The sequence below is a fragment of the Pseudomonas sp. 1928-m genome (genome assembly GCF_029269135.1).
Classification (GTDB): Bacteria; Pseudomonadota; Gammaproteobacteria; order Pseudomonadales; family Pseudomonadaceae; genus Aquipseudomonas.
The window spans coordinates 55299-111182 of the sequence record NZ_JARIXO010000003.1 but is presented as its reverse complement, the minus strand read 5'-3'; the positions used below and the strand labels follow the sequence as shown (position 1 = coordinate 111182).

Below are 55884 nucleotides of genomic sequence, written 5' to 3'. Positions count from 1 at the left end.
GCCGTCGCATACAAACCGTGCAGTTCGGCATCACCGATACCGCTAAGCCAATGCAGACCTGGCAACTGTCGGAGCGGCGCAGGTAAGTCATCCGCATGGCCAATCAGCACCAAATCCGGCACCTGATCCGACTGCTCGCGGGCCTGACGCCAACTCTCCACAAAGCGCGGCATGTTCTTACGCGGCTCACGGGTACCTACGGCAAGCCAGAAGCGTGACGGTAACGTATCTGGGCAGCGCGCCGGGTTACCCGCGAAAGCCTCAACCAGGTTGGGTAATACCCGCAACTTTTTGGCTGCAAACGGGAATAAGCGGGCAGCTTCTTTGGCGGAAAACTGCGATGGACACCAGACTTGATCAGCAATCCATACCGACCAGGCGATGGAAACCCCATCAATCAGCCGATACGCCAGAGCCTTGAGGCGCGAGCGGTGAAAATTGCGCTCCGTTAGCTGAAACAGATCATGCAGCAGCACAACATAACGCGCCCCAACTGGCTTACGGCCTATGGGCAAGCCCATATTGGCGGTGGCGATATACAAATCAATCCCCTGCTCACGCAGCGCCCTGGGCAGAAAGCGAGCCTCGAAACGCATGCGCACATGCGGGCGCTGCAGACCATCCAAGAGCCCGCCCCAAGGTGGACAGCAGGCAGTTTGCCGTTGTGCATGCTGCAATGGCGCTTCGGTAAACCGCACCAGCTCAGTCTGCTCACGCGACAACAATGCCTGCTCAAGCGCGCGCACCTGCCGGCCAATTCCGGACTGCGGTGCGACTGTAGCGGGACGGTAATCAAGACCTACACGCATGCGCTGGAATCCTTAACCGGCAACTGCTGATAAACATGCTCCAACTGTGCCGCTGCGATTTGCCAGTCGTGGTGATCCCGCACGTAGTCGCGCCCCTTAACGGCCAATTGCTGGGCATAGTGCGGATCTTCAAGTAGCTGCGCCAACGCCGCAGCCAACTCTTCTGGGGTTTCGCCTGCGCAGTACTCTTGCTGATCCACCAGTGGCAAACCGGACACACCTTGCGCAGTACTGACTAACGGCAGGCCCGCCGCCAGAGCCTCCAGCACCTTGAGTTTAGAGCCCCCACCATGGCGTAGCGGCGCGAAAAACAACGCACTACGCGCCTGTAATTCGGTCAATTGCGGAACAAAACCAACCCACTCAATACGCGAATCCGGCCAACGTTGCGGCCAATCTTGCGGCAAGGCATATCCGGCGACGGCAAAGCGGGCTTGAGGACAACGCTGCCAAAGCAGCGGCAGAATTTCATCCAGCGCCCACTGCACAGCATCCCTGTTGGGCGCGTATTCGTAGTTACCGACAAATAGAATGCGCTGGCTGGCAGCATCGCTCTGGACCGTCGCAAACTCGCGCGTATCTACGCCATTGACCACAACATCCACTGGCGTCTGGGTCAGCTGACGCATCGCCACTGCATCATCCTCGGTTACCGCGATTACGCGGCAGGCATGGTCAAATACCTGCTTCTCCCAACGCCGTGCGCGCCATTGATCAAAGCGCACAAACAACGTCAGCCAACCCGGAAAACGGTCGTATGTGGCCGCGCCCAAACTCGATTCCAAATTATGCTCGGTCAACACAAAGCTCTGCCCGCGCAACAATCGGTCAAACGGCTGAAAGCTGTAACTGTGCTCGATCTGGATCACATCCCAGGTTTCTTCCAGCAATTGGCTGAAACGCTCCTGCAGAGGCTCAGACAACCCATTCACAACCGTCAGCAAGGGCCACGGCCCAAACAGCGCGCTGAGTAGCGTGACGGGGTGTCTCAACGAGCGCCTCGGTAATACGATCAAACGCTCCAGAAACGGCTCAAGAGCAGTCTGGGTCGCGGTATCCAGAGAGCTTTTCGATTGCACCAACAACGTTATGCGATGGCCGCGTGCGGCCAGGCTACGCAGCAGGTGGTATTGCCGCGTTTTACCGCCACTTGTCGTGGGCCAGGGCAAATAAGGCAAAACCCAAAGAATACGCATGCCCATTACCAGACCAACATTTGCAGGTGTTTGGTTGTTTGGGGACGAATTCCGTCTGCATCTTTCAGCTCCTGGCGTATGCCACTAAGCGGATCATGCAGCTCGGCACCGGTCACTTGCGGCAAGTGCAGGGAGGTATCCTTGCTCGCCCAGAACAGCCAGATATTTTTGCCATCCACACGCTGCCAGGCAACGCCATAAAGCCCCTTGGGGATTTTGCTTAACTGGGGAGCATCAGCCGGTTTCAGGCGTGGCCCGGTAACCTGCAAGAAGCGCTGCAACGCTTGGTAAACCGGCTTTGGTTTGCCTTGCAGATCAAGCAAACCGTAATACTGATCACGAACGCCGGCGCGGCTATCCAGATCAGACAGGGCGAACAGGAATACCTTGTCAAAATCCAGCGCACTCATCAGTGCCAAGCGCCGCAATACATAATCGGCCTGCCCTTCATCACCGATTATGTCCTGGTGCTCTTTGGGCCCGGCATAACTTGACCAGCCCCATTCCGTTGCCCAAATACCTGGCAACCCAGCGCCACGCAGCATCTGATTGAGCTGCTGACTGCGCAAGATAAAATCGTTGTCACCGGGCTCGTCGCTTTCGGGTTGCTGCGAGTACGGGTGATACGCCGCAATGGCACCCAGTTTCTGCACACCGAACTGCCCCAGCTTTTCCAGCATCAGTCCGCCTTTGACCGGCATCTGGCTGTAATAGGCCATCCCAGCCATGACAACCGGTTTGCCCGGAACAGCTTTTTGCAAGGCCTTCACCGACGGGTACAGCAACCGAGCATAGCCTTCCGCATCCTCATGAGGACGCCAGAACGCAGGCAGATTGGGCTCATTCCAGATCTGCCAGGCATCCACACTGCGGTAGCGCTTGGCCAACATGACCATGCGATGAGCGAATACATTCGGATCACGTGGCGGATACTGATCGGGCACTGGTGAGCCCGATGGCGCCGTGGTGATATGGGGCGCCGAACCAACCAGATAAAGAACCGACTTGAGTTTCTGCTTACGCAGATCCTCGATCAGCGTATCCAATTCCCCCAGGCGATAGCGTTCCTCGGACGGCTCGTGGCGGTCCCAGTGCAAATCGACCCGCACCCATTGCAGGCCAAGCGCCTGCAGCCGGCTCATCTGCACCTTGTACTGCTCGGGGCTAAACCACAGGAAATGCGCGTTGACGCCAAGGAAGTCCTTCCACACCACCTCGCGTGGCGCCTTCAACAAGGCCGGATCAGCCTCCGCCGAGCAACCCACACTGAAAGCACCGAGAAACAGGCTTAGGCCCATCACAGGCAACGCACCAAGTGCTTTACGCAGCATACTCATATGCCTCCACACGCCGAGACAAAGAGCTGCTGAAAACGCTTAGCCGTAGCCGGCCAGCTCCGTGCCTGACCGATGGTGCTGGCTCGCGCCGCCCATTGCTCTGCCAATTGAGGATTGAGCGCCAGCTGCTCAATACACACGGACAACGCCGCTGGATCGCCCTGCTGATAAGTCGCACCATTGCCGCCCGCCACTTCTTCGGAGAATGCACGGGCATTGGACGTGATCGCACCACGACCGCAGGCGTTCGCCCAGGATAGAGCGCCACTGGTACCACGCATCTCGCCGAGCAGGCCCAGTTTCTTTGACTCACGGTAGGGCAGCACCATCACGTGGTGCGCCTGAATCGTATTGGCAATCTCACTTGCCGGTAGGTCCAACTGCCAATCGAGGCAGTCATCCAGATGCAGTTCACGCGCGCGGCGGCGCAATTCGTCGAGGTAATTACCGGCAGGCCCAAAAGCCATATCAGGCACGGTACCGCCCGCCAGCGTCAAACGTATCGCGCCGCGCAGCTGTGGCTGCCGCAGCAGGGTCTGTGCCAAGGCATCAAGCAAGTCTTCAATGCCCTTGCCGCGATAGATAAAGCCGAAATACAGCAACCTGATAGGCCGCAGAGGCGGGAGGGGCTTATGCGTAATACTCAGGTTGCCATGGGCAATCACTGCATGCTGCGCAACATCCAGCCCCATACGGCGCACCAAAGCACGACCACCGGATTCCGTGAGCGTCACCAGGCGCGTCATGCTTTGCGCCAAGCGACGCTCTTCACGCAGCGTTAGGGGATCAGCCAACAAAGCGGCAAGTTGGGGAAAAGGCCGCGGCAATTTTTCCAGCAGCGAAAGCGGCCAGGGTAATGCGCCGCGCCGCCAGACCAGCCGCTCCGGATCATGTACCGTAGCGCTCAACGGCAGGGTTGGGTATTTATCGCGCAATTGGCGCAAGGCATAGAACTCACCCAGGCGCCCGCCACCGAGTTCGCCATGAACCAGGTCAACCTGAGTCCAATCGAATGCCTTGATGCATTCATCTAAGCGCACTTGATCCATGCCACAGCCGCGCAGCGGGGTCAGCACCTCGACCCCTTCGGTCTGCAGGGCCGCCTGAAAATGCGCGGCATAATCAGCAATGCCGGTCTGCTCAGGCGGTAACGGCGCGAGCAAGGCGATGCGCATCAGCTCATACCCCGCCAGCGGCCTACTACCTGCAATACGCGGTCAGGCACCTCGAAGCGGCGACGATTGAGGATGATGCCATCAACCCGTTTGAATGCAGTAGTCAGTGTTGCCAATGCACTCTGCACCATAGGGATGGTGCTTTGCTGCGCCTCGACCACCAAGACGATTTGGTCAGCTTGGCGCAGATTGATAAAGGCTTGCTGATTGGATAGCAGCGCCGATGCATCAAGCAGCACAATTTCACCGGGCTGGACGGGCCGGTCGACATCGTGACGAACCTGGTGTCCACGCTCAACCAGCAGCGCCTGCAAATGCCCCAGAATAAAACTGACGCCCTCACCCCGACGGGCCGAGGTCAAAGCCAGAACCAAACCCTGCTCTTTAACCTGCTCAAGCGGCAACTGCCCATATAGCCTGTAGATGCTGGCGATAAAACCACTGTTTGGCGGCCCTGCAGGCGTACCTAAGTCCTGCATGCTGCTCCACAACGGGACGCCAAAAGCCTCTTCGATACGCGCACCATCATGAATCCGCTGATCCAGCAGATAGCAGAGATACAGCGTCAACAACCCAACAGCAAACCCAGCCGGGATGGCAAGAAACAGGATCAGCAAACTCTTGGGAAACACCCTGCTAGGGTTGAAAGTCGCCTGCTCGATCAACGCAATATTGCTGATCTGGCTGCGGTCCAGCTCACGATCAATGCGCGCGTTCTCAAGGTTCTCGGTGTAAAGCGCATAGCTTTTTTCTGCAGCCTGCAGTTCCAGTGTCATACGCGTCAGCTGCGGCTCGCTTGCCAGCACTTGCCGGCGCACCTCTCGTAACTGCCCGAGTTGCCGATCGTGATCCTGCAACTCGCCATTGAGCTGGCGCTCACGCAGTTCAGCATCCAGGATCTGCTGATTCAGGCTGGTCACCAAGCTGTTTGGCGCACGATTCTCTGAACGCTCCAGACGCTCGCTCTCACGTGCGACCAAGGCCTCAATATCGCGGATATTCTGTTCAAGCTGCACAACCGGCGGAGCATTCTCCAGGAAGGTACGTAACAGACGAGCACGTTCCAGATTCAAGGCATTGAGCTGGCGCTTGAGGTCCAGCTGGGTCGGGTTAAGACTGATTTCACGATCAGTCACAACCTCCGGCACTTGGCGCTTCAGCTGTTCACGGGCCAGCGTTAGAAAACTCCGAATACCCGCAAGCTCAGTGTGCGTCTCAATCCGGGCGTCATTCAACCGATTGATCTGAGTAGTCAGGCTTTCCAGACGCTCAGTCACATTGATCGAATCGATATTCACCAGGCGGCCTTGCAGTTGTTCCTTGAGCAGAGTGATTTGCTCAGCAACCTTCTGTTTCTCACCTTCGTAGAAGGTGTACAGGCTCTTACGCCCCAGAGCCCGGGTGCGCTCTTCGAGAAATGCCTCAACCCAGTAATCGACCACTTTCTGGGCAATCAGCGGGTCACCCCAGGTGAAGCTGATTTCAATTACCGCCGACCCCGGCTCATGGCCGACGCTAAAGCTTTTTTCCAGTTTCTTCGCCAGGCGGTCTACTGCCGTTTGCTCTTCAACAATCCCCAGCACTTGCAGAATGCTGCGGATGCCGTCCATCACAGCACTGATACCTTGGCCTATATAGGCCTTTAGGGTTTTCCAGAACCCCTGCGGCTGGACACTGGCCATTTCCTCGAAATAACGCTCGGCGACCATGCGGACAATGGGCCTACCGGTCAGCATTTTCTCCTCATCCACAATGGGGTCACGCTGGGTACTAGGTGCAATCAATGCCTGACGGTTACTCGCCTCGATGGGGAGTGTGGTGTTGTCACGGCCTGGCTTTACCAACAAACGGGCATTGGACTCATATTTGGTCGGCAGCAGGAACGCGCCAAGCAGCGCCACGACAACCGTGACAATGACGGCCCACTGAAACTCTCGGCGAAAGATAAAGAACAACCGCAGTAGGTCGCGCAGGGAACGGATTTCAATCATGCGGTTTCTCGCTCCATGAGGATTAGGTCGCAGGCAAGCGAAACACTGGGGAAGACGTGCGGGATCATGCGATTCATTGCGGCGCTACTCTGACTTCATCCTGCGGATTGAGGTCATAATTGAACCCTAAGCCGATCGATTTATTGATGGGTATCAGCCGGGTGAAATACATATCAACCGCCTCGACTGCGCTACCGATACCTGATTGCGGCACAAAGATGATGTCGCCTCGCTGCAATGCGACCATAGGTCGATTCTCTTCCTGCAACAGGGTCGCCAGGCTGAAGAAATAGGTTTTGTACTTGCCGTCGTCGCCCGCACGCAGCAATGCAATATTGTCACTGTCCGCCGATGGCAACACGCCGCCAGAACCCAGCAGCGCTTGCTCGACAGTGGCATGGCCGACCAAATCAAATAACGCGGGGTTAGGCACGGCGCCACCAACAAACACCCTGTTGCTCGGGGCTATTGCGATGTTTACCGTGGCAGCTGGCTGCCGATAGATCTTGCCAAGTTTTTCCGTCACCTCCTCCGCAACGCTTTCCGGCGTACGCCCGTCAGCTTTGATCAAGCCAATAAAAGGCATCGAAAAGAAACCGTCCGGCCGCACGAGAAACAAAGTGACATCGTCACCTTCTGCCGGCTCCTGCGCGTCGCGGACGATACGCAGGGTATCGCCGCTCTGGATACGCACCTGTGGCGGCGGCAAGTCCGACAGCTTATAGATTTCCTGGTGCCGCAACTTGAGCGCGTCACCGCTGGGCATATGAACACGAGCAGGCGTACAGGCAACCAACAGCTGCCCCATCAAGAGCACAGCCATAAGGGCCAATAAGCGAGACCTGCATGGCATAACAATCATGATTCAGCTCCAGTACGTAGCAAACATGCTGATCCGCCGCTTCAACCCGCGCGGCAGATAGCGCTCCAAATGACCGAGGCGGTAACCCAGCAATTTCAATGCGCTGCGTAGCAGCACTTCTGGCACCCGATGCAACGCGCCGGCGTCGCGTAAAGCTGAGACTTCGGCCTGTACAAAGCGCCGCCCCTCCCCCCCCGCGCTACCGAAGGATTGAGCAATCCAGCGTTCGCGGCCATAGAACACGCCAATATCAAAGTAACGACGGAATTCTTCCAGCAAGCGGTAGTCATGCGAATGCTGTACACGAGCGGATGCCGCATAGCGCACGGCATATCCCGCAAGCAGTTGCTTACCTGCAACATAAGCATCCTCGCTGCCGATCACATCTTCTGGAAAGCCGCCTGTAGCGTCCAAAGTCGTACGCCGATATGCCGAGAAGGAGTCCGAACTGAAGCAGGTTTTGATGCCCAACTGTGCAGCATCCGCCATGCGTTTGGTGCGGCTTAACGGTGGGTAGTTGAAACGACGCGCCTGGGCAGCCAGCAACCCGGCATTGGGATGCGGTAACTGGCGCCCGTAGGCTATGCCGATATCGGATTCAGCAAGCAGCTCAGCACAAATATTGGCGAAGCTTTCTGGATTATCCGGAATAGCATCCTGGGTCAGGAAAATCAGGATATCGGCGTCGACCATCCGACTGGCCATCCGACGCGTACCACCATGATTGAAGGTGGCCGCATCAATCACCTCTACCCGTGCACCCGCGGCCCGGAAACGCGCAACTGTGTCATCACGCGAATCACTGTCAATGACCAGAAACTCATCAGGCTGGAGCGTCTGGCTTGCAAGAGCCGGCAACAGTCGGTCCAGATAACTACTAGCATTGCGCGTCGGGATGATTAGCGCAGTACGCATCAGGACTTGACCTCCGGAGCCCGCCCGTACACATCGCTAAAGCGCACAATATCGTCTTCACCCAGGTATTCGCCGCTTTGCACTTCGATCATCACCAAATCAATCACCCCAGGGTTGGCCAGGCGATGAGTATGTCCGGCCGGGATAAAGGTCGATTCATTGGTGTTGAGCAGGAAATCACCCTCACCATTCACCACGCGAGCCATGCCACTGACCACAATCCAGTGTTCGCTACGGTGATGGTGCATCTGCAACGACAGCGACTCACCAGGGCGAACCATGATGCGCTTGATCTTAAAGCGTGGTCCTTCTTCAAGAACACTGTAGGTCCCCCATGGACGGGTCACCGTACGGTGCAGACGATAAGCGTCATGGCCCCGGCGCTTGAGTTCCTGGGCAATAAATTTGACCTCCTGACTGCGTTCAGCATTAGCAATCAGCAGCGCATCTGGTGTGTCGACCACAATCAGATTATCCAGCCCAACCATGCCGACGAGGCGCCTGGGCGAATCGATGTAGCAGTTATGCACATCGTGCAGGACCGCCTCACCGATAATCTGGTTACCTTCACTATCGCGGGGGCTCAGTTCACGTAACGCTTGCCAAGAGCCTATATCACTCCAACCCAGGCTACAGGGAACAACCGCTACACGGTCAGAGCGCTCCATCAGGGCGTAATCAATGGAAATATCCGGCGCCAGAACAAAGGTTTCGCTATCCAGTTCACGCTGACACAGTTTATTGCCTGAAAGCTCGGGGCTTCTTGCTAAGCAGTTTTGTGCAGCTGCCAGCACATCGGGAGCAAACTGCTGCAACTGCGCCAGTAGAGTATCGACCTGCAGACAGAACATGCCGGCGTTCCACAGATACTGACCGCTTTTCACGTAGGCCTCGGCCGTTGCCAAATCCGGTTTTTCAACAAAGCGAGAAACGGCATACCCCCCCCCCGCAAGCGGCTGCCCTTGCTCGATATAACCGAAACCAGTTTCCGGGTGCTCGGGCTGAATACCAAAGGTTACCAAGTACCCTTGCGCGGCAAGTTCACGAGCGGTGGCCACGGCCTCGGCAAAAGCCTGCTCATCCCGAATCAGATGATCCGCCGGAAGTATCAGCAAGTGCGCCTGATCACCATACTGCTGCTGGACATACAGCGCAGCCACGGCAATCGCGGGGGCGGTATTACGCCCAAAAGGCTCAAGCAGGAACTCCAGCGGCAAATCCTGCTGATTGACCGTGCGATAGTCATCCAATGTACGGAACAGCACCTCACGATTTGTCACCGTCAGCACTCGTTCAACACCAGGCAATTGGCCAACTCGCGCAAAGGTTTTCTGCAACAGGCTCTGACCGTCCGGGAGCCGCATAAATGGCTTGGGCATGGCCTCACGGGATACCGGCCACAACCTTGTACCTGCGCCGCCGGCAATGATGCAGGGAATCAACTGGCTCATCGATTGCTCCATTTAGTAAGCCTCCTTGGTCAGGATTAGCGCTGGCAGCGTCCTGAATAAAATGTACAGGTCGAACCACACCGACCAACTTTCGATGTACTCCAAGTCGTATTCCACACGCTTTTCGATTTTCTCGAGGGTATCCGTCTCACCCCGATAACCATTGATCTGCGCCCAGCCGGTAATGCCTGGTTTTACACGGTGCCGAGCGCTGTATTGCTCCACAGCCTCTTCGAATAACACGCCAGCGGCTTTCGTAGCCGTGGCATGCGGACGCGGCCCCACCATCGACATGCTACCCAGCAGCACATTAAACAGCTGCGGCAACTCATCCAGGCTTGTCTTACGAATAAACCGGCCGACCCGCGTCACCCTGTCGTCATTACGTGTTGTCTGCCGCTCTGCATTAGCGTCGCTCTGGTGATAAAACATTGAGCGAAACTTAAACACCTCTATCAACCGGTTGTTATACCCATATCGCTTCTGCCTAAACAGCACAGGTCCTGGCGAGTCGAGCTTGATGATCACTGCCAGCAATAGCATCAGCGGCAATAACGCAATAATCGCCAGCCCCGCCAGCAATAAATCCTCTAAGCGCTTAATCAACGGCGACCAACCCGATAGCGGTATTTGCGATACGTTAAACATCGGCAAACCGCCGATAGTGGTGATGCGATTGTGCGCATGCCGAAATGCAACCATGTCCGGTACCAACAGCACATTCACAGGCAAACGACGCAGATCACGCACAATCTGCCCAATACGATTCTCAGCAGACCATGGCAGAGCAACCAGCACCTGAGTCACTCGCTCCTCACGGATCATTTTTTCCAACTGACTGCTATTACCGATGACCGGCAAACCTGCCAGCGTTTCAGGCATACGCCCCATCCGGTCATCTATAAAGCCGAGTAACCCCGAACGTATGTCTTGCCCGCGCAACAGATACTCAGCTAGCCGAACACCGTTTTCTGTACCGCCGACAATCACCGCAGTCTGTAAAAAATGTCCGCGTTTTATCAAGTAACGGAAAACCACCAGCAGCAATAATCGCTCAACCCCAAAGGCAGCAAGGCTAAAAGCGAACCAAAACACCAGAAATGGCAAAGATATATAACGAAACAGCTCTAGAGCCTGATGCATAAACAACAACAGACAGAACGCTGCAGTCCACGCAAAAAACATAACGCGAAAGCGCAAGCGGTTACTGAATATCTCTTCAGAATAAACCCCCAGCGCTTGAAACATTAAAACGCTCAACATGCCGAAGAACAATAAAAACCCAACATAACCATGATTCAAATTGGCCGAATTATCGGTCAACAACCACAACAATATAAACCCAGGAAGGCTTGCAGTAGCCCCATGCACAATACGAATTGCTGCCAGGAGGTATTCAATAAACCCCGGCCTTGCTAAAAGCAGACTATCTACCTGATGCTGACGCACAAGCCCCCCCCCATTTACCCAACCAAAACAAAAACAGCAAACGTCAAAACATCGAACGCCAAATTATCGACACCACACAACCCGCGAAATGGTGCGGACTTAAGCATGATTCCAGTAGTCACTTCAACCTAAACAGTGGCTATTCGCCACGAAAAAATCGTCAACCTACTGGCGCCATAACCTCACCTATACAAACCAACCCAATTAACCCCCAAAGCTCGCGCTATAGCAGAGCATAATTAAGAAAAGTGACTAATAAGAATGCGCGGGTAAAACCTCCTACATCCCGGTCACAAACTAATCCACAACGTGTACAAATCGCATAATGCGATGCATCGTATTTAGCAAATATGGCTTGTCGCTAATTTTCCTATACCATTGCCCCAACAATGACACAGCCTATGCAACTGGCGTGCCTCGCCGGAACCTCTTCGAGTTAGGCAACTACACATGCAAATTCTTATCACCGGCGGCGCCGGCTTTATCGGTTCGGCGCTGATTCGTCATCTGCTGAATCACACCGAGCATCAGGTGCTCAACCTCGACAAGCTGACCTATGCCGGCAACCTCGAATCGTTGGCCAGTGTTGCCGATAACCCACGCTATCGCTTTGTGCAGGCGGATATTGCCGACAGCGCAGCCGTCAGCCAGGCGCTGGCTGAATTTCAGCCGGATGCGATCATGCACCTGGCGGCTGAATCGCATGTCGACCGCTCCATCGACGGCCCAGCGGCCTTTATCCAGACCAATATCGTTGGCACCTATGCGCTGCTCGAAGCCACGCGCAGCTACTGGCTGCAGTTGGAGCCAGCGCGTAAAGCGGCGTTTCGCTTTCACCATATTTCCACCGACGAGGTGTACGGCGATCTGCATGGTGTGGACGATCTGTTCAGCGAGACCACGCCTTACGCACCCAGCTCGCCTTACTCAGCGAGCAAGGCCGCGTCCGATCATCTGGTGCGCGCCTGGCAGCGCACTTATGGCCTGCCGGTACTGCTGACTAACTGCTCGAACAACTATGGCCCTTACCACTTCCCGGAAAAACTAATCCCGCTGGTGATCCTCAATGCCCTGGATGGTAAGCCGCTACCGGTCTATGGCAATGGCCAGCAGGTACGCGACTGGCTGTACGTGGAAGACCATGCCCGCGCGCTGTTAACGGTAGTGAGCGAAGGCAAGGTCGGCGAAACCTACAATATCGGCGGGCATAACGAGCAGAAAAACCTGCATGTGGTGGAGAGCATTTGCGCGTTATTGGACGAGCTGTCCCCACGCCAGAACGGCTCGTATAAAGAGCAGATCAGTTTCGTCAGCGACCGACCAGGCCATGACCTGCGCTATGCCATCGATGCCAGCAAAATCGAGCGCGAACTTGGCTGGAAACCCACCGAGACCTTCACCAGCGGCCTGCGCAAGACCGTGCTCTGGTACCTGGACAACCTCGACTGGTGCCGACGCGTGCAGGATGGCAGCTACCAACGCGAACGCCTCGGCGCACTTTAAGGAGCAGCACGATGAAAGGCATCATTCTCGCAGGCGGCTCCGGTAGCCGCTTGCACCCGATCACCCTGGGCGTGTCCAAGCAGCTGCTGCCGATCTATGACAAGCCGATGATCTACTACCCGATCTCGGTGCTGATGCTGGCTGGTGTGCGCGAGATTCTGATCATCTCCACCCCGCAAGACTTGCCAAATTTTCGCAAGATGCTCGGTGATGGCAGCCAGTTTGGCGTGCGCTTCAAGTACAGCGAACAACCTTCACCCGATGGCCTGGCCCAGGCCTTTATCCTGGGCGAAGACTTTATCGGCACAGACTCGGTGTGCCTGATCCTCGGCGACAATATCTTTCATGGTCAGCACTTCACCGAGAAACTTCTGCGCGCCGCCGCCGAACCTTCAGGGGCTACGGTGTTCGGCTATTGGGTCAGTGATCCCCAGCGCTTTGGCGTGGTTGAGTTCGATGCTCAGGGCAAGGCCATCTCCATTGAAGAAAAGCCGACTGTGCCGAAATCCAGTTACGCGGTGACCGGCCTTTATTTCTATGACAACGATGTAGTCAGGATCGCCAAGGCGGTCAAACCCTCACCGCGCGGCGAGCTGGAAATCACCGACGTCAACAACGCCTACCTGCAGCGCGGCGATCTTAGGGTCGAACGCTTCGGCCGTGGCTTTGCCTGGCTCGACACCGGCACCCACGACAGCCTGCTCGACGCCTCGCAATACGTGCAGACCATCGAACAGCGTCAGGGCCTGAAAGTCGCCTGCCTGGAAGAAATCGCCTACCAGCAAGGCTGGATTGATCGCCAACAACTGCTGGCCCAGGCCAAAGCATTCGGCAAAACCGGCTATGGCCAGTACCTGTTCAAACTGGCCGAGGAGTGAGCATGCAGCCAGTCAGCACCGACCTACCCGGCGTGATCACTCTCGAACCCCAGGTGTTCGGCGATCATCGCGGTTTTTTCTACGAGAGCTTCAATGCCCGCCGCTTTGCCGATGCCACCGGCCTGCAGCGTGAGTTTGTCCAGGATAACCATTCGCGCTCAGCCAAAGGCGTGTTGCGTGGCCTGCATTACCAGGTGCAGCAGGCGCAGGGCAAACTGGTGCGGGTCACCGCCGGCGAAGTCTATGACGTGGCGGTGGACCTACGCCGCAGCTCACCCACCTTTGGCCGCTGGATCGGCGTGCACCTGTCCGCCGAGAACAAGCGGCAGCTGTGGGTGCCCGAAGGTTTTGCCCATGGCTTTGTGGTGCTCAGCGAATTCGCCGAGTTTCTCTACAAAACCACTGACTACTACGCGCCGGAACACGAACGCTGCATCCGCTGGGATGACCCGACCCTGGCCATCGACTGGCCATTGGATGGCGCGCCGCAGTTATCAGCCAAGGATCAGGCCGGGCTCAGTTTCGTCGATGCGCAGGTTTTCCCATGAAGATTCTCCTGCTCGGCCAGCACGGCCAGGTCAGCCAGGAGTTGCAGCGCGCCCTGCAAGGCGCAGGCAAGTTGACGGTACTGGGCCGCGAGCAGCTGGACCTGGCTCAGCCCGAACTGATTCGTCAGCATGTCCAGCGCCTGCGTCCCGAGCTGATCATCAATGCCGCCGCGCACACCGCGGTGGATCAGGCCGAGAGCGAGCCGGAGCTGGCCTTCACGATCAACGCCACGGCACCCGGCATCCTCGCCGAGGTCGCTGCCGAGCTGGGCGCTCCGCTGATCCACTACTCCACTGATTATGTGTTCGATGGCAGCCAGGCCGCGCCTTACCGCGAGAGCGATAGCACAAACCCGCTGAGTGTTTACGGGCGCAGCAAATTGGCGGGCGAGCAGGCGATTCAGGCCGTGGGCGGTATGCACCTGATTCTGCGTACCAGCTGGGTCTATTCGCAGCACGGCAAAAACTTTCTGCTGACCATGCAACGCCTGCTGCAGGAGCGCGAAAGCCTGTCCGTGGTGGACGACCAGATTGGCGCACCAACCTGGGCCGGCACTATTGCGCAGGCCACAGTGCAGCTGATCAAGCACTGGCGCAGCGGCCATGCCGGCCCGTGGGGCCTGTATCACCTGAGCGCACAGGACGAAACCAGCTGGTTCGGTTTCGCCAGCGCAATTGCCGCGCACCTGCGTAACCAGGGCAAACGTGTGGCGACGCTACAACCTATTCCCAGCAGCGCTTACCCAACCCCGGCGCAACGCCCACTTAATTCACGTTTGGACTGCAGCCGCCTGCAGCAGGACTGGCAGGTTCAACTGCCAACCTGGCAAGCCGCGCTGGAGCAGTGCCTCGCTCGCAGCTAAGCCCTAAAACGCTGAATCTGCTGCTGCAAACCGGTAGCCAGTTGCGCCAGATCGCGACTGGCAATCGAGCTCTGTTCGGCGCCGTTGACCACCTCGCCAATGCTGTCATTAAGGCTGCTGATGTTCTGGCTGATCTCATTGGCCACCGCAGTCTGCTCCTCGGTAGCGGCGGATATCTGCACATTGCCATCGGCAATGCCTTCGATGGCGTGGGCAATATGATTAAGCACCTCACCCGCTTCACGGGCATGGCTGACGCTGTTTTGCGCCTGCTCCCGCGATAGCTGCATGGCGCTCACCGCGCTACGCGCACCGCCTTGCAGGGCATCGATCATGCTGCGAATCGACTCGGTGGCTTTCTGCGTATTACTCGCCAGGCTGCGCACCTCATCGGCCACCACGGCAAAGCCACGCCCTGCCTCACCGGCGCGCGCTGCCTCGATGGCCGCATTGAGCGCCAGCAGGTTGGTCTGCTCGGCAATGCTCTGAATAACCCCGAGCACCTTGCTGATTTCATCGCTCTGGCTGTGCAGGGTGTCGATCACCTGGCCGGCTTTTTCTACCGACGCCGACAGGCCCTGAATCGATGTGAGGTTGGACTGCACCAGCTCACTGCCCTGGCGCGCTTCCTTGTTCGCGTCCGCCGCATTGCTCGCGGTGGACTGCGCATTGCGCGCCACTTCCTGCACCGCCACGCTCATCTGGTGCACGGCGGTGGCCACCATGCTGGTTTGGTCACCCTGAGCCGTGGCGGCCTGGCTGACCTGGGCACTGATCGCGCTCATTTCCTCGGACGCTGCCGCCAGCTGCGTGGCGGTATCGGTCAAGTGACGAATCAATGCCTGCTGGTGATCAAGCATGGTGTTGAAGGCCCGCGCGGTATCGGACACCTCATCGCGGCCGCTGGCATCGGCGCGCAGGGTCAGATTGGAAGACTCTTGCACTTCGCTGATCAGGCTGCGCAAACCGGCCAGCGGGCGAATGATCGACAGGCTGATCAACAACGCGGCCACCAGCACCAGCACCAGCGCCACCACGCCAATCACCACAAAACTATTGCGGATCGTCTGGTACTGCGCGGCGGTCTCGACGTTCAGTTGCTCGCCCTCGCTCAACTGCAGGTTGATCAAGCCCTCCAGCTCGCCACCGAGCGGGTCGAACGTGTCATACAGGGTGCGATTGAACGGCCCGGCTTCGGCTGCCAACAACTGGCCATTGCCGAGCTGGCCCAGATACTGATCGGCCAGTTGCTGCACCCGCAACAGATGCGGCTTGACCCGCTCGACCCGGCTGCTTTCATCTCGGGTCAGACGGGTGGCGATGTATTCGGCCCAGGCCTTGTCGCCACGGCTGCGGGCATCACTGAATGCCTTGCGCAACGCGGATTCATCGAACACCCCGGCGCGGTATTTATGCAGTGCATCAACCATCGCCACCGCGTAGGCATCGGACACCAGCTTGAGCTGGCTGATCGGCTGCATGCGGTCGGTAAACAACTCGTCAAAACTGTCATTCAGCTTGCTGGCGTTGGACAACGCCATGCCGATGACCACAATCAGCACCAGCAACGGCACCACCGCCAATAGCAACAACCTCGCCCTTACCGTCAATTGAGCCAACATCACAAACCTCCAGGGACTAAAGCGCAGCCGTCCATGCAGGGCGCAACCGGGTGGCACCATTACTCCAGGGCGATGCCGAACGATTTGAGTATTGACCCATATCGGCGAGCTTGCCCACTTATTGCATAACCGCCACTCTCAACTGATCACCCTGCCCGAGTAAGCGCATGTCCACCGCCCATCCTCACCCACGTCGTCCGCGTTGGCGCAGCCTGGCTGTCCTCGCCCTGCTGCTGACGCCCCTGCTGTGGCCGCTGCAGCAACTGGCCGAGCGTTACTACAGCGGCGTACTGGTCGAACAGAACCGCCAGACCCTCGACCTCTATGTGGCCAACCTGCTTGGCACCCTGCGCCGCTACGAGGTGCTGCCACCGATTCTCGGCGACCTGCCGGCCCTGCGCCTGGCCCTGCAACAGCCAAGCGAGCGCGCCCTGCTGGAGAACGCCAACCGCCTGCTCGATCAGGTGCGCGGGCAGACTGGCGCCGACGTGATCTACCTGATGGACCCCAACGGCAAGACCTTAGCGGCCTCCAACTGGGAGCAGGCCGACTCCTTTGTCGACCGTAACTTCGCCTTCCGCCCGTATTTCCGCGAGGCCATCGCCGGCCGCCCCGGGCGCTTCTTCGGCCTCGGCACCACCTCGGGCAAGCGCGGCTACTACTTCGCCGCTGCCGTGCGCGATGGCGAGCGCAATCTCGGCGCGCTGGTGGTCAAGGTCGACCTCGACCACACCGAAACCCTCTGGGGCAACACCCCGGAACAGCTGCTGGTCACCGATGCCAATGGCGTGGTGATTCTCACCTCCAACAGCCAGTGGCGCTTTACCGCCAGCCGCCCGCTGGACGCCGCCGAGCGCGCCGCAATTGCCGCCAACCTGCCCTACCCGACCCAGGCGCCACCGCCGATCAAACTGGATACGCAGAACTGGATTCGCCAGGACCGCGAACTCAAGGAAACCGGCTGGACCGTCAGCATCCTCGCCCCACGCAGCCTGCTCGACCGCCCGGTGCGCACCGCCCTGGTCGCCGGCGGCGGCATGCTGCTGTTGTTGATGCTGCTGCTCGGCCTGCTGATGCAGCGTCGCCGTCACTACCTGGAGCGCATCGCCCTCGACAGCCAGGCGCGTCAGCAGCTGGAACAACGCGTGCTGGAACGCACCCTCGACCTGGAACGGCTGAATAGCCGGCTGAAGCAGGAAGTGCTGGAGCGCGAGCAGGCCCAGCAGGAGCTGGTGCAGGCCCAGGATGAACTGGTGCAGGCCAGCAAACTCTCAGCCCTGGGCACCATGAGTGCGAGCATCAGCCATGAGCTCAACCAGCCGCTGGCGGCCATCCGCAGCTACGCCGACAACGCCTGCGTGCTGCTCGACCACCAGCGCGGCGACGATGCCCGCGCCAACCTCAAGCTGATCAGCCAGCTCACCGAACGCATGGCCTCGATCATCGCGCACCTGCGCGCCTTCGCTCGCCGTGATCGCCACGCCCCGGAAAGCGTGGCCCTGCAACCGGCCATCGACGATGCCCTGGCCCTGCTGGCCAAGCGTCGCCAGGCCATGCAGGTCGAGCTGATTCGCGACCTGCCGAACGCTACCCTGTGGGTGCAGGCCGGGGAAACCCGCCTGCGCCAGGTGCTTGGCAACCTGTTGGCCAACGCCCTCGATGCCTTGAGCGAAGTGCCGCAGCCACGCCGCCTGTGGCTGAGTGCCGAACTCACCGCCGAGGGCGTCGACCTACACCTGCGAGACAACGGCCCCGGCTTTAGTCAGGAGGCGCTGCAACGCGCCCGCGAGCCATTCTTCACCACCAAGACCAGCGCTCAGGGCCTCGGCCTCGGCCTGGCCATTTGCGATACCCTGATGCGCGCCCTGGGCGGCGAACTGCTGTTCGCCAACCACCCCGAAGGCGGCGCCCAGCTGACCCTGCGCCTGCGCGCCGCGGATCAGGGCATCAAAACCCAGTCGCCAGAGGACTTTGCTGTATGAGCATGATCGACTCCCGCACCCAGGTGCTGCTGATCGACGACGACCCCCACCTGCGTCAGGCGCTGAGCCAGACCCTCGACCTGGCTGGGCTCAAGGTCAGCAGCCTGGCCGATGCCCATGGCGTGGCCGCGCGCATTGAGCGCGACTGGCCGGGCGTGGTGGTCAGCGATATCCGCATGCCCGGCATCGACGGCCTGCAACTGCTGCAACAACTGCAGGAACAGGACCCGGAACTGCCGGTATTGCTGATCACCGGCCACGGCGATGTGCCGCTGGCCGTGCAGGCCATGCGCGCGGGCGCCTATGACTTTCTGGAAAAACCTTTCGCCAGCGACGACCTGCTCGACAGCGTGCGCCGCGCCTTGGCCCTACGCCGTCTGGTGCTGGATAACCGCAGCCTGCGCATGGCCCTGGCCGATCGCCACACCCTGTCAGCGCGCTTGGTCGGCCAATCGCCAGCCATGCTGCGCCTGCGCGAACAAATCGGCGCCCTGGCCGGGATCAACAGCGACGTGCTGATCCTCGGTGAAACCGGCGCCGGCAAGGAAGTGGTGGCGCGCGCTCTGCACGACCTGTCGAGCCGCCGCGCCGGGCCGTTTGTGGCGATCAACGCCGGCGCCCTGGCCGAATCGGTGGTGGAAAGTGAGCTGTTCGGCCATGAGCAAGGCGCCTTTACCGGCGCGCAAAAGCGCCGCATCGGCAAGTTCGAATTCGCCAATGGCGGCACGCTGTTTCTCGATGAAATCGAAAGCATGAGCCTGGAAGTGCAGGTCAAACTGCTGCGCCTGTTGCAGGAGCGGGTGGTCGAGCGCCTCGGCGGCAACCAGTTGATTCCCCTAGATATCCGGGTGATTGCGGCGACCAAGGAAGACCTGCGCCAGGCCGCCGATCAAGGCCGTTTCCGCGCCGACCTGTATTACCGCCTGAACGTCGCCCCGCTGCGCATCCCGGCCCTGCGTGAGCGCGGCGAAGATGCCCTGCTGCTGTTCCAGCACTTTGCCGAAGCCGCCAGCAGCCGCCATGGCCTGGCCGAACGTAGCCTGCAGCCGGGCCAGCGCGCAGCGCTGCTGCGTCACCCCTGGCCGGGCAACGTACGTGAACTGCAGAACGCCGCCGAACGCTTCGCCCTGGGCCTGGAACTGGACCTCGACCTGCAGGCCCAGGCTGCGGCGCCGCTGCCCGATGAAGACGGCAGCAGCGGCGGCTTGAATGCCCAGGTGGAAGCCTTCGAACGCAGCCTGATCAGCGCCGAACTGAGCCGCTCGCACAGCTCGCTACGCAGCCTGGCCGAGGCCTTGGGCGTACCGCGCAAAACCCTGCACGACAAGCTGCGCAAACACGGCCTGAGCTTCGCCGATGCTGGCGGAAGCTCGCCAGACAGCCTCGACTAGCCGGCGGATTTCCGCCAAAAGCTGCGCAAACGCCCTGCGCAGCTGCGCGCAAAATCCTCTGCAACAACCCGCCAGGCCTTGTCGTTGCTGCGTTTCACACTACTCACAGCAGCCACTTCAGCGCCTGGCATGGCGGTTGCTCTAGCCTCCTCAAGGCGACTCACTAACGCACAGTTCTAGGCAATCTGCCCGACGCCCGTCATTTTCTGACAGGCCGCCTAGACTTGAGCCTGTTCGCCCGACTTGTAGCGCTGCGGCGCATCACGCTATACAAAAACAAGAGGAAAGACTCCATGTTCAAACTGACTGCCAAGGCGCTCGCGTGCGCCCTGTCGCTGAGCATCGCCGGCATGGCCCAAGCGGCCGACCCGATCGTGATCAAGTTCTCCCACGTGGTCGCCGACCACACCCCTAAAGGCCAGGGTGCCGTGCTGTTCAAGAAGCTCGCCGAAGAGCGTCTGGGCGACAAGGTCAAGGTCGAGGTTTACCCGAACTCCTCGCTGTTCGGCGATGGCAAGGAAATGGAAGCGCTGTTGCTCGGTGACGTGCAGCTGATCGCCCCATCGCTGGCCAAGTTCGAGCAGTACACCAAGCAGATCCAGGTATTCGACCTGCCGTTCCTGTTCCAGGACATGGCCGCCGTCGACCGCTTCCAGCTGAGCCCTGAAGGTCAGGCGCTGCTGAAATCCATGGAAGATAAAAACATCACCGGCCTGGCCTACTGGCACAACGGCCTCAAGCAGCTGTCCGCCAACAAGGCACTGCGTGAGCCGAAAGATGCACGTGGCCTGAAATTCCGCGTACAGGCTTCCGCCGTACTGGAAGAGCAGTTCAAGGCCGTTAAAGCCAACCCGCGCAAAATGAGCTTCGCCGAGGTTTACCAAGGCCTGCAGACTGGCGTGGTTAACGGTGCCGAGAACCCCTACTCGAACATCTACAGCCAGAAGATGCACGAAGTGCAGAAGTTCATCACCGAGTCCAACCACGGTGTACTGGACTACATGCTGATCACCAACACCAAGTTCTGGAACAGCCTGCCTGCCGATGTACGCAGCGAGCTGGACAAGATCATTGTGGAAGTGACCGCCGAAGTGAACAAGCAGGCTGACGCCCTAAACGAAGGCGACAAGCAGCGCATCCTCGAGGCGAAAACCACCGAAATCATTAGCCTGACTCCTGAGCAGCGTAATGAATGGCGCGATGCCATGAAGCCGGTGTGGAGCAAGTTCGAAGCGGAAATCGGCGCCGACCTGATCAAGGCCGCCGACGCAGCCAACCAGTAAGGCGGAGCAGGCTGCGGCCTGCACCCAACCACAGCGCAGCCTTGCCGCTGCGCGATTGGCCGAATACCCAGGCAACCCTCGCGGGTTGCCTGGGTACGCCGCCCCTAACCACTGGAGATTCTATTGATGAACGCCTTGCGGCGCGTCTGGGACCACTTCGAGGAAGGCTTTATCGCGTTCCTGCTGGCCGCCATGACGCTGGTGACCTTCGTCTACGTGATCCTCAATAACCTTTACACACTGTTCTACAACCTGGCGGATCGCTGGGAAGGCAGCAGTGAGTTGTTCTTCGCCATCGGCGACAGCATTCTCGGCATGGCCCAGTCGATGACCTGGAGCATTGCCCTGACCAAGGCGTTATTCGCCTGGTTGATTTTCTTCGGCCTGGCCTACGGTGTACGCACCGCTGGGCACATCGGCGTCGATGCGCTGGTGAAACTGGCGAGCAAGCCGGTGCAGCGGGTGATTGGCCTGATCGCCTGCCTGGCCTGCCTGGGCTATGCCGGACTGATCACCGTGGCCAGCTTCGACTGGGTGAAAACCCTGTTCACTGCCGGCATCGGTGCGGAAGACCTCGGTCACTACGGCATCATGCAATGGCATATCACCCTGATCGTGCCGTTCGGCTACGCCATGGTTTTTATCCGCTTCTTTGAAATCTTCGTACGCATCCTGCGCAACCAGCAGACCGGCCTGGGCCTGGCTGATGAAGCCGCTGACGCACTGAAGATCAATGAGCACGGGGAGCACAAACAATGACCATCCTGTTCCTCTTCCTGCTGCTGTTCCTGCTGATGTTTATCGGCGTGCCGATTGCCGCCTCCCTGGGCCTGGCCGGCTCGGTGACCATCATGCTGTTCAGCCCGGACTCGGTACGTTCGCTGGCGATCAAGCTGTTCGAAACCAGCGAGCACTACACCCTACTGGCGATCCCGTTCTTCCTGCTGTCCGGTGCCTTTATGACCACCGGCGGCGTGGCCCAGCGCCTGATCGATTTCGCCAACGCCTGCGTCGGCCATATCCGTGGCGGCCTGGCTATTTCCGCCGTAATGGCGTGCATGCTGTTCGCTGCGTTGTCCGGCTCGTCACCTGCCACCGTGGCGGCCGTGGGCTCGATTGCCATCGCCGGCATGGTGCGTTCGGGTTATCCGCAGGCATTCGGCGCCGGGATCGTGTGTAACGCCGGTACCCTGGGCATCCTGATTCCACCGTCGATTGTCATGGTGGTATATGCCGCCGCGACCGAGCAGTCGGTGGGCAAGCTGTTTATGGCCGGCGTAGTGCCGGGCCTGCTGCTGGGCGTTGCTCTGATGGTGGCGATCTATATCGTCGCGCGGAAGATGAACCTGCCGTCCATGCCACGCGCCAGCCTGCGTCAGCTGCTGACCACTGCGCGTAAGGCGATCTGGGGCCTGCTGTTGATGGTGATCATCCTCGGCGGCATCTACACCGGCATGTTCACTCCGACTGAAGCAGCTGCAGTAGCGGCGGTCTACGCCGGCTTCGTCGCGCTGTTCGTGTACAAGGACATGACCATCCGCGAGTGCCCCAAGGTACTGCTGGACTCCGGCAAGCTGACCATCATGCTGATGTTCATCATCGCCAACGCCATGCTCTTCGCCCACGTACTGACCACCGAGCAGATCCCCCAGACCATCACCGCCTGGGTGATCGAGATGGGCCTGCAGCCATGGCAGTTCCTGCTGGTGGTGAACATCGTGCTGCTGGTGGCGGGCGCCTTTATGGAGCCGTCGGCGATCATCCTGATCCTCGCGCCAATCCTCTTCCCGATTGCCGTGCAACTGGGCATCGACCCGATCCACCTGGGCATCATCATGGTGGTGAACATGGAAATCGGTCTGATCACACCACCGGTGGGGCTCAACCTGTTCGTCACCTCGGCGGTGACCGGTATGCCGCTGACCGCCGTGATCAAGGCCGCCTGGCCGTGGCTGATGCTGCTACTGAGCTTCCTGATGATCATCACCTACGTGCCTGCCGTATCCATGGCCCTGCCCAACTGGCTGGGCATGACCTGACAGCAACTCCGTGTGTACTTCCCTACACACTTTTAGCCCGGCCTCAGTGCCGGGCTTTTTTTGTACGTGACTTTTGTAGTGTGGGTCGGGCCGCGCAGGTTAGCCGCATGTCGCGACTGCCAGACTCACGCCATTCGGGGCGCGGCGTAACCCACCATCGGCGTAACGAGCGTCACTGGGCTAGATAGTCAGCGTTAAGCCCGCGCCAACTCCGGCAAATCACCCGACAAACCCAGCGCCTGACGGACAAACAGCGCCTTGGCTTCTGGCAGATCGTCCACCCAGTTGAGGCCGCTGTTGCGCAACCAGCGCAGCGGCAGCGGGTCGGCCTGGAACAGCCGCTCGAAGCCTTCCATCGCAGCCATCATCGCCAGGTTGTGCGGCATGCGCCGGCGCTCATAGCGGCTCAGCACCTTCACATCGCTGAGGCGCTCGCCACGCTGCGCGGCATGCAACAGCACCTCGGCCAGCACTGCCACATCGAGAAAGCCCAGGTTGACGCCCTGCCCGGCCAGCGGATGGATGCTGTGTGCGGCATCGCCAATCAGCGCCAGGCCGTCTTCGACATAGCGTTTGGCGTGACGTTGACGCAGCGGGATACACAGGCGCGGATCAGCGTGTAGCACCTCGCCCAAGCGGTGTTCGAAGGCAAAGCCCAGAGCGCGGCGAAAGCCGGCATCACCCAGCGCCATCAGCCGCTCGGCTTCTGTCGGGGTCACCGACCAGACAATCGAGCACCAGTGCTCGCCTGCCGGGCCTGCCAGCGGCAGAAAGGCCAGTGGGCCGTCATCGGTAAAGCGCTGCCAGGCGGTGGCCTGATGCGGCTTGCTGCAACGCACGCTGGTAACGATGGCGTGGTGCAGGTAATCCCACTCGCGGGTGGCGCAACCGGCCAGGCGGCGCACCGCCGAGTTGGCGCCATCCGCTGCGATGATCAATGGCGCACGCAGCTCGCGGCCGTCACTCAGGCTGAGCAACCAGCCATCGCCGGAGCGGCGCAGCTGCTCCAGGCGGGCACCCGGCAGCAAACCAATCGGGCTGTCGTGCAGGCGTTCGAGCAGGGCATCCTGCACCACGCGGTTCTCGACGATATGGCCGAGGGATTCGGCATGTACGCTGGCTGCGCTGAAATGAATTTGCCCGGTTCCGGAGCCGTCCCACACCTGCATCTCGCCATAGGGGCAGGCACGCCGTGCGGCGATGCCGTCCCATACACCGAGGCGATCAAGAATGCGTTGGCTGGCCACCGATAGCGCACTGACCCGCGGCTCGAAGGCAGCCTGCGGATAAAAGGGTTTGACGCTCAGCGGGCCGCCATCGACCAGCAGAATCTCCAGGCCCTGATCCTGCAGGGCCAGCGCCAGGGCGCTGCCCACCATGCCTGCACCAACGATGATCAGATCCGCTTGCATCACATATTCCTTGTTCAAGCTGCCTGCCGAACGCGCGGTTTAAGTCGCACATAAAGAGTTTTATGCACCCGCGCCACCAGGGTGCCGCTGCCATCGCGCACGTCGACATGCAGCTCGGGATGGTACTTATCGCCATCGGCGGTGTGCTGACGAATATCGTCAAGCAGCCCTTGGTCGATACTGAAGTCCGCGTACACAGGGCCGGTGCCGGGGGCGATAAAGTCGATGCGCGCGGCCTTGTCCCAGACGATAAAGTCACGCCCGAGGTTTTCCATAATCATCAGCATGAAGAACGGGTCGGTCATCGAATACAAACTGCCGCCGAACTGGGTGCCAACATAGTTGCGGTTATACCAGCCCAGGCCCATCTTCACCTGTACCTGGCGGAAGTCCGCGCTGATCCGCCGCACCCGCACACCGGCGCCCAGATAGGGTGGATACAGATTCATCGCCCAGCGCAGCAGCCGCGCCTTGCGCGCCAGTTTGTTTGCCGACATGAATCAATGCTCCGAGCGAGTGCCAAGGCCCATGGCCTGGCGGGCGAACCAGCGTTTCGCCGGAGGTAATAGGTCGAGGCCGAGCAGGCCAAGGTTGCGCCCAGCAGCCAATAACGGCTGGCCGGTGCTGAACAGGCGGGTGACCTGGTCGGAGAAGCCGACAGTCAGCTGCTGATCCATCTGCTGGCTGCTCAGGTAGCGCTGCAGGGTAGCCAGATCGCCCAAGGGCGCATTGCTGGTCAGCAGGGTTTCGGCCAGCACCAGGGTGTCGCGCAGCGAGAGGTTGTAACCCTGGCCGGCAATCGGATGCAGGCTGTGCGCAGCATTGCCGAGTACCACCAGATGCTGACGCACCTGCTCTTTGGCTGCGGTCAGCGCCAGCGGGTAGAGATGCCGCGCGCCAACCTGGCGCAGGCTGCCCAGGCGATAACCGAAGGCCTGCTGCAGCTCGGCGAGAAACGCCGCATCGTCCAGCGCCGACAGCCGCTCGGCTTCCAGGGTGGCGCGGGTCCAGACCAGGGCGCAGCGGTTATCCGCCAGCGGCAGCAGGGCCATCGGTCCTTCTTCGGTAAACCGTTCGAAGGCCAGGCCGTTGTGCGCCTCCTGCGGGCTGACGTTGGCGATCAGCGCGCTCTGCCCGTACGGCGTAGTGCTGACGGCGATGCCCAACTGCTCGCGCAGTCCGGAGCGGCCGCCCTCGGCAAGAATCGCCAGGCTGCATTCCAGTTCGCTGCCGTCATCCAAAGTCAGGCGGTAACCATCGGCCAGGGCCTGCATGCGGGTGACCTGCGCCGGGCTGCGCCAGCTCACCACTTGCTGATCCAGCGCCTGCCACAGGCATTCGCCAAGCCAGGCGTTTTCCACCACATAACCGAGCGCCGGCACGCCTTCTTCCTCGGCGCTCAGGCGCGCGGCGGCGAAACGGCCTCGGTCGGAAACATGAATCTGCTTGATCGGCTCGGCGCGCTGGCTGATCTGCTGCCACAAACCAAGGCGCTGATAAATCTGCTGGGAACCAAACGACAACGCAGTGGAGCGCGCGTCGTAGCTGGGCTGATAACCGTTGCCCGGGGTGAACGGCTCGATCAGGCAAATGCTCCAGCCGCGCTGCTTGGCTTCGGCCTGCAGGGCCACGGCCAGACTGGCGCCGACCAGGCCACCGCCGATAATCGCGATATCCACCCGTTGCATGATCTAGGCAGCCACGCTGCGTGCGGCGGCCATCAGCGCTTCGATTTCGGCAACGGTTTTCGGCACACCGCTGGTGAGGATTTCGCAGCCGCTCTTGGTCACCACCACGTCGTCCTCGATGCGCACACCAATGCCGCGCCACTTCTTGGCCACGTCCTGATTGTCCACGGCGATATAGATGCCCGGCTCAACCGTCATGGCCATGCCGACTTCCAGCTCGCGCCATTCGCCGCCGACCTTGTACTCGCCAACATCGTGCACATCCATGCCCAGCCAGTGGCCGGCGCGGTGCATATAGAAGGGTTTGTAGGCCTCGCTGGCGATCAACTCGGCGACATCGCCCTGCAGCAGGCCCAGCTCCACCAGCCCGGCAGTAATCACCTGCACTGTGGCTTCATGGGCCTGGTTCCAGTGCTTGCCGGGGCCGATTTCCTTGAACGCGGCTTCCTGCGACGCCAGCACCAGCTCGTAGATGGCTTTCTGCTCGGGGGAAAACTTGCCGCTGACCGGGAAGGTGCGGGTGATGTCGCTGGCGTAGCAGTCGATTTCACAGCCCGCGTCGATCAGCACCAGATCGCCGTCTTTCAGCGGCGCGTCGTTCTCACGGTAATGCAGGATGCAGGCGTTCTTGCCCGCCGCGACGATGGAGCCATAGGCCGGCATCTTCGCCCCGCCCTTGCGGAACTCGTAATCCAGCTCGGCTTCCAGGTGGTATTCGAACAGGCCCGCACGACTGGCTTGCATGGCACGCACGTGGGCGCGGCAGGAGATGTCCGCGGCTTCCTTCATGACTTTGACTTCGGCCGCCGACTTGTACAGGCGCAGGTCATGCAGCAGGTGTTCGAGGGTGATGAATTCGTTGGGTGGCGTCGCGCCCTGGCGCGCTTTGGAGCGGATCACGTTGATCCACTCCATCAGCTGGCGGTCGAACTCATGGTTGGTGCCCATGGAGGAATAGACCCGATCACGGCCCTCGATCAGCCCCGGCAGGATGTCGTCGATATCGCCAATCGGGAACGCGTCATCGGCGCCGTACTGGCTGATGGCGCCGTCCTGCCCGGCGCGCAGGCCGTCCCACAGTTCGCGCAGCGGGTCGCGCTCGCGGCAGAACAATACGTACTCGCCATGCTCGCGCCCGGGAATCAGCGCAATCACCGCTTCCGGCTCGGGAAAGCCGGAGAGGTACTGGAAGTCGCTGTCCTGGCGGTAGATATGCTCGACATCTCGGTTGCGGATATACACCGGCGCCGCCGGCAAAATCGCGATGCTGTTGGGTTCCATCTGCGCCATCAGCGCCTTGCGCCGACGGGCGTATTCCGACTTGGGGATGCTGATCATGGGCAGATTGAGTCCACTTCTATTGCATGAAAATCAATGCAGCGACGGCTTCGCCGCAGCAACCACAGGCTTGGCACACTCGCTGAACAGCAGCAACGGCGCCACACGCAGGTATTCCATCACTTCCATGTAATCGTTCTCGCCATCATCGGATTCGTCCAGGGCGTTCTGCACCTGGGCAATCGCCGAGAGGTCCTGCAGCACTTCCATGGCTTCGGCGCTCAAGGCGCTGTCGCGGGCAGTCAGACCGAAGCCGCCGAGGAAGCCCTGACACCATTGTCCCAGAGCCACTGCACGCTCGCTAAGCGGCGCATCGTCGCTGGGCAACAACAGCACCACGGTGACATCGTTGCTGGTCAGCTCGCCCTTGACCATTTCCTGCAGGCCGATCAGCGCCTGGCGCACGGTGTCTTCCGGCGCAGCACCGAGCAGCTCGGCGGCATCCACCAGCCAGGAGTCGATTTCAAAGCCCGCACCAGCACAGCTGCGACCGAGCAACAGACCATGCAACTCGGCAGGGGAAATGGTGTGGCCGCTGTTGGCAAGCAGGGCGGCAAACGCGGAGTACGGCGAATTTGAAGTTGGCATAGATAACTAGGCGCAAAGCTGCGCGATCACTAGAATGGAGGCCTTGTATCCTAGCACCGGCAGGCGTGCCAAGACTATGCAAGCGGCTCGACGGAGCCCGCCCAGCCAACGCAAAAATTGCCGCGCCGTGATCCGTGGGTGAAATGCATCAACCTCTGGCGTGCCGATCTGCCCCACACTGGCCACACACCCAACAACAGCGCCGCGCACCACCGGGCACTGTCGAAGACGCCGCAAAGACGCTATTTTTCACCTGCCAGCCCACTCACCTAGTACGAGTAGAGAACCATGGAAGACGTCGACCTGCAGGCTCTTACGACCAAGCTGGACTTGCTGATCCAGCGCGTCGAACAGCTCAAGGCGCAAAACCGACAGCTTCTGACGAGCGAAAAGGCCTGGCGCGAAGAACGTGCCCATCTAATTGAAAAGAACGAAATGGCCCGGCATAAGGTCGAATCCATGATTTCGCGCCTCAAAGCCCTGGAGCAGGATTAATGACCCAGTCGAACACCTTGACCGTCCAGATTCTGGACAAAGAATATTGCATCGCCTGCCCGAGCGATGAACGCAGCAACCTGGAAAGTGCCGCGCGCTATCTGGATGGCAAGATGCGGGAGATCCGCTCAAGCGGCAAAGTGATCGGTGCCGACCGCGTTGCGGTGATGGCCGCCCTCAACATCACCCACGACCTGCTACACAAACAGCAACACCTTGATCAACAGGCCGGCGCCAACCGTGATCAGGTGCGTAGCCTGCTCAATCGGGTCGACAGCGCTCTGGCTCGGGACGCCGATGAGCAAGGCAGCTGATTGCGTGCCGACGCTTTCGGGTATACTGGCCGCCGCTCCCTGGAGTGTGCGCCAGTTGGTGATGTCCCTGAGCCGATTCGCACAACCCCGGAGGTTGCACGTTGAAGCCGGTGTGCATGTCCGCTTGACGGAAAGCCTTAACGCCTCCTGCAACCTCCACCTTGAACTTTCGGGTTCAAGGGCTAAGCCGACAGCGGCACGTCGGGGAGTCACCTTTTCCAGCCGGTTGCCCCTCTGCGGCAATCGCTACCGCAACAGCCCATGCTCGATACCTCTGCACTAAGCCGCGCGCAATTACGCCGCCACCTGCGCGTACAGCGCCGCGCCCTCAGCCGCCACGCCCAACGCCAAGCCGCCCAAGGCCTGTATAAACTGCTGGCGCAGCACCCGCTGTTTCGCCGCGCGCGGCACATTGCCCTGTACCTTCCCAACGACGGCGAGATCGACCCACGCCCCCTGCTGCGTGCCGCACAGCAACGGGGCAGGGCGACTTATTTACCAGTGCTAAGCCCCTGGCCGCGCAGCAAAATGGTGTTTCAACGCATCCGCGCCCATGAGCGCTTGCAGAAGAATCGCTTCGGTATCGACGAGCCCCAGCGCAACTGCAAACAGCAGCGCAAGGTCTGGGCACTGGATCTGGTATTGCTACCGCTGGTCGGTTTCGACCGTCACGGAGGACGCCTGGGCATGGGCGGTGGGTTCTATGACCGCAGCCTGGCGTATCGCGCACTGCGCAAAAATTGGCACAAACCGACATTATTGGGTTTGGCGCATGAGTGTCAGCAGGTGGATCGACTGACCATGGCCAGCTGGGATGTGCCACTGCAAGGCACAGTGACGGATAAGGCGTGGTATTGAGTCAGGCCGCTTAAAGGCTGTACCGCACTCCCTGCGGTACCTACCAGGTTCAACCAGCCGCTTGCGACTGAGTGACCGGTGTATCAGCCTGGCGATCCCACAAACTCTGGGTATAACCGGTAGTGACCACACCCAGGCTGAACAGTATTACCAAAATCAACAACACATCGGGTTTACGTTTCATCGAATGCCTCCCCCTTAAAGGCATAGCGCACGCTGTATTCGCGGCGATTATTTTTATAGGTCCAACAGCGGCTGCCATCCACACGCGCCGGCTGCAACACTGCAATACGCCGGGCACTACCCGTGCAAATAGCACCTGCCCGCTAACGGACTGAATCACAGGAGCAAAGTTCATGCCTTATTGGCTGATGAAGTCAGAACCCGACGAACTCTCGATCCACGACCTGCAGCGCCTGGAGCAGGCACGCTGGGATGGCGTGCGCAATTACCAGGCGCGCAACTTCCTGCGCAGCATGCAGCCGGGTGATCTGTTCTTCTTCTATCACTCCAGCTGCCCAGAGCCGGGCATTGCCGGAATCGCCCGCATCGCCTCGGCGCACTACCCCGATCCCACCGCGCTAGAGCCTGTCAGCCACTACTTCGATGCCAAGGCCAGCGCTGCCAAGAACCCCTGGAGCGCAGTCGATGTGGCGTTTGTCGAGGCCTTCAAGCGGGTGATCCCGCTGGCGCAGCTGAAAGCGCAGAGTGCGCTGCTGGCGTTGCCGCTGGTACAGAAGGGCAGCCGCCTGTCGGTTATGCCGGTCAGCACCGAGGAATGGGCAGCCGTGCTGGCGCTGCGCTGAAATGGCGCAGCGCCAGCTGCATGAGGGCTTATTGAATAATCAGGTTATTGAATAGCAGGTCTTCCACCAGCGGCTTGCCTTCCTCCTGGGTAAGCACTTCCTGCACCTGCTTGAGCGCCTCGGCGCGCAAGGTTTCGCGAGCACCCGGGGCCGCCATGGCTTCTTCTGTCTGCTGGGAGAACAGCATGACCAGTTGATTACGGATCAGCGGGTCGTGGTGTTTGACCCTCGCCTCGACATCTGCACCAGTTACCCGCAGGGAAATATCGGCCTTGAAGAATTTGAGCTTCGGCCCCTCGCCAAAATTTCCCACCAGCGCAGGAAACAGCGAGACATAGGCCACGGCAGGCACCGCCGCCTTGGCTTCTTTATCTTCAGAGGCGTGTGCCGCCAAGGGCAGGGACAGGGCCAACAACAATGCGATCCAGGCTTTCACAGGCGGTATTCCTCAAGAGTTCAGCCCCTAGCATAGCCACAGTCAGGCAGCGGCCCAAGCCCCAAGCTTATGCATAGCTATCAGGCACAGGCATGCTCGTTGACCGGGCACCGCCCGCACCTACACTGCATGACCATCAACCGCAGAGGAAAAGCCCGATGAAAGCCGTGCTGTGCAAAGCCTTCGGCCCCGCCGAAACCCTGGTACTGGAAGAAATCGCCAGCCCCGAAGCGAAGAAGAACGAAGTGCTGCTACAAGTGCATGCGGCCGGGGTCAACTTCCCCGACACCCTGATCATCGAGGGCAAATACCAGTTCAAGCCGCCCTTCCCCTTCTCTCCAGGTGGCGAAGCAGCTGGCGTGGTTAGCGCAGTAGGCGAAAAGGTCAGCCACCTGAAAGCCGGTGACCGAGTCATGGCCCTTACCGGCTGGGGCAGCTTTGCCGAAGAAGTGGCGGTGCCCGGCTACAACGTTATGCCGATCCCCGCGAGCATGGATTTTGCCAGCGCCGCCGCCTTCGGCATGACCTACGGCACCTCGATGCACGCCCTCAAGCAGCGCGCCAACCTGCAACCGGGGGAAACCCTGCTGGTACTCGGTGCCTCCGGTGGTGTTGGCTTGGCCGCCGTGGAAATCGGCAAAGCCATGGGTGCCAAAGTAATCGCCGCAGCAAGCAGCGCAGAAAAGCTCGAAGTGGCCAAGGCCGCCGGCGCCGATGAGCTGATCAACTACAGCGAAAGCAACCTGAAGGACGAAGTAAAACGCCTGACCGGCGGCCAGGGCGCGGACGTGATCTATGACCCGGTGGGTGGCGACCTGTTCGATGCAGCAATCCGCTCCATCGCCTGGAACGGCCGCCTGCTGGTGGTGGGTTTTGCCAGCGGTCGCATCCCCGAGCTGCCGGTCAACCTGACCCTGCTCAAGGGCGCAGCCGTGGTCGGGGTATTCTGGGGCTCCTTCGCCCAGCGCCAGCCGCAGGATAACGCCGCCAACTTCCAGCAGCTGTTCGCCTGGCACGCCGAAGGCAAACTCAAGCCGCTGGTGTCGCAGACTTTTCCATTGGAACAGGCTGCGGAGGCGATCAACACCCTTGGCCAACGCAAGGCCGTGGGCAAGGTGGTGGTGCAGGTGCGTTAAATGTAGGGTGGATGACGCTTTATTCATCCACCACTCACAGCAAAATTGGTGGATCGGTGAAGCGTGATCCACCCTACGAAGCCGCCCCAAAGCGGCTTCTTTCATTCAGCCACGCGGCGCGTAGGCGAATACATCCGCGCGCATCTGGTGCGCATCCATACCGGCATCCACTAGCGCATCCAGAGTGGCGTAGACCATCGCCGGTGAGCCGCTGGCATAGACATTCAGCGCCTTGAGGTCAGCGAAGTCTTCACGCACGGCTTCGTGCAGCAGGCCACAACGGCCCTGCCAGCCACACTGATCACTGACCACCTGATGCAGGAACAGGTTGGGCACCTGCTGCCACTGCGCCCAATGTTCCAGCTCGTAGAAGTCTTCCGGGCGACGCGCGCCCCAGTACAGGTGCACCGGATGGACGAAACCGGCGGCGCGGCAGTGTTCGATCAGGCTGTGCATTTGCGCCATGCCAGTACCGGCGGCGATCAGCACCAGCGGCCCAGCCGGCAGCTCGGCCAGGTGGGTATCACCGAACGGCATCTTCACCCGCACCAGACCGCTACGGCGCAGCTGGGCGATCAGCGCAACCGTGGCCTCATCGCGAGCCAGCACATGCAGCTCCAGCTCGCGTCCGCGATGCGGCGCCGAGGCCAGGGAGAAGGCTGCGTAATCATCGCCGTCGCGCTGCAGCAGCAGGTATTGCCCGGCGTGGTAACGCGGCGCCTTGCCGGCCGGCGTATTCAGCCGCAGGCGAAACACATCGCCGCCCAGCTCATCACAGGCGACAACCTGGCAGGCCAGTTCACGCACCGGCAGCTCGCCGGGGGCCAGCACGCCATCCCAATGCAGCACACAGTCTTCCAACGGCTCGGCCAGGCAGGTGAACAACTCACCTTGGCTCAGCTCGACCCCGCCCTGCTGCACACGGCCTTCAACCAGCAGCGCCGCGCAGATATGGCAGTTACCATTGCGGCAGCTCTGCGGGCAGTCGTAACCCAGCCGCCGCGCGGCATCGAGGATGCGCTCGCGGGGCTGCACGTCAAGCACGGCACCTGAAGGATTCAGGGTGACTTTCATCAATCGATTCCCAACTCAGACCACAGCGCATCGACACGCTGTTTGACCGCTTCATCCTGAACGATAGCCCGACCCCACTCACGGTTGGTTTCGCCGGGCCACTTATGGGTGGCGTCCAGGCCCATCTTCGAACCAAGGCCGGAGATCGGCGAGGCGAAGTCGAGGTAGTCGATCGGTGTGTTGTCGATCATCACCGTGTCGCGTTTGGGGTCCATGCGCGTGGTAATTGCCCAGATCACGTCGTTCCAGTCCCGTGCGTTGATATCGTCGTCGGTGACGATAACGAACTTGGTGTACATGAACTGTCGCAGGAACGACCACACACCAAGCATTACGCGCTTGGCGTGGCCGGGGTACTGCTTCTTGATGGTCACCACCGCCATGCGATACGAGCAACCTTCCGGCGGCAGGTAGAAGTCGATGATCTCGGGAAACTGCTTCTGCAGGATCGGCACAAACACTTCGTTGAGCGCCACACCGAGAATCGCCGGCTCATCTGGCGGACGACCGGTATAGGTGCTGTGGTAGATCGGCTTTTGCCGACGGGTAATGCGCTCGACGGTAAATACCGGGAAGGTATCGACCTCGTTGTAATAGCCGGTGTGGTCGCCGTATGGCCCTTCCGGCGCGGTCTCGCCCGGATGGATCACGCCTTCGAGGACGATTTCGGCGCTGGCCGGCACCTGCAGATCACTGCCACGGGCCTTGACCAGCTCGGTGCGGTGGCCGCGCAGCAGGCCGGCAAAGGCGTATTCGGAGAGGCTGTCTGGTACCGGAGTAACCGCGCCAAGAATGGTCGCCGGATCGGCGCCTAGCGCCACGCACACCGGGTAGGGGCGATCCGGATACTTCTGGCACCACTCGCGGTAGTCCAGGGCACCACCACGGTGGCTGAGCCAGCGCATGATCACCTTGTTACGGCCGATCACCTGCTGGCGGTAGATACCGAGGTTTTGCCGTTCCTTATTCGGACCTTTGGTGATGGTCAGACCCCAGGTAATCAGTGGGCCGACATCACCCGGCCAGCAGGTCTGCACGGGCAGCTTGCCGAGGTCGACATCCTCGCCCTCTTCGACCACTTCCTGGCACGGCGCGTCTTTGAGCACCTTGGGCGCCATGCTCAGCACCTTCTTGTAGATCGGCAGCTTGTTCCAGGCATCCTTGAGGCCTTTCGGCGGCTCAGGCTCCTTGAGAAAGGCCAGCAGCTTGCCGATTTCACGCAGCTCGCTGACTTCTTCCGCGCCCATACCCAAGGCCACGCGTTTGGGCGTGCCGAACAGGTTGCCGAGCACCGGCACGTCAAACCCTGTGGGGGTTTCGAAGAGCAGCGCCGGCCCGCCTTTACGCAGGGTGCGGTCGCAGATTTCGGTCATTTCCAGCACAGGGGAAACCGGCGTTTGGATGCGCTTGAGTTCGCCGCGCGTCTCCAGACCGCGAATAAAATCGCGCAGGTCACGATACTGCATGCAGATGCCTCGTTTCGGGCCGAGCAATAGGGGCGCAAAGTTTAGCGCCGAACTGGGTCTTTCAGAAGGGAAAGCCAGCCTCCAGACACACAAAAGCCGGGCTTACCCGGCTTTTGTTGTAAGGCGAAGGACGCCTTACTTACGCTTCATCGACTGGAAGAACTCTTCGTTCGTCTTGGTCGCTTTCAGCTTGTCGGTGAGGAACTCGATGGCGGCAATCTCATCCATCGGGTGCAGCAGCTTGCGCAGAATCCACATGCGCTGCAGTTCGTCATCGGCGGTCAGCAGTTCTTCGCGGCGAGTACCGGCGCGGTTGATGTTGATCGCAGGGAACACACGCTTCTCGGCGATACGACGGTCCAGCGGCAGCTCCATATTGCCGGTGCCTTTGAACTCTTCGTAGATCACTTCATCCATCTTCGAGCCGGTTTCTACCAGCGCGGTGGCGATGATGGTCAGCGAGCCGCCTTCTTCGATATTACGCGCGGCACCGAAGAAGCGTTTCGGCTTCTCCAGGGCGTGAGCGTCGACACCACCGGTAAGCACCTTGCCGGAGCTTGGGATCACGGTGTTGTAGGCACGCGCCAGACGGGTGATGGAGTCGAGCAGGATAACCACGTCCTTCTTGTGCTCGACCAGGCGCTTGGCCTTCTCGATCACCATTTCGGCAACCTGCACGTGGCGGGTTGGCGGCTCGTCGAAGGTCGAGGCAACCACTTCGCCGCGCACGGTGCGCTGCATCTCGGTCACTTCTTCCGGGCGCTCGTCGATCAGCAGAACGATCAGGTGGCACTCGGGGTTGTTGCGTGCGATGTTCGCCGCGATGTTCTGCAGCATGATGGTCTTACCGGCTTTCGGCGGTGCGACGATCAGGCCGCGCTGGCCTTTGCCAATCGGGGCGCAGAGGTCGATCACCCGGCCGGTGATGTCCTCGGTGGAGCCGTTACCGGCTTCCATGACCAGACGCTTGGTGGGAAACAGCGGCGTCAGGTTTTCAAACAGAATCTTGTTCTTGGCGTTTTCCGGGCGGTCGTAGTTGATCGTGTCAACTTTGAGCAGCGCGAAGTAACGCTCGCCTTCTTTCGGCGGGCGGATCTTGCCGACGATGGTATCGCCAGTACGCAAGTTGAAGCGGCGGATCTGGCTCGGCGAGACGTAGATGTCATCGGGGCCAGCGAGGTACGAGGCATCCGCAGAGCGGAGAAAGCCGAAACCGTCCTGGAGAATCTCCAGCACGCCATCACCGGAGATTTCCTCACCGCTTTTAGCGTGTTTTTTCAACAGGGAGAAAATCACGTCCTGCTTGCGCGAACGGGCCATGTTTTCCAGGCCTTGTTGTTCAGCGAGTTCCAGCAGTTCGGTAATCGGCTTTTGCTTGAGTTCGGTCAGATTCATAGGAATGACGTAATCATGAAGGAGGGGAATAAGCTATTTAGCTTGGGAGGCCGCGCCGCTGAGAAGGCGACTTGATCGCCTGCTTGTATATCGAAAGATTCGAATAGGAATGCGTCGGCGACGGCTTGCAGGGGGCTGCATAGGAAATGCAGCGAGGCCGAATGTAACACCGGCTTTATTCATCGTCCAGCGCCCAGACAGAAAAAAGCCCCGCAATGTGCGGGGCTTTCAGGGCTTGTTGCCGTCTCAACGCAACTTAGATGTTGCTGTCGAGGAAGGCCGCCAGCTGCGACTTGGACAGCGCGCCGACTTTGGTGGCTTCGACATTGCCGTTCTTGAACAGCATCAGCGTCGGGATGCCACGCACGCCGAACTTCGGCGGGGTGTCCTGGTTTTCATCGATGTTCAGCTTGCAGACTTTCAGCTTGCCCTGGTAAGTCTGGGCGATCTCATCGAGTACCGGCGCGATCATCTTGCACGGGCCGCACCACTCAGCCCAGTAGTCGACCAGCACCGGCCCCTCGGCCTGGAGAACATCCTGGTCGAAACTGGCATCGCTGACATTGGTGATGAATTCGCTCATGGAAAGTCTCCGAGTTCGTAAGCAAAAGATGGGCGACATCATAGCCCGGCTTTTCCCACACAGGAAGGCGGTGGCAATTGAGCTTCTCTATGGTTTGGCCACAAGCCAGCCGTGCAACCGCCTGCGTCACAATTTATTCAGACGGCCGGCAAGCCCCGGCCAGCCGCCGCGCGAACCGTAGCGCAGCGGGTTTGGCCTGTACCTGCGACATCAGTATGCGTTGGCGGGGCCTGGCTATCGTGGCACGATGGCGCGGTTCCGCATTGAGATGGTTCTGCCATGCCGCATACCCCTGCCGAGTCTTTTCCTTTGATTGCAGCTATCGACCTGGGCTCCAACAGCTTCCATATGGTGCTGGCCAAAGCCGATCACGGCGAGATCCGCATCCTCGAACGCCTCGGCGACAAGGTCCAGCTGGCCGCCGGCATCGACGAGCAGCGCCTGCTCAGCGAAGAAGCCATGCAGCGCGGGCTCGATTGCCTGCGCCGCTTCGCCCAGCTGACCGCCAGCCTGCCGGAAGGCGCCGTGCGCGTGGTGGGCACCAACGCCCTGCGTGAGGCGCGCAACCGTGGCGAATTTATCCGCCGCGCCGAAGAGATCCTCGGCCACCCGGTTGAAGTCATCTCCGGGCGCGAAGAAGCGCGACTGATTTACCTTGGCGTGTCGCACAGCATCGCCGACACCCCCGGCAAGCGCCTGGTCGCCGATATTGGCGGCGGCAGCACCGAGTTCATCATCGGCCAGCGCTTCGAGCCGCTGCTGCGCGAAAGCCTGCAGATGGGTTGCGTGAGCTTTACCCAGCGTTTTTTCAAGGACGGCAAGATCACCCCAGCACGTTATGCCCAGGCCTACACCGCGGCGCGGCTGGAGATCATGGGCATCGAGCACGCCCTGCGCCGCCTGGGCTGGGAAGACGCCGTCGGCGCATCCGGCACCATCAAGGCCATCGGCCTGACCATCCAAGCAGCCGGCCTCGGCACGGGCGAAGTCAACGCCCAGGGCCTGGCCTGGCTGAAACGCAAAGTATTCAAGGCCGGCGAGGCAGAAAAACTCGACCTCGACGGCATCAAGCCGGATCGCCGGGGGATTTTCCCGGCGGGCCTGGCGATTCTCGAAGCAATCTTCGACGCCTGCGATATCCAGCGCATGAGCCATTCCGAAGGCGCGCTGCGCGAAGGCGTGCTGTATGACCTGCTTGGCCGCCATCAGCATGAGGACGTGCGCGAGCGCACCCTGAGTTCGCTGATGGAGCGCTATCACGTCGATCTGGAGCAGGCCGCACGGGTCGAGAGCAAGGCGCTTGCGGCGCTGGAGAAGGTGGCCAACGATTGGCAACTGGAAGATGACTGGCACCGCGAGCTGCTCAGCTGGGCGGCCAAGGTGCATGAAGTCGGCCTGGACATCGCCCACTACCAGTACCACAAGCACGGCGCCTACCTGGTCGAGCACTCGGACTTATCCGGCTTCTCGCGTCAGGATCAGCAGATGCTCGCGCTCCTGGTACGCGGCCATCGGCGCAATATCCCCAAGGACAAGTTCGCCGAATTCGGCAGCGAAGGCATCAAGCTGATCCGCCTCTGCGTGCTGCTGCGTTTTGCCATCCTGTTCCACCATATCCGTGGCACCCAGGAAATGCCCAACGTGCAGCTCAAGGCTGCCGAGCAGCGTCTGGAGATTCAGTTTCCCGAAGGCTGGCTGGAGAGCAACCCGCTGACCCAGGCAGATTTCACCCAGGAAGCGGAGTGGCTCAAACGTATCGGTATCGAACTGAGCGTGAGCTGACGCTGACGCTCACGCCCTCTCCCACCCTATCTAGCGTGCGCTGATCAACGGCGCAGTCAGCTTCTCCAGCAGGCCAGCCTGCGCGCTGCGCGGGTTCTGGTTGCCGCTCGGGCTGGTACGCAGGTAGCGCCCATCTGACTGCAGCACCCAGGCCTGGGTGTTGTCGGTCAGGTAGCTTTCCAGCTCCTTTTTCACCCGCAGAATCAGCTTCTTGCCTTCCACCGGGAAGCAGGTCTCGACGCGCTTGTCGAGGTTGCGTTCCATCCAGTCGGCGCTGGACAGGTAGATCTTCTCCTCGCCGCCATTGGAGAAATAGAACACCCGCGTGTGCTCCAGGAAGCGGCCGATAATCGAGCGCACCTGGATATTGTGCGACACGCCGATAATGCCCGGGCGCAGGCAACACATGCCGCGCACCACCAGGTCGATCTTCACCCCGGTCTGGCTGGCCTTGTACAGCGCGCGGATGATCTTCGGATCGGTCAGCGAGTTGAACTTGGCGATGATATGCGCCGGCTTGCCCTCGGCCGCCAGCGCGGTTTCGCGGGCGATCATGTCGAGCAGGGTCTTTTTCAGGGTAAACGGCGCGTGCAGCAGCTTCTTCATGCGCAGGGTCTTACCCATGCCAATCAGCTGGCTGAACAGCTTGGACACGTCCTCGCACAGCGCCGCATCGGCGGTGAGCAGGCTGTAGTCGGTGTACAGCTTGGCGTTGCCGGCGTGGTAGTTGCCGGTACCCAGGTGCGCGTAACGGACGATATCGCCGGCCTCGCGACGCAGAATCAGCATCATCTTGGCGTGGGTCTTGAAGCCCACCACGCCATAGATCACCACCGCACCGGCAGCCTGCAGACGGCTGGCCAACTGCAGATTGGACTCTTCATCGAAGCGCGCACGCAGCTCGATCACCGCGGTAACTTCCTTGCCGTTACGCGCGGCTTCCACCAGCGCATCGACGATCTCCGAGTTGGCCCCGGAGCGATACAGGGTCTGCTTGATCGCCAGCACATGCGGGTCTTTTGCCGCCTGACGCAGCAGATCGACCACTGGAGTAAACGACTCGAAGGGGTGCAGCAGGAGGATGTCCTGCTTGCTGACCACGCTGAAAATATTTTCGGCGTTCTGCAACAGCTTGGGGATCACCGGGGTGAACGGCGTGTATTGCAGCTCCGGGTGGCTTTCCAGGCCGGTGATGCTGAACAGCCGGGTCAGGTTGACCGGACCGTTGACCCGGTACAGCTCGGCCTCGGTCAGGCTGAACTGCTTAAGCAGGTAATCCAGCAGCGGCCGTGGGCAGGTATCGACCACTTCCAGGCGCACCGCGTCGCCATAACGCCGGCTGAACAGCTCGCCACGCAGGGCGCGGGCCAGGTCTTCGACGTCCTCGGTGTCCACCGAGAGGTCGGCGTTACGGGTCAGACGGAACTGGTAGCAGCCCTTGACCTTCATGCCCTGGAACAGGTCATCGGCGTGGGCGTGAATCATCGAGGAGAGGAACACGAAGTTATCGCCAGGGCCGCCGACATCCTCCGGCACCTTGATGATGCGCGGCAGCAGACGCGGCGCCGGAATGATCGCCAGACCGGAGTCGCGACCGAAGGCGTCGATACCCTCCAGCTCGACGATAAAGTTCAGGCTCTTGTTTACCAGCAGCGGGAACGGGTGCGTCGGGTCGAGGCCGATCGGGGTGATGATCGGCGCGATCTCGTCGCGGAAATAGCGGCGGACCCAGGCCTTGTGCTTGGCCGTCCAGAAACGCCGGCGGATAAAGTTGACGTTGTGCTTGGCCAGCGCCGGGAACAGGTTGTCATTGAGAATCGCGTACTGCCGGTCCACCTGCTCGTGCACCAGCTCAGCAATCCGCGCCAACGCCTGGTGCGGCTGCAGGCCGTCGGCGCCGGCCTGTTCACGGGCGAAGTTGATCTGCTTCTTCAGGCCGGCCACGCGGATCTCGAAGAACTCATCCAGGTTGCTGGAGAAGATCAGCAGAAACTTCAGCCGTTCCAACAGCGGATAGGACTCATCCAGCGCCTGTTCCAGCACGCGGATATTGAATTGCAGCTGCGACAGCTCGCGGTGGATATACAGGCTGCTGTCATCCAGGTTATGGATCACCACAGGCGCAGGTACGACCGGCGCTGGGGCCTCGATGACAGGGGTTTCCACGGCAACAACCTCATCGACGACCGGCTGGGCGTCTTGCAATTCTGGGGTACTGAGTCCTTCGGTGTTCATTACAAAGTCCTGGCGGGGCTATTGCCCCTGCTTCAGCAGTTCTGCCGCGCGCACGGCGAAATAAGTCAGGATGCCATCGGCACCCGCACGTTTGAAGGCAGTAAGTGATTCGAGAATCACCGCCTCGCCCAACCAACCATTTTCAATAGCCGCCATATGCATGGCGTACTCACCGCTGACCTGATAGACAAAGGTCGGCACCTTGAATTCCGCTTTGACCCGCCAGAGGATGTCCAGATAGGGCATGCCCGGCTTGACCATAACCATATCGGCGCCTTCAGCCAGATCGGCGGCCACTTCATGCAGCGCTTCGTCGCCATTGGCCGGGTCCATCTGGTAGCTGGCCTTGTTGGCCTTACCCAGATTCGCCGCCGAACCCACCGCATCGCGGAACGGGCCGTAGTAGGCGCTGGCGTACTTGGCCGAGTAGGCCATGATCCGCACATTGCTGTGATCGGCCAGTTCCAGCGCCTCGCGGATCGCCTGCACACGGCCATCCATCATGTCCGAGGGCGCCACCACCTGAGCACCGGCAGCGGCATGCGACAGCGCCTGTTTGACCAGCGCATCGACGGTAACGTCGTTCTGCACATAGCCGGACTCATCGAGGATGCCGTCCTGGCCATGGGTGGTGAACGGGTCCAGCGCCACATCGCTGATCACCCCCAGCTCGGGGAACTTGGCGCGCAAGGCACGGATGGCGCGCTGGGCGATGCCATCCGGGTTCCAGGCTTCTTCAGCCAGCAGGGATTTCTTCTCCAGCGGCGTCACCGGGAACAGCGCCAGCGCCGGAATGCCCAGGGCCACCCAGTGTTCGGCTTCCTTGAGCAGCAGGTCGATGGACAGGCGCTCGACACCGGGCATCGAGGCAATCGCTTCGCGGCGGTTTTCCCCGTCGAGGACGAACACCGGCAGAATCAGGTCGTCGACACTCAGGCGGTTTTCCCGCACCAGACGCCGGGAAAAATCATCACGGCGATTGCGACGCAGGCGAGTGGCGGGAAACAGGCGATTGGCGGGGGTAAAGCTCACGGCAGGCTCCGAAGCCCGTAGCAACGGGCAAGTGTGACAGTTATAAGCGGCCATTATGACCAAAGTATGACAACACACGACAGCGCTGCGACCGCTTGCCGCAAGCCCAACCAGCATAGCGCCGCAACTATGGCGAAGATATGTTGCACGCGTATGCACCACAGCCGTTTTCCCGACCCGGAAAGCACAACGGTGGAGCAGGCCTGCGCCTGTCCACCGTTGTGAGGTCCAGCAATGAACAAGATTTAGGCGGGAACGGCATCCTGCCCGCGCGGGGTCCAGAACAGCGCGCCCAGGCTGAGCAGGCTGTAGCCCACCAGCAACGCCCAGAGCAGTGGCTGAGCGCTCAGCAGGCCAAGCTGCAGGGCCAGCCAGGCCGCCGGCAGGTTGAGCAGCAGACGCAGCATTTCCCAGCGCCTGGCCGTCGGCCGGTTTTCCAGCCAGCTGCCGATGATCGTCAGCCCCACGGCCATCCAGACGATGCCCAACAGCGCCTGTGCCAGGCTCAGTGTGTCGCCCAGGCCCAGCAGCACGGTGCCGGCCACCACATACAGGCTGAACTGCACGCCGGCGTAGAGCTTCTGCGCCAGGCTCAACGGCACGTCGAATTTGACGAACTGGCTGAGGTCCGGCTTGCTCTGCGGGTACTTGGCCGCGACATCGGCCGGGCGCCAGCCGGTGCGCATAAACCAGATGCGCAGCTTGTCCCACCAGGACTCGGCGCGCACCGCATCACGCCACAGCGCGACATAGAACTGCGCATTGGCCCACAGCGGGTTCCAGCTGGCCAGCGGCGTGGTCACGCCGAACACCACCGGCTCTTCATCCAGCTCCTCTTGAAAGGTGCCGAACAGGCGATCCCAGAGAATGAACACGCCGCCGTAATTACGATCCATATACACAGCATTCTGCGCATGGTGCACGCGGTGGTTGGAGGGGGTGATAAAGAACCACTCGAACCAGCCCAGTTTGGGAATGTGCCGCGTGTGCACCCAGAACTGATAGAGCAGGTTCAGCGCCGCCACCGTGAGGAATACCAGCGGCGGCACACCGGCCACGGCCATCGGCAGGTAGAAGATCCAGCCGAAGATGAAACCAGTACTGGTCTGCCGCAACGCCGTGGAAAGGTTGTAGTCCTCGCTCTGATGGTGCACCGAGTGCGCCGCCCAGAGCACATTGCGCTCATGGCCCAGGCGGTGGTTCCAGTAGTAGCAGAAGTCGTAGAAGACAAAGGCGAACAGCCAGACCCACAGGCTGCTGGCCGATAAATCGAACACGCCGAAGTGCTGCCAGGCCAGGGTGTAGGTGAGCAGACCGACGGCTTTGGTCAGCAGGCCCACGGTGGTCGACAGCACCCCGGCACTGAGGCTGTTGAGCGCATCGGAGAAGCGGTAGGTGCTGACCCCGCGCCAGCGGTCGAGCAACAGTTCTAGGGCGATCAAGGCAAAGAAGAACGGTACGGCATAGAGGATGTAATTCATGGTTTCACCGGTTGCATAGAATCGCCATATCGCTGCACGAGGCTAACGGCTAGGATTGCTGAATAAATCCTAGCCCAGCGCCACATCCGCCTCGCGGCGCGCCATGCCAACCTGGGTGGCATATGGCGACATTAGGGTTCAGGCGACATCAGGACACGACTCAATTCGATACAGCTGGTTATTCAGGAGAACTTGATGAACAAGAAAGTCGCGGTGATTCTTTCCGGCTGTGGCGTCTATGACGGCGCGGAAATCCATGAAAGCGTGATCACCCTGCTGCGCCTCGATCAACGTGGTGCGCAGGTGCAGTGCTTTGCCCCCAACGTGCCGCAGCTGCATGTGGTCGATCACTACAGTGGCGACGAAATGGACGACACGCGCAACGTACTGGTCGAGTCGGCGCGCATCGCCCGCGGCAAGATCAAGGACGTCAAGGAGCTGCATGTCGGCGACTTCGATGCGCTGATCATGCCCGGCGGTTTTGGCGTGGCGAAAAACCTTTCCGACTTCGCCATCAGCGGCGCCAACTGCACCGTGCAGGCCGATGTGCTGAGCGCCACCCGCGCCTTTGTCGCAGCCGGCAAACCGGTGGGCCTGATGTGCATTGCCCCGGCGCTGGCGGCGAAGATCTTTGGCAGCGGTGTGATCTGCACCATCGGCAAGGACCACGAAACAGCCGCGACCCTGGTGCAGATGGGCGCCGAGCACCATGAGTGCGAAGTCAGCGAGATCGTCGAAGACGCCGAGCGCAAGCTGGTGACCACCCCGGCCTATATGCTCGCCCAGTCGATCAGCGAAGCCGCCTCGGGGATCAACAAGCTGGTGGATCGCGTGCTCGAGCTTAGCCACCCGGTCTAAGTCTGCGACCTGATCAGCCGTAGATCAGGCCGATAGCACGCCAATCACGCCAATGCGCGCGGTACTCCGGCCGCGCCACTGGTCAGATCGGCCGCAGTGCGGCAGGTTGAACTTCCCCTCGCCCAGGCACGCCCCCATGAGCAACCCACCGTTCGAGCTGACCGCCGAGCTGCAGCAAGCAGTCAGCAGCTTCTTCCAGCGCATCCCCTTCAATCAGGTGCTCGGTATCGAGCTGGATGAGCTGAGCGCCCAGCGCGTGACCATGCACCTGCCGATGAAGCCCGAGCTGATCGGAAACTTCGTCCACGGCATTCTGCATGGCGGGGTGATCTCCTCGCTGCTGGATGTGGCCGGCGGCGCCATGGCGCTGATTGGCGCATTCGACAAACACCAGCACCTGTCCAGCGCCGAGCGCATGGCGCGGCTGTCCAAGCTCGGCACCATCGACCTGCGCATCGACTACCTGCGCCCCGGCCGTGGCCAGCGTTTTACCGCCAGCGCGGTGCTGCTGCGTACCGGCAACAAGGTGGCGGTGGTGCGCAGCGAACTGCACAGCGATGACGGCACCCTGGTGGCCGTCGGCACCGGCACTTATCTGTGCGGCTAATGGCTAAGCCCGCTGCAAACGGGTGAGGATGCGATCCAATGAATTGGCGAACGCCTGCTTGTCGCGCTCGCCATACGGCGGTTGACCACCGCCGACCTGACCCAGTTCGCGCAACTCGGTAAACAGGTTACGCACCGCCAGCTTGTCGCCCATATTGCGCTCATCAAACTCGCGGCCGCGCGGATCAAGGGCCGCCACGCCTTTCTTTACCAGACGGTCGGCCAGCGGCACGTCGCTGCAGATCACCAACTCACCCGGCAGCGCATGCTCCACCAGGTAATCATCGGCCGCATCCGGGCCGCTGGGCACCACGATCAGCCGCACACAGCTGTACGCCGGCTTGATTTGCGCCTGACCAGCCACCAGCAGCACCTCGAAGCGCCGCTTCAGGGCGAACTTCACCACCTGATCCTTGGCCGCCTTGGGGCAGGCATCGGCATCAATCCAGACTCGCATCACCCAGCACTCTCCACAGGCAACAAAGCCGGCATGTTAAGCCATGCCGGCAGTAGCTGCGCTTCACGCCTGAGACAGACGGCGACGCTCGCCCAGCCAGCTGCGGCCATAAAGCAGCGCTATGGCCGCCAGCGCCGTGGCCTGGGCCGCAAGGCTGTAGGCATCATCGTGAATACCCAGCCAGTCGAACTCGAAGAATGCCACCGGCCGCGTACCCAGCACCCCGGCTTCCTGCAGGGCCGCGACGCCGTGGCCGGCAAACACCACCGAAAGCACACAGAGCAGCACGGCATTGACGCCGAAGAAGGTCGCCAGCGGCAGTTTGCGCGAGCCGCGCAGAATCACCCAGGCCAAACCAAGCAGCAGCACCAGCGCTGCGGCTGCGCCAGCCAGGACCATGCCATGGCCTTGCGGGCCGGCCTGCAGCCAGAGGGTTTCATAGAACAGGATGACTTCGAACAGCTCGCGGTACACCGAGAAGAACGCCAGCACGGCAAAGCCGAAACGCCCGCCACCGCCGACCAGGCTGCTCTTGATGTAATCCTGCCAGGCTGCGGCATGCCGGCGGTCATGCATCCACACGCCGAGCCAGAGCACCATCACGCTGGCAAACAGTGCGGTCACACCTTCGAGCAGTTCACGCTGCGCGCCGCTGACATCGATCAGGTAGGCCGCCAACGCCCAGGTGCCCGCGCCGGCCAGCAGCGCCAGGCCCCAGCCGATATGCACACTGCGCACCGCCTGTTGCTGACCGGTGTTGCGCAGGAAAGCCAGAATCGCCGCCAGCACCAGAATCGCTTCCAGCCCTTCGCGCAGCAGAATCAGCAGGCTGGAGAAGAAACTCAGCGAATCAGACAGGCCATCGCTGTCGAGCAATGCGGCGGAAGTCGCCAGCTCGGCCTTGGCCTGCTCCAGCCGCTGCGCCGCCTGCGGCACCGACAGACCATCCTGCAGCGCCTGACGGTAAGCCATCAGCGCACGCTCGGTGGTCTTGCGCTGCACCGAGTCGAGGTTATCCAGGGCGCTTTCGACCAGCTCGAAGCCTTCCAGATAGGCACCGACCGAAAGGTCATAGGCCTGCTCGTGATCGCCGGCGCGGTAGGCCGCCAGGCTCTGCTCCAGGGTCGCGCGGGTGTGCTCGATCAATTGCAGCGGGCCGCGTTGCTGCACCGGCGGCTGCGCACGCTGGGCGCGGAAGCGTGCGGCCGCCTCATCACCCTGCGCGGCCGCCACTTCATCCGGGGTCGTGCCGGCCAGTGTCGCCATACTGAACGGATCGCCTGCGGTAACCGGCTCGGCGCTGAAACCGGCGATATAACTGGCCAGGTCCCAGCGCTGGCGTTCATCCAGCTGGTCGGCAAAGGCCGCCATATCGGTGCCATCGATGCCCAGGCCGATGCTGTTGAACAGGTCATACAGGCTTAACCGATTGAGCCGCGCCAGGTCGCGCAGATTGGCCGGTGGCGGTTCCAGGCCGATGCCCGCCGGCCCGTCACCCGCGCCGCTGTCGCCGTGGCACACGCTGCAATGCTGAGCAAACAGCGGCGCACCACGGCTTGGGTCGGGGGTGATGGCCGGGGTCTGGCTGACGCCATAGGCCGTGGCCAGGGTCGCGGCCAACTGTCGCGCCTGCTGCGCGACCTGGCTGCCCTCGACACGCTGTTCGATGCCCTGGCGCAGGCTGGCCACGCCTTGCTCCAGCTTGGCCTGTTCGCTACGCGCTGGCAGCGCAACGATCAGACCTTGCAGTACAGTAAGAAACTCCAGCTGCTCGCGGTATTCGCCGGAGTCGATCACCTGACCATTGGCCACGGTGGCCGGGTAGTCAGCGCCCAGGTAACCGAGCAGATGCAGAGCTTGCGCCGCGCCCTCGATGGGTTCGGCCATAACAGCCAGGCTGCAGAGTGCCAACACGGGCATCAGCAACCAACTGCAGAAACGCAATACGGAAGTCATATAGGAGTTGATCCCAAATACGAATGGATGACATTCGATTGTTGCCCTCCTAACGACTTTCCTCAACCTTTGATCGACCACGGCCCGCGACGGATCGTCGCAATGACGCAGGAGTGATGCGATGAGTTTTTGGCAACGCCTGGAAGAACCGGCGCATGTCGTGGTCTGTGGCGCCAGCCGGGGGATCGGCCTGGCGCTGACCAGACAATTGCTTGCCCGCACCGATGTCGCCGGGGTCTGGGCCATCGCCCGCCAGGCCAGTCAGGCGCCCGGCCTGCTTGAGCTGACAGCGCAATATGGCCAACGCCTGCACTGTCTGGATGTGGATGTCTGCGATGAACAGGCGCTAAGCGAGCTGGCCGCGCAGTTGCGCGCCGCCATCCCTCGCCTGCATCTGCTGCTGTGCACGGTTGGCGTACTGCAGGACGGCGCGGCGAAAGCCGAGAAGGGTTTGGCGCAGATCAATCTTGAAGGGCTGCTGGCGACCTTTCAGCGCAACAGCTTTGCACCGATCCTGCTGCTCAAGTACCTGCTGCCGCTGCTACGCGGTCAGCATGCCTGCACGGTGGCGGCGCTGTCGGCGCGGGTCGGTTCGATTGGCGACAACCGCCTCGGCGGCTGGTACAGCTACCGCGCCAGCAAGGCTGCGCTAAACCAGTTGCTGCACACTGCAAGCATCGAGTTGAGCCGGCTCAACCCCAACAGCTGCGTGCTCAGCCTGCACCCCGGCACCACCGACACCGAGCTATCGAAGCCCTTTCAGGCCAATGTGCCGGCAGACAAGCTGTTTACCCCGAGCTATTCCGCCGAGTGCCTACTGGCGCAGATCGAACAGCACGGCCCGGCGCAGACCGGCAGCTTCTGGGGCTGGGATGGCCAGCCCATCCCCTGGTAGCAATACCAGCGCAGCTCAGACCGGCGCGCGGCGCACGCTGGCCAGCAACGCAGCAGCGCCAACAAACAGTGCGCCAAAGGTGCGGTTCATCAGTTTCTGCTGGCGTGGCGAACGCAGCGCACCCAGCACCCGTGCAGCCAGGCCGGTGTAGCCGGCCATCACGATCAGATCGACGCAGATCATGGTCACGCCCATCACCAGGTACTGGCTCAGCAGCGGGGCTTGCGGGTTAAGGAACTGCGGCAGCACCGCGAGCATAAACACAATCGCCTTGGGGTTGCTGAAGTTGACCAGAAAGCCGCGCAACACCAGGGTCAGCGGGCGGCCGATGGGCCGCTCGGTCTGCGCACTCATATCACGGGGCAGCGCCTGCCACTGGCGATAGCCGAGGTACACCAGATAGACCACGCCAAACCATTTGATCAGGCTAAAGGCCAGCTCCGACGCCGCGAGAATCGCCCCAACCCCGGCGGCCACAATGGCGATCTGCAAGGCCAGGCCCAGCTGCAGGCCCAGGGCATTCCAGTAGCCGCGCAGAAAGCCGTACTGCAACCCGGCCGACATCGAGGCAATCGCCCCCGCACCCGGCGACAGGCTGATGACCCAACAGGCCACAAAGAACGCAAGCCAGGTTTCCAGTGCCATGGCAGATACCTCAAACAGAAAATAAAAAGGGGCAGGCCGCTAGCCTACCCCTTGTTGGGTGACTCGCCCAGCTGCTGAATCAGTCCGGCGAACCCTTACGCAGTTGCACCGGCTCCAGCTCTGCCTCTTTGCGAGCCCGTGCGCGGGCCACGCGCATGCGGATATTGACGGCTTCCACCGCCAACGAGAAGGCCATGGCGAAGTACACATAACCCTTCGGCACATGCACGCCGAAGGCTTCGGCGACCAGCACGGTGCCGACCACGATCAGGAACGACAGCGCGAGTATTTTCAGGCTCGGGTGCTTGTCGATAAAGTCGCTGATGGTGCCGGCAGAGAGCATCATCACGATCACCGAAATCACAATGGCCGCGACCATGACTGGCACGTTGTCGACCAGGCCGACAGCGGTAATCACCGAGTCGAGGGAGAAGACGATGTCGATAATCGCGATCTGCACGATGATGCCCATAAAGCCGTAAGCCTTGCCGCCTGCGGTCTGAGCTTCTTCTTCGCCTTCCAGGCTGTGGAAGATCTCCGCCGTGCTCTTCCACAACAGGAACAGACCACCGAAGAGCAGGATCAGGTCACGCCCGGAGAAACCTTGATCGAATACATGGAACAGGTCGGCCGTCAGGCGCATCACCCAGCTGATCGACAGCAGCAGCAGAATCCGCGTGCCCATGGCCAGGGCCAGGCCGAAGAAGCGCGCCTTGGGTTGCTGATGCTTGGGCAGACGACTGACCAGGATCGAGATAAAGATGATGTTGTCGATGCCCAGGACAATTTCCAGGGCGGTCAGGGTCAGAAACGCGACCCAGAGTTCAGGGCTGGCCAGCCATTCCATAATTGCTTAAACCTCGGTATTGCGCGGCGTAGGGAGTTCGCCATTACGCCAGCGGCGCACGGCTTTTTGGAAAAACAGGCTATTGGGAATTTGCACCCAGGCGCCGGGGGCATCACCGCTGAGATCTTCCAGAGTGGTGTAGAACAGGTTGATCGCCACGACCCGGCCGCGCACGCCAGGTTTGTCGGCGCTTTCCAGCACCTCGACACAATCGCCAATGCGAAACGGCCCCATGGCAAAGATCAGCAGCGCACAGAACATGTTGGACAACACGCTCCAGATGGCGAAGAAGGCCACTGCAGCCACGGCGGCAAAGCCGGTGAGCGCGGTCCACAGCACCTGCGCGGAAACGCCCAGGCGTTCCAGCACCAACATAAACGCACTACCCAGCACCAACCAGCGCAGCAGGCCGCGCAGCGGCATCAGCAATTCGGCCGGCAACTGCGGGTAGCGGTTGCCCAGACGAGTGATGCCACGGGTGAGAATGCGCTGGAACAGCCAGGCCAGCAGCACAATCAGGATCACCTGACCGGTGCGCAGCAACGGCTCTTGCCAGGTCATCAACCATTCCAGGGTCGGCAGGGTGATGTTCAACTGGCGGCCTCCAGCTCGGCTTGCAGGGCTTCGAGGGTTTCCAGCGCGAGCATCCAGCGTTCTTCCAGATCGGCTTCGCGGCTTTTCAGCTTGGCCTGCTCGGCCAGGGCATCACGCAGCTCGTCTTTGCGTGCGGCTTCGTAGATATCGCTGTCACCCAGGCGGGCTTCGACGGCAGCGAGTTTCTCGTGCAGCTGGCCCAGCTCTTTCTCCAGCTTGTCAGCTTCGCGTTTGTGCGGCGCCAATTGCTGACGCAGGGCTGCAGCGGCCTGACGCTGCACGCGCTTGTCGGCTTTATCCGGATTGCTCTCGCCACTGCTGGTCGGCGCCTGCCGCGTGCGGTAGTCCACCAACCAGCGGGCGTAGTCTTCCAGATCACCGTCGAACAGCTGCACCAGCCCATCGGCGACCAGAAGGAACTCGTCGGTGGTGCTCTTGAGCAAGTGGCGATCGTGGGACACCACCACCACTGCGCCGCTGAACTCCTGCAGGGCCATGGTCAGCGCCAGGCGCATTTCCAGGTCGAGGTGGTTGGTTGGCTCATCGAGCAGCAACAGGTTGGGTTTGCCCCAGGCGATCAGCGCCAAGGCCAGGCGGGCTTTCTCACCGCCAGAAAAATTCAGCACCGGCTCATCGCAACGCGGGCCGCGGAAGTCGAAACCGCCGAGGAAGTCGCGCAGGGTCTGCTCACGCTCGGTCGGTGCCAGGCGCTGGAAGTGCAGCAGCGGGCTGGCTTTGTCGTCCAGGGCATCGAGCTGATGCTGGGCGAAGTAGCCGACCACCAGGTTCTCGCCGCGCTGCAGATGGCCGCTGATCGGTTGCAGTTCGTTCGACAGATTCTTGATCAGGGTCGACTTACCCGCGCCGTTCGGCCCAAGCAGGCCCAAGCGCGCGCCGGGCGCCAGGTTCAGTTTGACCTTCTCCAGCACCACCTTGTCGCCATAACCCAGGCGACCTTCACTAAGGCTGAGCAGCGGACTGGAGATCTTATCGGCCTCGCGGAAGCTGAAGTCAAACGGCGAATCAACGTGCGCGGCCGACAGCTCTTCCATGCGTTCCAGCGCTTTGATCCGGCTCTGCGCCTGGCGTGCCTTGGTGGCCTGGGCCTTGAAGCGGGCGATGTACTTTTCCATGTGCGCACGTTGCGCCTGCTGTTTCTCGTACGCCTGCTGCTGCTGCGCCAGACGCTCGGCACGGGTGCGTTCGAACGCCGAATAGCCACCGCGATAGAGGGTCAGTTTCTGCTGATCGAGGTGGGCAACGTGGTCCACTACGGCATCCAGGAAATCGCGATCATGGGAGATCAGCAGCAAGGTACCGGGGTAACCTTTCAGCCAGCTTTCCAGCCAGAGAATCGCATCGAGATCGAGGTGGTTGGTCGGCTCATCGAGCAGCAGCAGGTCGGACGGGCACATCAGCGCCTGCGCCAGGTTCAGGCGCATGCGCCAGCCACCGGAGAAGTCACCGACGCGGCGATCCATCTGCGCACTGTCGAAACCCAAACCGGCGAGCAGCTTGCGCGCACGGGCATCGGCGCTGTAGCCGTCGAGGGTGTCGAGTTCGGTGTGCAAGCGCGCTACGGCAGCGCCGTCATGCGCTGCTTCGGCCACGGCCAGTTCGGCCTGCACCTTGCGCAGTTGCAGGTCGCCATCAAGTACATAATCGACCGCCTGGCGCTCGACCGCATCGATCTCCTGGCGCATGTGCGCAACGCGCCAATCGGCGGGGATCAGGCAGTCGCCCGCGTCCGCACTCAGCTCGCCACGAAACAGGGCAAACAGGCTGGATTTGCCGGCACCGTTGGCGCCGATCAGGCCGGCTTTGTGGCCGGGGTGCAGGGTCATCTCGGCATCTTCTAGCAGACGCTGAGGGCCACGCTGTAAAGTCAGGTTCTGGAGTCGGATCATAATGGCGGCGGAGTCTACCAGAGTCCCTTTAGAGAAACCCGGAAAGCACCATGCCTACTGACCTGTGGCGATTCGCCGAAGCTCTGTATCAACGCCCTGGCGTCGAGGCCGCGTGCCTGCTGCTGCAAGCGCAAGGTGCAGATGTGTGCCTGCTGCTGTGCGCCGCCTGGCTGAAAACCCGCAAGATCACCTGCAACGACGAACGCGTCACGACGCTGAAAAATCTGGCGCAGCCCTGGCAACAGCAGGTGGTGGTGCCGCTACGCCAATTGCGCCAGAGCTGGCGTGAGCAGGCGCAGAGCGATAACGCTCTGAGGCAGTTACGTGAACAGATCAAACAGCTTGAACTGAAGGCGGAGCGCGAGCAGTTGGAACGCCTGGCGGCGTGCACTCAAGACTGGTCAGACAGCGCGGCAGACGCGCCGCTGGACTGGCTGGAGCGGTTGGCGCCCCAGCCCGGCAACCGCGATGCGCTGCAAACGCTGCGCATCGCGGCGGCACACCTCAGCGCTTAGACAGCGCTTGGCGGGGTGCTGCCATTGCTGCCTGCAGGTGCAGCAGGCGCTTCGGCAACCGCAGCCTTGGCAATCACGGGCTTGGCAGCAGCCGGTTTAGCAGCGGGCTTGGCGGCTGGTTTTTTCGCAGCAGGCTTCGCCACGGGTTTCGCCGCAGGTTTTGCGGCCGGCTTGGCGGCTGGCGCCTTTTTCACTGTGGGCTTAGCGGCTGCCTTGGCAGGCTGCGCGGCCGGCTTGCTCGCCGCCGGTTTGGCCGTACTGGCCGCTGCTGGTTTCTTCACCGCAGGCTTGGCCGGCGCCTTAGCTGCAGGTTTTGCTGCAGCGGGCGCTTTGCTTACGGCCTTGGCCGGTGCCTTGGCAGCTGGCTTGGCGGGAGTTTTAGCGGCAGGTTTAGCCGCTGGCTTGCTGGCTGCGGGTTTGGCAGGGGCTTTGGTCGCGGCCGGCTTGGCAGCCGGTTTAACTGCAGCAGCCTTGGTCGAACGGCTGTCCAGCGCTTTGCTGACGGCTTCTTTAACCTTGCCAACGCCTTGCGCCAGTTTCAGGCTTTCCTGCGCATCGCGCTTGAGGCCGGCGATATAGGTGCGGGTTTCGCTCTGACGATCTTTCAGGGTATCGAGCAGCTGCTCCAGTTCGGCCACGGTTTCTTTGCCTTTGGCCTGAGCCTTGGCTTTGCCGGCGACCGCTGCATCCTGCATTTTGCTGCGGGCCTTATGCAGTTTTTCCTGGGCCTTGCCGCGTTGCTTTTCCAGCTTGGCGAGCAGCTTCTCGGCATCAACCAAAGCGCGGGTGCAGGCATCTTCAAGATGCTCAAGCAGGCTGCTGGAAAGTTGCTGCAACAGGTGCAGCGGGGTACTCACTGATTTCTTCTTTGCATTCTTTGTAGCCGACATGACTCGCCTCCTGGCGGATGAAGATGGCGTCATACTAGACCTCCTTTTGCCCGCCTTGCCACCTCGCGCATTGAGCTTGCGAGCCTGACTGGCATAATCGGCGCACCTTAGGCCGGAGAACACCCATGCCACGTTTCGCCTTGCTACTGCTTTGTCTGCTCGCGCCGCTGTCTCAGGCACATGAGCATTCCCACGACCTGGCTTATAGCCTGGGGGTAAAACTCGGTGAGCGGCTGCGCGATGAAGTGCCGGATCTGGAGCTGCAAGCGCTGCTCGACGGCCTGCGCCAGGCCTATCGTAACGAGCCGCTGGCGCTGGATGCCAAGCGCATCGAAAGCCTGCTGGCCGAGCATGAAGCGCAGCTGGCCAACGCGCCGGAACGCATCGAAAAGGCCAAGACCGCCGAGCAGCGCTTTCTCGCTACGGAGAAAGCCAAGGCCGGTGTGCGTGTATTGCAGGACGGCGTGCTGATGCAGGAACTGCGCGCCGGCAGCGGCCGCAAACCCGGCGCTAAGGATCGCATTCAGGTGCGCTATATCGGTTTTCTCGCGGATGGCAGCCAGTTTGACGAAAGTCAGACCGCGCAGTGGTTTCGCCTGGACAGTGTGATAGCCGGCTGGCGCAGCGCATTGCAGCAGATGCCGGTAGGCGCGCAGTGGCGCTTGGTGATTCCGTCGGCGCAGGCGTATGGCGAAGAAGGTGCCGGGGATTTGATTCCGCCCTACTCGCCCCTGGTGTTCGAGCTGGAGCTGCTCGACACCAAGGAGTAACGCATCAGCGCATCAGAGGGCAGGCGCAGCCTGTTCCTGATGGGCGTTGTGCAGGACTTCGATCAGGCAGTCCTCCAGCTCGAAACGCTCGTGCAGCAACTGACCGAGACGCTTCAGCTCATCGAGCAGTGAAACCGAATCATGGCAATCACCATTGTCGCAGCGGTCGTTGAAGGCCAGCGCCACTTCGGTGATCACCTCGATGCGCGGGTAGATCTGCTTGGCCAGATCGAGGCCACGCTGATCACCAAAAGCCTTGGCTTCGCTGGTCAGCTGCTCGTAGACCTCGAAGTGGCCAGCGGATACGTAATCGACGAGGATTTCGCAAAAGCGCTGCAGGGCTTCGGCATTGGCGCTCGGCGCTTGCGGCGAGCTGTTGATGGCGGCATAGGCATGCACCAGCTCTTTGCGCTCTTGCAGCCAGCGGTCGATCAGCAGGTGAACCCCACCCCAACGTTCCTGGGCGTTCTGACAACTCTCGAGCATGATGACCTCTACTTCCCTATTGCTATTAGTGTTGTACGCCCGCATCGAGACAGATTTTTGTCAGTCCGCGCAAGGTCTGGGAAGACAACCGTGAAACGGCAACTTTCCGGCGGTATCTGTGAGCCAGATTATTCCCGCAGGCCTAGGCCTTCAAGGTAGCTCTGGAGAAAATTTCATACAAGCGTTTAACCGGCAGCTACTCGGCCCTCTCAGCCGCAGCGGGCTTGTAAAAGCTCAGCGTGACCTGGCCAAGATCAATGCCCCACTTCGACATACGCGCCCGGTTGAGCATCACCTGGCCGTCCATCAGGAACATCCAGTCATCAAAATCAACCACATAGGTTGAGTCATCGACCTTCAGCCGCAGCTGGTAACGCCAGTGCAAGGCATTGCCGGCGACCTCACCGACAGCTTCGCCGACCACATCATCCGCAGTACCACGCCAACTGCCGTCGGCCTGCTTCTTCAGGGTCCAGACGCGCCTCTCGGTGCTGCCATCGCTGTAGGTAAAGCGCTCGTCGAGCACGCCCACATCGCCATCCCAGGTGCCGGTCATGGCCACATGGAAGCGCTTGACCACCTCACCGGAGCGGTTCTGGAACATGCCCCAGGCCTGCAAGTCGCCATTGAAGTAATCGTTCAGCTCCAGGCGCGGCTGTTCGCTGGCGTAATCACTCACCTGCGGGCCGGCACAACCCACCAACAGCGCCACCAGGCAACAGATCAACAGCGTCCGCATAAGCACCTCAATAAACGGCTAAATCAAGTCGCCGCAGGCAAAACCGGCGTACACAAGCGCGCATCAAGCAGGCGCAGACCTTCCTGATACAGGCTGTTACTGCGCTCCAGCTCGCCCAGTTGCGCCAACAGACGGGCCAGCTCGGCGCAGGTTTCCGGATGACGCTGGAAGCTCAGACTGCTTTCCAGGTAATCCTTGGCCTTGCCCCAAAGCTGGCTGTGCAGACACAGCCGCCCCAACGTCAGCAACAGGCCGGCATCCTGTGGATGCTGCTTCAACCAGCCCTCGGCCGCCTGCAACTGCTTG

At 60.9% G+C, this 55884-nt stretch carries 54 protein-coding genes and 1 other RNA gene (2 of these 55 running past the window's edge); 21 read left to right on the top strand and 34 right to left on the bottom strand.

Annotated elements, in window-relative coordinates:
- From P3C18_RS12425 to P3C18_RS12385, 9 genes are all read right to left on the bottom strand, one after another.
- A protein-coding gene (locus tag P3C18_RS12425) for a glycosyltransferase family 1 protein (protein WP_275962155.1) crosses the window boundary here: on the bottom strand, positions 1-809 show its 5' portion. It extends 295 nt beyond the left edge of the window; 809 of the gene's 1104 nt are visible here — the first part of the coding sequence; the start codon lies at positions 807-809; its stop codon lies beyond the left edge, outside the window.
- Positions 800-2005, bottom strand: a complete 1206-nt coding sequence (locus P3C18_RS12420) for a glycosyltransferase family 4 protein (protein WP_275962154.1) — start codon at positions 2003-2005, stop codon at positions 800-802. Before P3C18_RS12420 ends, P3C18_RS12425 begins: the two co-directional genes overlap by 10 nt.
- Positions 2006-2010: 5 nt before the next feature.
- Entirely contained in the window at positions 2011-3336 is a 1326-nt protein-coding gene (locus P3C18_RS12415; protein ID WP_275962433.1) for a beta-xylosidase, read from the bottom strand.
- Between the two features lie 2 nt (positions 3337-3338).
- Positions 3339-4517 (bottom strand): glycosyltransferase, encoded by a 1179-nt coding sequence (locus P3C18_RS12410; RefSeq protein WP_275962153.1) that lies wholly within the window; start codon positions 4515-4517, stop codon positions 3339-3341.
- A complete protein-coding gene (locus P3C18_RS12405) occupies positions 4517-6508 on the bottom strand; it encodes a lipopolysaccharide biosynthesis protein (protein ID WP_275962152.1) in 1992 nt (663 codons plus the stop codon). The genes P3C18_RS12410 and P3C18_RS12405 overlap by 1 nt, the downstream gene beginning before the upstream one ends.
- Before the next feature lie 73 nt (positions 6509-6581).
- Positions 6582-7370, bottom strand: coding sequence for a polysaccharide biosynthesis/export family protein (locus P3C18_RS12400; protein ID WP_275962151.1), 789 nt, complete (start codon positions 7368-7370; stop codon positions 6582-6584).
- 3 nt (positions 7371-7373) lie between these two features.
- Positions 7374-8285 (bottom strand): glycosyltransferase family A protein, encoded by a 912-nt coding sequence (locus P3C18_RS12395; protein WP_275962150.1) that lies wholly within the window; start codon positions 8283-8285, stop codon positions 7374-7376.
- Complete coding sequence (locus P3C18_RS12390) at positions 8285-9736, bottom strand: mannose-1-phosphate guanylyltransferase/mannose-6-phosphate isomerase (RefSeq protein WP_275962149.1); 1452 nt, start codon at positions 9734-9736, stop codon at positions 8285-8287. Before P3C18_RS12390 ends, P3C18_RS12395 begins: the two co-directional genes overlap by 1 nt.
- 12 nt (positions 9737-9748) lie before the next feature.
- Complete coding sequence (locus P3C18_RS12385; RefSeq protein WP_275962148.1) at positions 9749-11185, bottom strand: undecaprenyl-phosphate glucose phosphotransferase; 1437 nt, start codon at positions 11183-11185, stop codon at positions 9749-9751.
- A gap of 450 nt (positions 11186-11635) precedes the next feature.
- Between P3C18_RS12385 and rfbB the strand changes: the two genes are divergently transcribed.
- Genes rfbB through rfbD form a run of 4 tightly spaced genes read left to right on the top strand, consistent with a single transcriptional unit; the run spans position 11636 to position 14977 of the window.
- Entirely contained in the window at positions 11636-12688 is a 1053-nt protein-coding gene (gene rfbB, locus P3C18_RS12380) for a dTDP-glucose 4,6-dehydratase (protein WP_275962147.1), read from the top strand.
- Positions 12689-12699: 11 nt separating this feature from the next.
- The gene (gene rfbA / locus P3C18_RS12375; protein WP_275962146.1) at positions 12700-13566 is read left to right on the top strand and encodes a glucose-1-phosphate thymidylyltransferase RfbA; all 867 of its coding nucleotides are present in this window, start codon (positions 12700-12702) and stop codon (positions 13564-13566) included.
- 2 nt (positions 13567-13568) lie between these two features.
- The gene (gene rfbC, locus P3C18_RS12370; protein ID WP_275962145.1) at positions 13569-14114 is read left to right on the top strand and encodes a dTDP-4-dehydrorhamnose 3,5-epimerase; all 546 of its coding nucleotides are present in this window, start codon (positions 13569-13571) and stop codon (positions 14112-14114) included.
- Complete coding sequence (rfbD, locus tag P3C18_RS12365; protein WP_275962144.1) at positions 14111-14977, top strand: dTDP-4-dehydrorhamnose reductase; 867 nt, start codon at positions 14111-14113, stop codon at positions 14975-14977. The genes rfbC and rfbD overlap by 4 nt, the downstream gene beginning before the upstream one ends.
- Here rfbD and P3C18_RS12360 read toward each other — a convergent pair.
- Complete coding sequence (locus P3C18_RS12360) at positions 14974-16599, bottom strand: methyl-accepting chemotaxis protein (RefSeq protein WP_275962143.1); 1626 nt, start codon at positions 16597-16599, stop codon at positions 14974-14976. The genes rfbD and P3C18_RS12360 overlap by 4 nt on opposite strands.
- A gap of 167 nt (positions 16600-16766) precedes the next feature.
- On the opposite strand from P3C18_RS12360, the gene P3C18_RS12355 reads away from it, so the two are divergent.
- From P3C18_RS12355 to dctM, 5 genes are all read left to right on the top strand, one after another.
- Positions 16767-18581, top strand: coding sequence for an ATP-binding protein (locus tag P3C18_RS12355; RefSeq protein ID WP_275962142.1), 1815 nt, complete (start codon positions 16767-16769; stop codon positions 18579-18581).
- Positions 18578-19972, top strand: coding sequence for a sigma-54 dependent transcriptional regulator (locus P3C18_RS12350; protein WP_275962141.1), 1395 nt, complete (start codon positions 18578-18580; stop codon positions 19970-19972). Before P3C18_RS12355 ends, P3C18_RS12350 begins: the two co-directional genes overlap by 4 nt.
- 293 nt (positions 19973-20265) lie before the next feature.
- Positions 20266-21255: a C4-dicarboxylate TRAP substrate-binding protein DctP gene (dctP, locus tag P3C18_RS12345; RefSeq protein ID WP_275962140.1), complete on the top strand. Its 990-nt coding sequence runs from the start codon at positions 20266-20268 to the stop codon at positions 21253-21255.
- Positions 21256-21381: 126 nt separating this feature from the next.
- Positions 21382-22014, top strand: coding sequence for a TRAP transporter small permease (locus P3C18_RS12340; RefSeq protein WP_275962139.1), 633 nt, complete (start codon positions 21382-21384; stop codon positions 22012-22014).
- Complete coding sequence (gene dctM, locus P3C18_RS12335) at positions 22011-23294, top strand: C4-dicarboxylate TRAP transporter large permease protein DctM (RefSeq protein WP_275962138.1); 1284 nt, start codon at positions 22011-22013, stop codon at positions 23292-23294. The genes P3C18_RS12340 and dctM overlap by 4 nt, the downstream gene beginning before the upstream one ends.
- A gap of 194 nt (positions 23295-23488) precedes the next feature.
- On the opposite strand, the gene P3C18_RS12330 is transcribed toward dctM, so the two are convergent.
- The 5 genes from P3C18_RS12330 to P3C18_RS12310 are packed head-to-tail and all read right to left on the bottom strand — an operon-like array spanning position 23489 to position 28320.
- Entirely contained in the window at positions 23489-24706 is a 1218-nt protein-coding gene (locus tag P3C18_RS12330; RefSeq protein ID WP_275962137.1) for a 2-octaprenyl-3-methyl-6-methoxy-1,4-benzoquinol hydroxylase, read from the bottom strand.
- A gap of 14 nt (positions 24707-24720) precedes the next feature.
- Complete coding sequence (locus P3C18_RS12325) at positions 24721-25203, bottom strand: DUF4442 domain-containing protein (RefSeq protein ID WP_275962136.1); 483 nt, start codon at positions 25201-25203, stop codon at positions 24721-24723.
- A gap of 3 nt (positions 25204-25206) precedes the next feature.
- Positions 25207-26394: a 2-octaprenyl-6-methoxyphenyl hydroxylase gene (ubiH, locus tag P3C18_RS12320; RefSeq protein WP_275962135.1), complete on the bottom strand. Its 1188-nt coding sequence runs from the start codon at positions 26392-26394 to the stop codon at positions 25207-25209.
- A 3-nt stretch (positions 26395-26397) separates the two neighbouring features.
- Positions 26398-27732 carry a Xaa-Pro aminopeptidase gene (gene pepP, locus P3C18_RS12315; protein ID WP_275962134.1) on the bottom strand — a complete coding sequence of 445 codons (1335 nt, stop codon included), beginning with the start codon at positions 27730-27732 and terminating at the stop codon, positions 26398-26400.
- 33 nt (positions 27733-27765) lie between these two features.
- A complete protein-coding gene (locus P3C18_RS12310; RefSeq protein ID WP_275962133.1) occupies positions 27766-28320 on the bottom strand; it encodes a YecA family protein in 555 nt (184 codons plus the stop codon).
- A gap of 288 nt (positions 28321-28608) precedes the next feature.
- Here P3C18_RS12310 and P3C18_RS12305 point away from each other — a divergent pair, with 288 nt between their 5' ends.
- The 4 genes from P3C18_RS12305 to P3C18_RS12290 all read left to right on the top strand — a co-directional run bounded on the left by P3C18_RS12305 (position 28609) and on the right by P3C18_RS12290 (position 29987).
- Positions 28609-28815: a TIGR02449 family protein gene (locus P3C18_RS12305; protein ID WP_090254694.1), complete on the top strand. Its 207-nt coding sequence runs from the start codon at positions 28609-28611 to the stop codon at positions 28813-28815.
- Positions 28815-29129: a cell division protein ZapA gene (locus P3C18_RS12300; RefSeq protein ID WP_090254691.1), complete on the top strand. Its 315-nt coding sequence runs from the start codon at positions 28815-28817 to the stop codon at positions 29127-29129. Before P3C18_RS12305 ends, P3C18_RS12300 begins: the two co-directional genes overlap by 1 nt.
- 33 nt (positions 29130-29162) lie before the next feature.
- Positions 29163-29341: non-coding RNA, 6S RNA (ssrS, locus tag P3C18_RS12295), on the top strand.
- 49 nt (positions 29342-29390) lie between these two features.
- Positions 29391-29987 carry a 5-formyltetrahydrofolate cyclo-ligase gene (locus tag P3C18_RS12290; protein WP_275962132.1) on the top strand — a complete coding sequence of 199 codons (597 nt, stop codon included), beginning with the start codon at positions 29391-29393 and terminating at the stop codon, positions 29985-29987.
- 49 nt (positions 29988-30036) lie between these two features.
- On the opposite strand, the gene P3C18_RS12285 is transcribed toward P3C18_RS12290, so the two are convergent.
- Complete coding sequence (locus tag P3C18_RS12285) at positions 30037-30171, bottom strand: hypothetical protein (protein WP_256665141.1); 135 nt, start codon at positions 30169-30171, stop codon at positions 30037-30039.
- A 172-nt stretch (positions 30172-30343) separates the two neighbouring features.
- On the opposite strand from P3C18_RS12285, the gene P3C18_RS12280 reads away from it, so the two are divergent.
- The gene (locus tag P3C18_RS12280) at positions 30344-30793 is read left to right on the top strand and encodes an EVE domain-containing protein (RefSeq protein ID WP_275962131.1); all 450 of its coding nucleotides are present in this window, start codon (positions 30344-30346) and stop codon (positions 30791-30793) included.
- 28 nt (positions 30794-30821) lie between these two features.
- Here the strand turns inward: P3C18_RS12280 and P3C18_RS12275 are convergent, their stop codons facing one another.
- Positions 30822-31229, bottom strand: a complete 408-nt coding sequence (locus P3C18_RS12275) for a flagellar basal body-associated protein FliL (RefSeq protein ID WP_275962130.1) — start codon at positions 31227-31229, stop codon at positions 30822-30824.
- 158 nt (positions 31230-31387) lie between these two features.
- Between P3C18_RS12275 and P3C18_RS12270 the strand changes: the two genes are divergently transcribed.
- Positions 31388-32365, top strand: a complete 978-nt coding sequence (locus P3C18_RS12270; protein WP_275962129.1) for an NADPH:quinone oxidoreductase family protein — start codon at positions 31388-31390, stop codon at positions 32363-32365.
- Between the two features lie 105 nt (positions 32366-32470).
- On the opposite strand, the gene P3C18_RS12265 is transcribed toward P3C18_RS12270, so the two are convergent.
- The 4 genes from P3C18_RS12265 to trxA form a co-directional block, all read right to left on the bottom strand.
- Entirely contained in the window at positions 32471-33439 is a 969-nt protein-coding gene (locus P3C18_RS12265) for a CDP-6-deoxy-delta-3,4-glucoseen reductase (protein ID WP_275962128.1), read from the bottom strand.
- Entirely contained in the window at positions 33439-34905 is a 1467-nt protein-coding gene (gene ubiD, locus P3C18_RS12260) for a 4-hydroxy-3-polyprenylbenzoate decarboxylase (protein ID WP_275962127.1), read from the bottom strand. The genes P3C18_RS12265 and ubiD overlap by 1 nt, the downstream gene beginning before the upstream one ends.
- A gap of 135 nt (positions 34906-35040) precedes the next feature.
- A complete protein-coding gene (gene rho, locus P3C18_RS12255; protein WP_090254678.1) occupies positions 35041-36300 on the bottom strand; it encodes a transcription termination factor Rho in 1260 nt (419 codons plus the stop codon).
- A gap of 256 nt (positions 36301-36556) precedes the next feature.
- A complete protein-coding gene (gene trxA / locus P3C18_RS12250; RefSeq protein ID WP_090241426.1) occupies positions 36557-36883 on the bottom strand; it encodes a thioredoxin TrxA in 327 nt (108 codons plus the stop codon).
- A 279-nt stretch (positions 36884-37162) separates the two neighbouring features.
- On the opposite strand from trxA, the gene ppx reads away from it, so the two are divergent.
- Positions 37163-38665, top strand: coding sequence for an exopolyphosphatase (gene ppx, locus P3C18_RS12245; RefSeq protein WP_275962126.1), 1503 nt, complete (start codon positions 37163-37165; stop codon positions 38663-38665).
- Between the two features lie 30 nt (positions 38666-38695).
- Here the strand turns inward: ppx and ppk1 are convergent, their stop codons facing one another.
- The 3 genes from ppk1 to P3C18_RS12230 form a co-directional block, all read right to left on the bottom strand.
- Entirely contained in the window at positions 38696-40900 is a 2205-nt protein-coding gene (gene ppk1, locus P3C18_RS12240) for a polyphosphate kinase 1 (protein WP_275962125.1), read from the bottom strand.
- Positions 40901-40918: 18 nt separating this feature from the next.
- On the bottom strand, positions 40919-41932 hold the full coding sequence (hemB, locus tag P3C18_RS12235) for a porphobilinogen synthase (RefSeq protein ID WP_275962124.1): 1014 nt from the start codon (positions 41930-41932) through the stop codon (positions 40919-40921).
- A gap of 245 nt (positions 41933-42177) precedes the next feature.
- Positions 42178-43413 carry a sterol desaturase family protein gene (locus P3C18_RS12230; RefSeq protein WP_275962123.1) on the bottom strand — a complete coding sequence of 412 codons (1236 nt, stop codon included), beginning with the start codon at positions 43411-43413 and terminating at the stop codon, positions 42178-42180.
- A gap of 195 nt (positions 43414-43608) precedes the next feature.
- Between P3C18_RS12230 and elbB the strand changes: the two genes are divergently transcribed.
- Both elbB and P3C18_RS12220 read left to right on the top strand, forming a co-directional pair.
- Positions 43609-44271, top strand: coding sequence for an isoprenoid biosynthesis glyoxalase ElbB (gene elbB / locus P3C18_RS12225; RefSeq protein ID WP_275962122.1), 663 nt, complete (start codon positions 43609-43611; stop codon positions 44269-44271).
- Positions 44272-44407: 136 nt separating this feature from the next.
- Positions 44408-44878: a thioesterase family protein gene (locus tag P3C18_RS12220; protein ID WP_275962121.1), complete on the top strand. Its 471-nt coding sequence runs from the start codon at positions 44408-44410 to the stop codon at positions 44876-44878.
- A 3-nt stretch (positions 44879-44881) separates the two neighbouring features.
- On the opposite strand, the gene P3C18_RS12215 is transcribed toward P3C18_RS12220, so the two are convergent.
- Together P3C18_RS12215 and P3C18_RS12210 are read right to left on the bottom strand one after the other, a co-directional pair.
- Positions 44882-45334, bottom strand: coding sequence for a YaiI/YqxD family protein (locus tag P3C18_RS12215; RefSeq protein ID WP_090378032.1), 453 nt, complete (start codon positions 45332-45334; stop codon positions 44882-44884).
- 63 nt (positions 45335-45397) lie between these two features.
- The gene (locus P3C18_RS12210; RefSeq protein WP_275962120.1) at positions 45398-47290 is read right to left on the bottom strand and encodes an FTR1 family protein; all 1893 of its coding nucleotides are present in this window, start codon (positions 47288-47290) and stop codon (positions 45398-45400) included.
- Between the two features lie 121 nt (positions 47291-47411).
- Between P3C18_RS12210 and P3C18_RS12205 the strand changes: the two genes are divergently transcribed.
- Positions 47412-48185, top strand: a complete 774-nt coding sequence (locus P3C18_RS12205) for an SDR family NAD(P)-dependent oxidoreductase (protein ID WP_275962119.1) — start codon at positions 47412-47414, stop codon at positions 48183-48185.
- A 15-nt stretch (positions 48186-48200) separates the two neighbouring features.
- Here the strand turns inward: P3C18_RS12205 and rhtB are convergent, their stop codons facing one another.
- The 4 genes from rhtB to P3C18_RS12185 form a co-directional block, all read right to left on the bottom strand.
- Positions 48201-48830 carry a homoserine/homoserine lactone efflux protein gene (rhtB, locus tag P3C18_RS12200; protein ID WP_275962118.1) on the bottom strand — a complete coding sequence of 210 codons (630 nt, stop codon included), beginning with the start codon at positions 48828-48830 and terminating at the stop codon, positions 48201-48203.
- Between the two features lie 79 nt (positions 48831-48909).
- On the bottom strand, positions 48910-49677 hold the full coding sequence (locus P3C18_RS12195; protein ID WP_275962117.1) for a TerC family protein: 768 nt from the start codon (positions 49675-49677) through the stop codon (positions 48910-48912).
- Positions 49678-49683: 6 nt separating this feature from the next.
- Positions 49684-50259 (bottom strand): mechanosensitive ion channel family protein, encoded by a 576-nt coding sequence (locus tag P3C18_RS12190; RefSeq protein WP_275962432.1) that lies wholly within the window; start codon positions 50257-50259, stop codon positions 49684-49686.
- Positions 50260-50267: 8 nt separating this feature from the next.
- Positions 50268-52178 (bottom strand): ATP-binding cassette domain-containing protein, encoded by a 1911-nt coding sequence (locus tag P3C18_RS12185; protein ID WP_275962116.1) that lies wholly within the window; start codon positions 52176-52178, stop codon positions 50268-50270.
- A 50-nt stretch (positions 52179-52228) separates the two neighbouring features.
- On the opposite strand from P3C18_RS12185, the gene P3C18_RS12180 reads away from it, so the two are divergent.
- Positions 52229-52693, top strand: a complete 465-nt coding sequence (locus P3C18_RS12180; RefSeq protein ID WP_275962115.1) for a TIGR02444 family protein — start codon at positions 52229-52231, stop codon at positions 52691-52693.
- On the opposite strand, the gene P3C18_RS12175 is transcribed toward P3C18_RS12180, so the two are convergent.
- Entirely contained in the window at positions 52690-53583 is an 894-nt protein-coding gene (locus tag P3C18_RS12175; protein WP_275962114.1) for an AlgP family protein, read from the bottom strand. The genes P3C18_RS12180 and P3C18_RS12175 overlap by 4 nt on opposite strands.
- 125 nt (positions 53584-53708) lie before the next feature.
- Between P3C18_RS12175 and P3C18_RS12170 the strand changes: the two genes are divergently transcribed.
- Positions 53709-54353, top strand: a complete 645-nt coding sequence (locus tag P3C18_RS12170; protein WP_275962113.1) for an FKBP-type peptidyl-prolyl cis-trans isomerase — start codon at positions 53709-53711, stop codon at positions 54351-54353.
- 12 nt (positions 54354-54365) lie between these two features.
- Here the strand turns inward: P3C18_RS12170 and rsd are convergent, their stop codons facing one another.
- The 3 genes from rsd to P3C18_RS12155 all read right to left on the bottom strand — a co-directional run.
- The gene (rsd, locus tag P3C18_RS12165) at positions 54366-54839 is read right to left on the bottom strand and encodes a sigma D regulator (RefSeq protein ID WP_275962112.1); all 474 of its coding nucleotides are present in this window, start codon (positions 54837-54839) and stop codon (positions 54366-54368) included.
- A gap of 196 nt (positions 54840-55035) precedes the next feature.
- Complete coding sequence (locus P3C18_RS12160; protein WP_275962111.1) at positions 55036-55578, bottom strand: DUF3833 domain-containing protein; 543 nt, start codon at positions 55576-55578, stop codon at positions 55036-55038.
- Between the two features lie 23 nt (positions 55579-55601).
- A protein-coding gene (locus tag P3C18_RS12155) for a heme biosynthesis HemY N-terminal domain-containing protein (protein ID WP_275962110.1) crosses the window boundary here: on the bottom strand, positions 55602-55884 show its final stretch. Its footprint extends 968 nt past the window's final position; the window shows 283 of its 1251 coding nt (coding positions 969-1251); its start codon lies off the right edge, out of view — the gene reads right to left on this strand; it ends in the stop codon at positions 55602-55604.

Bases quoted from the DNA above. Each gene is read 5' to 3' on its own strand.
- P3C18_RS12420 (WP_275962154.1), bottom strand. From the start codon at position 2,005: ATGCGTATTCTTTGGGTTTTGCCTTATTTGCCCTGGCCCACGACAAGT.
- P3C18_RS12415 (WP_275962433.1), bottom strand. From the start codon at position 3,336: ATGCTGCGTAAAGCACTTGGTGCGTTGCCTGTGATGGGCCTAAGCCTG.
- P3C18_RS12410 (WP_275962153.1), bottom strand. From the start codon at position 4,517: ATGCGCATCGCCTTGCTCGCGCCGTTACCGCCTGAGCAGACCGGCATT.
- P3C18_RS12405 (WP_275962152.1), bottom strand. From the start codon at position 6,508: ATGATTGAAATCCGTTCCCTGCGCGACCTACTGCGGTTGTTCTTTATC.
- P3C18_RS12400 (WP_275962151.1), bottom strand. From the start codon at position 7,370: ATGATTGTTATGCCATGCAGGTCTCGCTTATTGGCCCTTATGGCTGTG.
- P3C18_RS12395 (WP_275962150.1), bottom strand. From the start codon at position 8,285: ATGCGTACTGCGCTAATCATCCCGACGCGCAATGCTAGTAGTTATCTG.
- P3C18_RS12390 (WP_275962149.1), bottom strand. From the start codon at position 9,736: ATGAGCCAGTTGATTCCCTGCATCATTGCCGGCGGCGCAGGTACAAGG.
- rfbB (WP_275962147.1), top strand. From the start codon at position 11,636: ATGCAAATTCTTATCACCGGCGGCGCCGGCTTTATCGGTTCGGCGCTG.
- rfbA (WP_275962146.1), top strand. From the start codon at position 12,700: ATGAAAGGCATCATTCTCGCAGGCGGCTCCGGTAGCCGCTTGCACCCG.
- rfbC (WP_275962145.1), top strand. From the start codon at position 13,569: ATGCAGCCAGTCAGCACCGACCTACCCGGCGTGATCACTCTCGAACCC.
- rfbD (WP_275962144.1), top strand. From the start codon at position 14,111: ATGAAGATTCTCCTGCTCGGCCAGCACGGCCAGGTCAGCCAGGAGTTG.
- P3C18_RS12360 (WP_275962143.1), bottom strand. From the start codon at position 16,599: ATGTTGGCTCAATTGACGGTAAGGGCGAGGTTGTTGCTATTGGCGGTG.
- P3C18_RS12355 (WP_275962142.1), top strand. From the start codon at position 16,767: ATGTCCACCGCCCATCCTCACCCACGTCGTCCGCGTTGGCGCAGCCTG.
- P3C18_RS12350 (WP_275962141.1), top strand. From the start codon at position 18,578: ATGAGCATGATCGACTCCCGCACCCAGGTGCTGCTGATCGACGACGAC.
- dctP (WP_275962140.1), top strand. From the start codon at position 20,266: ATGTTCAAACTGACTGCCAAGGCGCTCGCGTGCGCCCTGTCGCTGAGC.
- P3C18_RS12340 (WP_275962139.1), top strand. From the start codon at position 21,382: ATGAACGCCTTGCGGCGCGTCTGGGACCACTTCGAGGAAGGCTTTATC.
- dctM (WP_275962138.1), top strand. From the start codon at position 22,011: ATGACCATCCTGTTCCTCTTCCTGCTGCTGTTCCTGCTGATGTTTATC.
- P3C18_RS12330 (WP_275962137.1), bottom strand. From the start codon at position 24,706: ATGCAAGCGGATCTGATCATCGTTGGTGCAGGCATGGTGGGCAGCGCC.
- P3C18_RS12325 (WP_275962136.1), bottom strand. From the start codon at position 25,203: ATGTCGGCAAACAAACTGGCGCGCAAGGCGCGGCTGCTGCGCTGGGCG.
- ubiH (WP_275962135.1), bottom strand. From the start codon at position 26,394: ATGCAACGGGTGGATATCGCGATTATCGGCGGTGGCCTGGTCGGCGCC.
- pepP (WP_275962134.1), bottom strand. From the start codon at position 27,732: ATGATCAGCATCCCCAAGTCGGAATACGCCCGTCGGCGCAAGGCGCTG.
- P3C18_RS12310 (WP_275962133.1), bottom strand. From the start codon at position 28,320: ATGCCAACTTCAAATTCGCCGTACTCCGCGTTTGCCGCCCTGCTTGCC.
- P3C18_RS12305 (WP_090254694.1), top strand. From the start codon at position 28,609: ATGGAAGACGTCGACCTGCAGGCTCTTACGACCAAGCTGGACTTGCTG.
- P3C18_RS12300 (WP_090254691.1), top strand. From the start codon at position 28,815: ATGACCCAGTCGAACACCTTGACCGTCCAGATTCTGGACAAAGAATAT.
- P3C18_RS12290 (WP_275962132.1), top strand. From the start codon at position 29,391: ATGCTCGATACCTCTGCACTAAGCCGCGCGCAATTACGCCGCCACCTG.
- P3C18_RS12285 (WP_256665141.1), bottom strand. From the start codon at position 30,171: ATGAAACGTAAACCCGATGTGTTGTTGATTTTGGTAATACTGTTCAGC.
- P3C18_RS12280 (WP_275962131.1), top strand. From the start codon at position 30,344: ATGCCTTATTGGCTGATGAAGTCAGAACCCGACGAACTCTCGATCCAC.
- P3C18_RS12270 (WP_275962129.1), top strand. From the start codon at position 31,388: ATGAAAGCCGTGCTGTGCAAAGCCTTCGGCCCCGCCGAAACCCTGGTA.
- P3C18_RS12265 (WP_275962128.1), bottom strand. From the start codon at position 33,439: ATGAAAGTCACCCTGAATCCTTCAGGTGCCGTGCTTGACGTGCAGCCC.
- ubiD (WP_275962127.1), bottom strand. From the start codon at position 34,905: ATGCAGTATCGTGACCTGCGCGATTTTATTCGCGGTCTGGAGACGCGC.
- rho (WP_090254678.1), bottom strand. From the start codon at position 36,300: ATGAATCTGACCGAACTCAAGCAAAAGCCGATTACCGAACTGCTGGAA.
- trxA (WP_090241426.1), bottom strand. From the start codon at position 36,883: ATGAGCGAATTCATCACCAATGTCAGCGATGCCAGTTTCGACCAGGAT.
- ppx (WP_275962126.1), top strand. From the start codon at position 37,163: ATGCCGCATACCCCTGCCGAGTCTTTTCCTTTGATTGCAGCTATCGAC.
- ppk1 (WP_275962125.1), bottom strand. From the start codon at position 40,900: ATGAACACCGAAGGACTCAGTACCCCAGAATTGCAAGACGCCCAGCCG.
- P3C18_RS12230 (WP_275962123.1), bottom strand. From the start codon at position 43,413: ATGAATTACATCCTCTATGCCGTACCGTTCTTCTTTGCCTTGATCGCC.
- elbB (WP_275962122.1), top strand. From the start codon at position 43,609: ATGAACAAGAAAGTCGCGGTGATTCTTTCCGGCTGTGGCGTCTATGAC.
- P3C18_RS12220 (WP_275962121.1), top strand. From the start codon at position 44,408: ATGAGCAACCCACCGTTCGAGCTGACCGCCGAGCTGCAGCAAGCAGTC.
- P3C18_RS12215 (WP_090378032.1), bottom strand. From the start codon at position 45,334: ATGCGAGTCTGGATTGATGCCGATGCCTGCCCCAAGGCGGCCAAGGAT.
- P3C18_RS12210 (WP_275962120.1), bottom strand. From the start codon at position 47,290: ATGACTTCCGTATTGCGTTTCTGCAGTTGGTTGCTGATGCCCGTGTTG.
- P3C18_RS12205 (WP_275962119.1), top strand. From the start codon at position 47,412: ATGAGTTTTTGGCAACGCCTGGAAGAACCGGCGCATGTCGTGGTCTGT.
- rhtB (WP_275962118.1), bottom strand. From the start codon at position 48,830: ATGGCACTGGAAACCTGGCTTGCGTTCTTTGTGGCCTGTTGGGTCATC.
- P3C18_RS12195 (WP_275962117.1), bottom strand. From the start codon at position 49,677: ATGGAATGGCTGGCCAGCCCTGAACTCTGGGTCGCGTTTCTGACCCTG.
- P3C18_RS12185 (WP_275962116.1), bottom strand. From the start codon at position 52,178: ATGATCCGACTCCAGAACCTGACTTTACAGCGTGGCCCTCAGCGTCTG.
- P3C18_RS12180 (WP_275962115.1), top strand. From the start codon at position 52,229: ATGCCTACTGACCTGTGGCGATTCGCCGAAGCTCTGTATCAACGCCCT.
- P3C18_RS12175 (WP_275962114.1), bottom strand. From the start codon at position 53,583: ATGTCGGCTACAAAGAATGCAAAGAAGAAATCAGTGAGTACCCCGCTG.
- P3C18_RS12170 (WP_275962113.1), top strand. From the start codon at position 53,709: ATGCCACGTTTCGCCTTGCTACTGCTTTGTCTGCTCGCGCCGCTGTCT.
- rsd (WP_275962112.1), bottom strand. From the start codon at position 54,839: ATGCTCGAGAGTTGTCAGAACGCCCAGGAACGTTGGGGTGGGGTTCAC.
- P3C18_RS12160 (WP_275962111.1), bottom strand. From the start codon at position 55,578: ATGCGGACGCTGTTGATCTGTTGCCTGGTGGCGCTGTTGGTGGGTTGT.